Origin of the sequence: Streptomyces sp. NPDC058145 (assembly GCF_042884245.1) — a bacterium.
GTDB lineage: Bacteria > Actinomycetota > Actinomycetes > Streptomycetales > Streptomycetaceae > Streptomyces.
In genome coordinates this window covers 227,089-281,666 of record NZ_JBHVUH010000009.1, presented here as the reverse complement: position 1 = coordinate 281,666, position 54,578 = coordinate 227,089, and the positions used below count along the sequence as shown (strand labels likewise).

The window sequence follows — 54,578 nt, the reverse complement described above, 5'->3', positions numbered from 1 at the left end:
GTTCTCCAGCAGGTCCGTGCGGCCGTACGAGGTCTCCCGCGGGCCGTGTCCGGACCGCTGGAGCAGCACCCGGTCCTGCTTGTACCAGAAGGTGATCCGGCCCCTGCTGCCGTGGACCAGGACGTACGGCTCCCCCGGCTGCTCGGCGCACAGGGTCGCGGCGACCGTGACCGGGCCGTGCGTGGTGCGCACCCGGACGCAGGAGGTGTCGTCGGACTCGATGTCGTTGGCGCGCAGCAGCTCGGTCTCGATGCCGGTGACGTCCTCGGCCCGGGTGGCGCCGAGCAGGGCGAGGGAGGTGGCGACCGCGTGCGCGAGCGGGTTGGTGAGCACCCCGTCGACCACGTCGGCGCCGTTCAGCCGTCGCCGGCCGGCCCAGGGCGCCCGCCGGTAGTAGGCCTCGTCCCGGGCCCAGGCCCCGGCGCCGCCGACCCCGGTGACCTCTCCGATCGCGCCCTCGGCCAGCAGCCGCCGGATCGCGGGCACGGCGTGCGAGCCGAGGGACTGGAAGCCGATCTGGCAGGCGACGCCGGCCCCGGCGATCCCGTCGGCCATCCGCCGGTACTCGGCGTAGGACGGCGCGGGCGGCTTCTCCAGCAGCAGGTGCACGCCCCGTTCGGCGGCCGTCAGCGCCAGATCGGTGTGGGTGGGGATCGGGGTGCAGACGACGGCGGCCCTGGCTCCGGTGGAGTCGAGGAGCGCCCCGAGGTCGGCGGACTGCTCCGGCGCGCCGAGGCCGTCCGGGATCTCGTCCTCGCCCAGCGGGGTCAGTTCGCAGATCCCCGCCAGCCGGACGGTGCCCTTCGCCTGCAGCCGGCTGATGTTGTCCAGATGCCAGCGGCCGTGACCGCGCGCGCCCGCCAGGACGATGGGGACGGTCATCCCTTCACCGCCCCCGCGCTGAAGCCGGTGATCAGCCACTTCTGGATGAAGGCGAACACGACGACGACCGGTACGGCCGCGACGATGCCGCCGGCGGCCAGCGCGCCCAGGTCGACGCTGTCGGCGCTCATCAGGGTGTTGAGGCCGACCGGGATGGTCTGCTTGCCCTGGTCGGAGAGGAACATCAGGGCGAACAGGAAGTGGTTCCAGGCGTGCACGAAGGCGAACGAGCCGACGGCGATCAGTCCGGGCCGCAGCAGCGGCAGGACGACGATCCGGAAGGCGGTGAGCCGGTTGCAGCCGTCCACCCAGGCGGCCTCCTCCAGGGAGTACGGCACGTTCCGGATGAACCCGCTGATGAGGATCATCGACAGCGGAAGCTGGAAGACCGTCTCGGCGATGACGACGCTGCCGAGTGAGTTGATCATCGACAGCTTGGCGAAGATCTGGAAGAGCGGCACCAGCAGCAGCGCGCCCGGCACGAACTGGGAGCAGAGCAGGGCCAGCATGAAGCCGCGCTTGGCGCGGAAGTCGAAGCGGGCGAGGGCGTAGCCGCCGGCCAGGGCGACCACCGTGGTCAGGACGAGGGTGGCGAGGCCGACGTAGACGCTGTTGGCGAAGTAGGTGCCGAAGCCGCGGTCGGTCCACACCTTGCCGAAGTGCTCGAACGTCACCGGCCAGGGGACCAGGGAGGTGGAGCCGGCCGGGCGGAGGGCGAAGAGCAGGATCCAGTAGAAGGGGACCAGGGTGAACAGCAGGTAGACCGACAGCGGGAGGTAGATCTGCCGGCGGGGCACCTCGTCCCAGGCGCGGTGCCCGCGGCGCGGGCGGGCGGACTCGGACACGGCCCGCTCGGGTGCGGGAGCGATCTCGGTGATCACTTGGTCTCACCTCCGAACTTGCTCAGCCGCAGATAGACCATCGAGCAGAAGAGCAGGATCACGAACGCCACCGTCGTCAGGGCGGAGGCGTAGCCGAAGTTGTGGGCGTCGACGCTGGTGTTGGCGATGTAGAGGGGCAGCGTGGTGGTCTCGCCGGCCGGTCCGCCGCCGGTCAGGGTGTAGAGCAGGTCGACGTTGTTGAACTCCCACACCGCGCGCAGCAGCGTGGACAGGACGATGGCGTCCTTCAGGTGGGGCAGGGTGATGTGCCAGAACTGCTTCAGGCGGCTCGCTCCGTCGACCTCGGCGGCCTCGTACAGGTCCCGGGAGACGGACTGCAGGTCGGCGAGGATGAGGATGGCGAAGAAGGGGACGCCCCGCCAGAGGTCGGCGACCACCGCCGCCGGGAAGACCGTCGAGGTGTCCGAGAGCCAGCTCGTACCGTAGGAGCCCATCCCGACGTCGGCGAGGTAACGGGTGATGCCGGTCTGGGAGTTGTAGAGCAGTACCCAGATCACCGAGGTCAGCACGCCGGAGACGGCCCAGGGGGAGAAGACCAGGGCGCGGCCCAGCGCCCGGCCCACGAAGGTCTGGTTGACGATGAGCGCCAGGGCCAGGCCGAACAGGAGCTGCAGCCCGACCTCGACGACGACCCACTTGGCGCTGAAGGTCAGCGTGTCCCAGAACTGCGGGTCGTGGCTGAAGGCCTGGGTGAAGTTGCCCAGGCCCGCGAAGCCGTTCCGCCAGGGCTTGGTGGGGTTGTAGTTCTGCAGGCTGTAGTAGAAGACGCTGAGCACCGGGTAGGCGATGAAACCCAGCATCAGCAGGGCGGCCGGCGCGATCAGCAGGTACGGCAGCCTGCGCGGCGTCGCGGAGGCACGGCGCCGCCGGGGTGGCGCGGGCGGTTCCGCCACGGCTGCGGCTTGGGCCATGACTGTTCTCCGTTCGCTAGGAGGTGCCGCCCGAAGGGTGTCGATGAGGGGCGGTGGTCGGGTGACGGGCGGACACAGCGGGCACAGGAAGCGCTTGCTGCCCACGCATGGGTGAAGCACTTCCGTCGTGGGGCGGGGTCAGCCGGCGTAGGGGTCCGGCACGGTGCCCTGGCGGGCCAGGAACTCGAAGTCGCAGCCGGTGTCGGCCTGGGTGATCTGCTCGGTGTAGAGGGCGCCGTAGCCGCGCTCGTACCGTGCGGGCGGCGGCGTCCATTCGGCCCGCCTGCGTTGCAGTCGCGCGTCGTCGACGTGGAGCCGGAGGGTGCGCCCCTCGACGTCCAGGGTGATGAGGTCACCGGTGCGCACCAGCGCCAGCGGTCCGCCGATGTACGACTCCGGCGCCACGTGCAGCACGCAGGCGCCGTAACTCGTCCCGCTCATCCGGGCGTCGGAGATCCGCACCATGTCCCGCACGCCCTGCTTCAGCAGGTGGTCCGGGATGGGGAGCATGCCGTACTCGGGCATGCCCGGGCCGCCCTTGGGCCCGGCGTTGCGCAGCACCAGCACGCTGTCCGGGGTGATTCCCAGGGACGGGTCGTTGATGGTGCGCTGCATCGCCTTGTAGTCGTCGAAGACGACCGCGGGGCCGGTGTGCTGGAGCAGGTGGGGCTCGGCGGCGATGTGCTTGATGACGGCGCCGTCCGGGCAGAGGTTGCCGCGCAAGACCGCGACCCCGCCCTCGCTCGCGACCGGGTTGTCCCGGGGCCGGATCACGTCGTCGTCGTGCACCTGGGCTCCGGAGATCTGCTCGCGCAGGGTGTCGTGCGACACCGTCGGCCGGTCCAGGTGGAGCAGGTCGGGGATCCGGGAGAGGAAGCCGGGCAGGCCGCCCGCGAAGTGGAAGTCCTCCATCAGGTACCGCTGTCCGCCGGGGCGGACGTTGGCGAGGACGGGGACCGTGCGCGCGATGCGGTCGAAGTCGTCCAGGGTGAGCCGCACCCCGGCCCGCCCGGCCATGGCGATCAGGTGGATCACGGCGTTGGTGGAGCCGCCGAGGCCGAGGACGGTCGTCACGGCGTCCTCGAAGGCCTCGCGGGTGAGGATCCGGCTCAGCCTGCGGTCCTTGTGGACCAGTTCGACGGCGGTCATGCCCGCCCTGGCCGCCATCCGGTCGTGCCCGGAGTCCACCGCCGGGATGCTCGACGCGCCCGGCACGGTCACGCCGAGCGCCTCGGCGGCGGCGGTCAGCGTGGACGCCGTGCCCATGGTCATGCAGTGGCCCGGCGAGCGGGCCAGGCCGCTTTCCAGCTCGGTCATCTCGCAGTCGCCGATGAGGCCGGCCCGCTTGTCGTCCCAGTACTTCCACATGTCGGTGCCGGAGCCGAGGACCTCGCCGCGCCAGTGGCCGGGGAGCATGGGCCCGGCCGGGACGAAGACGGCCGGCAGGTCCACCGAGGCCGCGCCCATGAGCAGGGCGGGCGTGGACTTGTCGCAGCCGCCCATCAGCACCGCGCCGTCGACGGGGTAGGAGCGCAGCAGCTCCTCCGTCTCCATCGCGAGCATGTTGCGGTAGAGCATCGGGGTCGGCTTCTGGAAGGTCTCGCTGAGGGTGGAGACCGGGAACTCCAGCGGGAAGCCGCCCGCCTGCCACACCCCGCGTTTGACGGCCTGGGCGCGGTCGCGCAGATGGACGTGGCAGGGGTTGATGTCGGACCAGGTGTTGAGGATCGCGACGACCGGCTTGCCGAGGTGCTCCTCGGGGAGGTAGCCGAGCTGACGGGTGCGGGCGCGGTGGCTGAAGGAGCGCAGGCCGTCGGTGCCGTACCACTGGTGGCTCCGGAGGTCCTCGGGGTTCCTGCGGGGCGCGTTCATATCGACCATCCGGCGGCGATGGCGGCCACCTCGGCGCGCTCGTCCGCGGGCAGCGGCCTGCTCGGCGGGCGGACGTCCCGGCGGCACAGGCCGAGCGCGGCGAGCGCCTCCTTGACGACGGTGACGTTGTTGGCGTTGCCGTGGGCGGCGCGCAGTTCCTCGAAGCGGCGGATCTGCTCCCAGACCTTCATGGCGGCCGGGAAGTCGCCGGCCCGGAGCGCCTCGAGCATGTTGCGGGAGACGGCCGGGGCGACGTTCACCAGTCCCGAGGTGAAGCCGGTGGCGCCGGCCGAGAAGTAGCAGGGGGCGTAGGGCTCGGCGAGGCCGGCGACCCACACGAAGCGGTCGAGCCCGGCGTCCCGGGCGAAGCCGGCGAAGCCCGCGGCGTCCGGGACGGCGTACTTGACGCCCATGACGTTCGGGCACTGGTCGGCGAGTTCGGCGAGGCGGGCGCCGGCCAGCCGCTCGTTGCGGATGTACGGCACCACGCCCAGCTCGGGCACGGACTCGGCGATCGCGCGGTGGTAGTCGACCCAGCCGGCGGCCGAGACGTACGGGTGCACGGGCTGGTGGACCATCACCATCGCGGCGCCGGTGTCGCGGGCGTGCCGGGCGGAGTCGATGGCGGTGGGCAGGTCGTGGCCGACGCCCACCAGGACCACGGCACGGTCGCCGACCTCGTCCATGGTCAGCTCGGTGACGAGGCGGCGCTCCTCAGGGGTGAGGGCGTAGAACTCGCCGGTGTTCCCGTTGGAGGTGATGGTGGTGATCCCGCCGTCGAGCAGGCGACGCAGCAGGGCCCGGTGGGTGTCCCGCTCGACGGAGCCGTCCTCGGCGAACGGGGTCACCGGGATGGCCACCACGTCGGCCAGGGCCGCCCGCTGGGTCTCGAACGTCACGCTGCTCATTCCTGGCCTTCCTCTGGGTGGGGCTCGGAGATCGCCCGCCGGACGAACGACGCGATGTGCGCGTGCAGGGCGCTCGCCGCGCCGTCCGCGTCGCCCTCGAGCGCGAGCCGCAGGATGTCCCGGTGCTCGGCGGCCTCCCGTTCCCAGGAGGGGTCGGCCGCCCAGGCCACGGCCGCGACGAGGGCGGCCTGGTCGCGGACCTCGTCGAGCATCCGGCCGAGCAGCGGGTTGCCGCACGGCAGGTACAGGGCGCGATGGAACTGGCGGTTGGCCAGGGAGCGTTCGGCGGTGTCGGTGGCGGAGTCGGCACGGGCCAGCGCGTCGCGGGCGGCGTCCAGGGACGCCCCGCGCCGCACGGCCCGGCGCAGGGCCTCGGGTTCCAGCAGCAGCCGGACGTCGTAGACCTCGCGCGCCATGTCCGCGTCCACCATGCGCACCGTGACGCCCTTGTACTGGCTCATCACGACGAGCCCGGTCCCGGCGAGGGTCTTCAGGGCCTCCCGCACCGGGGTCTTGGACACCCCGAACTGCGCGGCCAGTTCCGTCTCGACCAGGGCCTGGCCGGGCGTCAACTGCCCCGTGAGGATGCGGTGTTTGATCGCGTCCAGCACGTACTGCGTGCGGGACGGGATCGGCGTGGGCACAGAGGTCATACGGCCCTCTCGGATCTCGCGTATCGCGTCTCATATATGACGTACGAAGTACGACGCGTTGAAGGTAGGAGCGGGCCCGTGTTTCGTCAAGGCTTCTGACAAAGGAAGTCGAGGTTGCCGGGAGGCGCCTCAGACGGCGTGGGTGGCGCCCTCCACGGCGGCGCGGGTGGGCCGGCCGAAGACCTCGGCGGCGCGGGCGGCGGCCGCCGCCCGGGTGAGGGTGGGTCCGACGTGGGTGACGAGCAGCTCGCGCACCCGCGCCTCCCGGGCGACGCGGCCGGCGTCCTCGGGGGTGAGGTGGACCTGCTGGAAGTGTTCGCCACCGCGATGCTCGTCGATGTCCGCCTCGCACAGGAAGAGGTCGGCGCGGGCCGCGAGCTCGTTGAGCGCGGCGCAGGGGCCGCTGTCCCCCGAGTAGGCGAGGACACTCCCCTGGCATTCGGCGCGCAGCCCGTACGCCTCGGTGTCGTGGGCGACGGCGCGGGCGGTGAGCCGCAGGTTCCAGTGCCGGACGTCGTGGCCGTCGTACAGGGCCCGGAAGTCGAAGACGCCCGTCAGGAACTCGATGTCCTGGCGCCCGAAGAAGCCCGCCAGCCGGCGCGCGCAGTCCTGCGGCGCGTACACCGGCACGGGCGCGGCCGGGGTCATCCCGCCGAACGCGAAGGCGTAGGCGGCGGCGAGCAGATCGGCGCTGTGGTCGGCGTGCAGGTGCGAGATCCAGATCGCGGTGAGCCGGGCGGGATCCGTGTGCCGCTGCAACGCCGCGAACGTCCCTGGCCCCGCGTCCACCCACACCTCGGCGCCCCCGCCGGCCAGCAGATACCCCGAGCACGGCCGGTCGGGACCGGGGTGCGGGGAGGCGGCGCCGAGAACGGTGAGGGTGAGCGGCATGGGAGGAGAGTACGACGCCCGCAGCCCTGTCCCGGCTCACCGGGACGAGTGCGGCCCCGGCTTCCGCCGGCCGGTCAGGGGGCGGGCAGCGTGATCACGAGGCAGCGCCCCGTCCGGGCCGGCAGCAGCGCGAGGACCGCGGTCCGGGCGCGCGTCACCGACCAGCGGCGCTTCCAGGGCAGCAGTCGGGCCGTGAGCAGGGCCGGGACGGAGAGCGGGCCGCCGTGGAAGATCAGGCCGCCGATCCAGGTGGAGACGCGTTCAGCGCCGCCGGGCAGTCGTCGGGGCCGCGGCCGGCCGTAGCCATCACGGACAGCCCGCCGTACCGGACGGCGGATCGTCGGCGCCACCCAGGCGCCGGGATCGCGCTCCTCCCGGCCGGCCGGTCCCGCAGGCGTCGCGATGTGCTGTGTCGTCATACGGGCGGTGAACCGGCGCGCAGGGGACCGGCGCACCGGTCCCCGTACTCGTGCCGTACCTGTCGGCCTACTCGGCCGCCGGCCGCCACCCCGGGTCCCGGCCGCTCAGTCCCACCGCCCGGTCCAGCAGGGACGCGTCCTGCGGTACCGGGACGACCGGGCCGAAGATGCCGTTGCCGCGGTCGGCGTCCTCGGCGGCGGCGAGGAGGAAGCCGTGTGCCGCGTCGAGGGCGTCGGGGTCGGGGGCGTAGGTCTGCCCCGTCGCGCGGGCCAGGTCCCAGCCATGGATCACCAGTTCGTCGACGGCGACGGCGCCCGCGATCTCGCCGGGCAGGTCGATGCCGCCCACCCGGGTGAGGCCGGTCCAGGCGGCCGGGTCGCGCCAGGCGTCGGCCAGGTCGTCCAGCGCCTTGGGCAGCTCCTCGCGCCAGCCGGGGCCGATGTCCGGGACGGCGGCGTCCGGGCTGGTGTCGGTCGTCGCGCCGAGGTCCTTGCGGGCGGCGTCGCGGAAGGCCACCGACAGGTGCAGGAGGTGGCCGAGCAGGTTCCGCACCGCCAGGTCCGGGCAAGGCGTGGCGGCCGTGAGCCGCTCGTCGGTCACGGCCGCGGCGAGTTGTGCCACGATCCGGGTCTGCGGGCCGAGATCCACCATGGTCATGGCTCACTCCTTCAAGGTCGCGATGTGCGTACGAAGGATTGACCGTCCGCGTCCCCCGAACTCATCGGTCTCGCGGATTAGGGCACCTTGCCGATCCCGGGGCCCCGCCTTAGGCCCACGATGAGCGGGCATGACGACTTCCTGGTCCGTGATCCGTGTGCTGCGAAACCGTGATGCGGGGCTGTACCTCGCCGGCGTGGTGGTGTCCGCCTTCGGCACCTCCTCGCTGTGGCTGGCGTCGGGGGTGTGGGTGAAGGACCTCACGGGGTCCGACGGCCTGGCCGCCCTGTGCCTGCTCACCCTGTGGGCGGCCACGCCGGCGGGTCCGGCGCTCGGCGCGCTCGCCGACCGGATGCGGCGCAGGCCCCTGCTGGTCGGTGCGAATCTGGGCCTGGCCGCGCTGCTCCTCACCCTGTTCGCCGTCGACTCCACCGGCCGCCTGTGGCTGCTGTTCGCCGTGCTGTTCCTGTACGGCGCCGTCTGTGTCGTCCACGACGCCGCGGAGTCGGCTCTGGTCGCCGCCGTCGTCGCTCCGGAGCTCCTCGGCGATTTCAACGGGCTGCGGACGGCCGTCACGGAAGGCATGAAACTCGTCGCCCCGTTGACGGGAGCGGGTCTCTACGCGCTCTACGGCGGCCCGGCCGTGGCCTGTCTGGACGCCGTCACCTTCGTCCTCGCCGCCGCGGTGTGCGCCCTGCTGCGGGTGGGCGAGGAGCGTCCCGCCCGGTCCGGCGCCGGCCGGCTCGAACAGTCCGCGCAGGGCGTCCGGCACCTGTGGGAGCACCCCGTGCTGCGCCCGCTGGTCGCGGCGGGCGGTGCGACCATGCTGCTGGCCGCACTCGCCGGCTCCACGGTGTACGCCGTCGTCGACCGCCTCGGCCACTCCCCCGCCTACGCGGGCGTGCTGTACGCCTTCCAGGGCGCTGGTTCGGTGGCGGCCGGGCTGGTCTCGGGATCCGCGCTGCGCCGGCTGGGCGCGCGCCGGTTCGCGGCAGCGGGGATGGCGCTGACCGGGGCCGCCGCGGCCGCGCGGGCCGTGCCGTCGGACCCGGTGGCCCTGGTGAGCTGTGTAACGGGCGGTCTGGGCCTGCCCTGCGTGCTGATCGCCGTGTTCACCGCCGTGCAGCGCGAGACGTCCGGCCCGCTGCTCGGCCGCGCGACGGCCACCGCCAACACACTGGTCTTCACCCCGAACGTGCTCGGGCTGGCCCTCGGGGCCGGCCTGGTCGAACTGGCCCGCCCCGGGCTGCTGCTGCCGCTGTACGGCGTCGTACTCCTGGCCACGGCGGTCGCCCTGGCTCAGCGGACCGGCAGCGCCTCGCGCACCGCGGCCAGGTCGTCGTCCGACGCCAGCCCGACGTGATACAGCCGCAGTTCCGTCGCGCCTTCGGCACGCGCGCGTGCCGCGTCCGCCGCGAGCGTGCCGGGGCTGCCGCCCATCCCGGCGACCACGGTGAGGTTGGCGGCCAGGACCGTCCGTCCGCCCGCCCGCTCGGCGAAGGGCGCCAGCAGGGCCGTCCCGCCCGTGCAGGGCACCACCACACCGTCGGCGACGGACAGGACGTGGGCGGGGTCGACGCCGGTGTTGGCGCCGCAGTGGTACGGCACCGGGTCGGCGTGCAGCAGCACCTGGAAGCCCTCGGGCGCCGCGGCCCGTACGGCGGCGACGGCCTCTTCCTGGAGGGTGCGGGCGACGGTGTCGCGCCACGCGCGCGTGGCGGCCGCCGTGTCCTCCCCGAGGAGCTTCTCGACCCCCGGCCAGCCCCCGTCGTCCGCCGCGCCCCGCCACAGCGGCTCCAGCGCGGCGCGTACGCCGGCCGCCAGCCGGCCGGGGTCCAGCCCCTGCTCGCCGTAACCGGCGCCGCAGGACGGGCAGAAGCACACGGACATCAGGTACTGCCCGGCGTCCCCGAGGCCGACCCCGGAGGTCTTGTCGTGCGCGTGCAGGTGCTGCAGGCCGTACCAGCCGAGGGACTCCAGCTCGGTGCCGTGCGCGCCGGGGCGGACGGCGGCCTCGGCGGCCAGGTCGACCAGGTACGCGCGCGTGGCGGGCTGCGCGATGCACGGCGCCCAGGGGTAGCGGTCGCCGTAGGCGTTGACCACCGAGGTGTCCGGATGTTCGGCGCCCAGGCGGGAGTTGTGCGCGAGGACGACCCAGGTGTGCACCTCGAGCCCGGCCGCCGCGAGCGCCCCGGCGGCCTCGCCGTAGGCGTCGCCGGGGGCCCAGCGTCCGGCGGGGTACGGGCGCAGTGCGCGGCCCGCCCAGCGGTCGCCCGGCGGGTAGAGGACGGCCGCGTGCTCCGCCGTCACGATGCGGTGGCGGGGGTGGCGGGGGGTCAGGGCGCGGGTGGAGTGGTAGGCGGAGGCGAGGGTGACCTGCCCGGCGCCGAGCGAGGCGATCCGCGCGGGGGCCCGCGGGTCCCCGGCCACGTCCCAGGGGTAGACGAACGCCGACGCCTTCACGCCTCCCCCTCCAGCAGCGCGTGTCCGCGCTCGATCAGCCGGGCGAGCTGCTTGACGTGGTCCTCGGTCGGCTCGTGCAGCGGCGGGCGGACCTCGCCCACATCCAGGCCGCGCAGCCGCACACCGGCCTTGACGAGCGAGACGGCGTAGCCGCGGCCCTGGGCGCGCAGCTCCACGAACGGGCGGTAGAAGCCGTCCAGGAGGCGCCGCACGGTGGCCTCGTCGCCCGAGCGCAGCGCGCGGTGGAAGGCGAGGGCGATCTCCGGGGCGAAGCAGAAGACGGCCGAGGAGTACAGGGTGACGCCGAGGGCGCGGTAGGCGAGCTGGGTCTGCTCGGCGGTCGGCAGGCCGTTGAAGTACAGGAAGTCGCCGGGGGCCTCGGTGCGCACGGCGCTGACGATCCGCTGCATCAGGTCCAGGTCGCCGAGCCCGTCCTTGAGGCCGATGACGCCCTCGGTGCGGGCAAGTCCGACGACGGTCGGCGGGGTGAAGACGGCGTTGTCGCGCTGGTAGACGATGACCGGCAGGGCGGTGGCGGAGGCGATCTCCCGGTAGTGCCGCAGCAGGCCCTCCTGGCCGGCGCGGACGAGATACGGCGGCATCGCGAGCAGCCCGTCGGCGCCCGCCTCCTCGGCGGTGCGCGCGTAGCGGACGGCGAGCGCGGTGCCGTAGCCGGCGCCGGCGACGACGGGCACCCGCCCTCCGGCCGCCTCGACGGCCGCCCGGACGCAGGCCTCGAACTCCTCGGGCAGCAGCGCGTGGAACTCCCCGGTGCCGCAGCAGGCGAAGACGGCGGCGGCACCGGCCGCGACGCCCTCGCGCACATGGGCGCGGTAGACGTCGACGGAGCCGTCGGGGCCGTAGGCCGTGACGGGGAAGAACAGCGGTCCGCTCGGGTCGCGGAGCCGGGCGGCGAGAGGGGCTGGCGTCACGAGCGCTCCCTGTCGGTGCATGCTTCTGATCGGCGTCTATATTTCTGAACAACTGCACGCTACGGGCCTCTTTCGGCCCAGGTCAAGCGTGCAAACCCGCGACACGGCACCCGATTTCCCCACTCCACGGCACACTTGACGGGATCCGCCACCGCTTTCTAGCGTGTCCATACATGTGAATGACGTCCATGTGAATGATGTCCACGCACGCGGCCGTTCACCACTCGTCAGAGGCGACCAAGGAGTCCGAGGATGCCCGCTCCCCGCACCGTTCTGCTCACCGGCGCCGCCGGGGGGCTCGGCACCCTGATGCGGTCCCTGCTGCCGGAGCACGGCTACACGCTGCGCCTGTTCGACGTGCGGCCCGTCGAGGACGAGCCGGACGCCGTCACCGCGGACCTAACCGACACGGACGCGCTGCGCGAGGCGGTGCGGGGCGTCGACGCGGTCATCCACCTCGCGGGCATCTCCCTGGAAGCGCCGTTCGAGAAGATCCTGAAGTCGAACATCGAGGGCACCTACAACCTGTACGAGGCCGCCCGCCTCGAAGGCGTGCCCCGGATCGTCTTCGCCTCCTCCAACCACGCCGTCGGCTTCACCCCGGCCCCGCGCCCGGGCGAGCCGCTGATCCCCATCGACACCCCGCGCCGCCCGGACACCTTCTACGGCCTGTCCAAGTCCTTCGGCGAGGATCTCGCCCAGCTCTACTGGGACAAGCACGGCCTGGAGACCGTCTCCGTGCGCATCGGCTCCTGCTTCCCGGAGCCGACCAGCGTGCGCATGCTCTCGGTGTGGATGAGCCCGGACGACGGCGCCCGGCTCTTCCACGCGGCCCTGACCGCCGAGGGGGTCGGCCACACCGTGGTCCACGGCTCCTCGGCCAACACCCGTCTGTGGTGGGACCTCACGAGCGCGCGGGCGCTCGGCTACGACCCCCGGGACGACTCCGAGCCGTACGCGGAGAAGCTCATCGCCGAGCAGGGCGAACTCGACCCAGCGAACCCCGCGCACAGCCACCTCGGCGGCCACTTCGTGAACGACCCGCCGATCTGGCCGTACTGACGCGGCCGGCCCCCGGGGCCGGAAACGGTCGCCCCATCGGCGGGCGGGCACCGAACGGGCCCGCCCGCCGCCGTGTTCGGGCATCCGGGCCGCCCGATCCCACCCCGCCCCGGACGGCCCCGCAGGTCCGCGACGGGCACCGCACGCCCCGAACGGGCACACCCGGGCAGGATCGGGCCCGTAACAGACCTGGTCAGTGCCGCACACCCGCTGTAGAACTTCTCCCATGGGCCCGAACGGGCAGCTCGGCGGGAAGTGGGTGACGACATGAGCACCAGGACGGCGGAGGAACGCCAGCGCGAGATCGTACGGGCCGCGCGCACCACCGGATCGGTCGACGTCACCGCGCTCGCCACCGAACTGGGCGTGGCCAAGGAGACCGTCCGGCGCGATCTGCGCGCCCTGGAGGACCACGGCCTGGTCCGCAGGACGCACGGCGGCGCCTATCCGGTGGAGAGCGCCGGTTTCGAGACGACCCTCGCCTTCCGCGCCACCAGCCACGTCCCCGAGAAGCGCCGGATCGCGGCCGCCGCGGCCGAACTGCTCGGCGACGCGGAGACGGTCTTCGTGGACGAGGGCTTCACCCCGCAGCTCATCGCCGAGTCCCTGCCGGCCGGCCGGCCGCTGACCGTGGTCACCGCGTCCCTGCCGGTCGCGGGCGCCCTGGCCGAGGCCGAGGACGTGTCGGTCCTGCTCCTCGGCGGGCGGGTCCGGACCGGCACGCTGGCGACCGTCGACCACTGGGCCACCCGGATGCTGGCCGGCTTCGTGATCGACCTCGCCTACATCGGGGCCAACGGCATCTCCCGCGACCACGGGCTCACCACCCCCGACCCCGCGGTCAGCGAGGTGAAGACCCAGGCCGTCCGCGCCGCACGGCGCACCGTCTTCGCGGGCGTGCACACCAAGTTCGGAGCGGTCAGCTTCTGCCGGTTCGCCGAGATCGGCGCGCTGGAGGCGATCGTGACGAGCACGCTGCTGCCGGCCACCGAGGCCCACCGCTACTCCCTGCTGGGCCCGCAGGTCATCCGGGTCTGAACGTCCGGATCCGGAACTCCGGGTCCAAGAGTCCCCATCACCTCCCCCACGGGCACCCACGCACCCCCGAACGCCCTTTATCTCCCCATATCTCCAGGAGCGATCCATGCGCATCCCGAGCCGACGGAGGCCGCGAACCACGCTCGCCATGGCCGCCGCGGGGACGCTGCTCGCCCCGCTGCTCTCCGGCTGCTGGGCCGGCGCGGGCGGGACCGGTTCCGGCGGCGACTCCATCAACGTGCTGATGGTCAACAACCCCCAGATGACCGAGCTGCAGAAGCTGACCGCCGCCCACTTCACCAAGGTGACGGGCATCAAGGTCAACTTCACGGTCCTGCCCGAGAACGACGTCCGCGACAAGATCAGCCAGGACTTCGCCAACCAGGCCGGCCAGTACGACGTGGCCACCCTGTCCAACTACGAGATACCGATCTACGCCCGCAACGGCTGGCTGCACGACATGGACGGCTACGTCGCCGAGGACCCCTCCTACGACGAGCGGGACGTGCTGAAGCCGATGCGCCAGTCCCTGACGGCGGACGACGGCAAGCTCTACGGACAGCCCTTCTACGGCGAGTCGTCCTTCCTGATGTACCGCAAGGACGTGTTCGCGGCGAAGGGGCTGACGATGCCCGCCCACCCCACCTGGCGGCAGGTGGCCGCCCTCGCCGCGAAGGCGGACGGCGCCCGGCCCGGCATGAAGGGCATCTGCCTGCGCGGACTGCCCGGCTGGGGCGAGCTGATGGCGCCGCTCACCACCGTGGTGAACACCTTCGGCGGCACCTGGTTCGACAAGGGCTGGAAGGCACGGCTGGACTCCCCGGAGTTCGAGAAGGCGACAAAGTTCTATGTCGATCTGGTGCGGGAGCACGGCGAGTCCGGCGCCGCCCAGTCCGGCTTCGCCGAGTGCCTGAACGGCATGACCCAGGGCAAGGTCGCCATGTGGTACGACGCCACGAGCGCCGCCGGCCTGCTGGAGGCGGCCAAGTCCCCGGTCAGGGGCAAGCTCGGCTACGCCCCCGCCCCCGTCGAGCGGACCGGCTCCTCCGGCTGGCTCTACACCTGGGCCTGGGGCATCCAGAAGGCCTCCCACAACCCCGACAAGGCCTGGAAGTTCGTGTCCTGGGCGTCGGGCAAGGGCTACGAGCGGCTGGTCGGCGAGACCAGCGGCTGGCCGAACGTCCCGGCGGGCAAGCGGGCGTCGACGTACACGAACGCCGACTACCGCAGGTCGGCCGCCGCCTTCCAGGAGATGACCAGGAAGGCCATCGAGGGCGCCCGCCCGAACGCCCCCGGCGTACAGCCGCGGCCCGCCCCCGGCATCCAGTTCGTCGGCATCCCCGAGTTCACCGACCTCGGCACCAAGGTCTCCCAGGAGATCAGCGCGGCCATCGCCGGACGCCAGTCCGTCGACTCGGCCCTGAGGAAGTCACAGGCGCTCGCCGAGAAGATCTCCGAGGAGTACGAGGGACGATGACAGCGACGACCGCGGCACCGATCGCGACCACACCCGCACGGGCGGCGCGCCGCCCCCCGGCCCGGCTGCGCGCCTGGGCCACCCGGGCCCCGCTGCTGCCGGCCCTCGTGTTCATGATCGTCGTGACCCAGCTGCCGTTCGTGGCCACGCTGGTGATCTCCTTCTTCGACTGGAACGCCCTTTACCCCAAGGCCCGCCACTTCACCGGCCTCGACAACTACCGCCAGGTGCTGACCGACGCGGACCTGCGCCACTCGGTGTGGACGACCCTGCTGCTCACGGTGGCGGTGGTGCTGGCCAGCCTGGTCCTCGGCCTGGCCCTGGCCCTGCTGCTGGACCGGAAGTTCCGCGGCCGGGGCGTCGTGCGCACCCTGCTCATCGCGCCCTTCCTGGTGGTGCCCGTGGCGGCGGCCCTGCTCTGGAAGCATGTGCTCTACAACCCTGAATACGGGCTGCTCAACGGGCTGTTGCACTATGTGGGCGGCCCACAGCCGGACTGGATCTCGAACACCCCGCTGCTCGCGGTCGAGGCCTCGCTGGTGTGGCAGTGGACACCGTTCATGATGCTGATCCTGCTGGCCGGACTGCAGAGCCGGGACCAGCAGCAGATCGAGGCCGCGCGGGTCGACGGCGCGAGCGACTGGCAGATCTTCCGCCATCTGACCCTGCCCCACCTGCGCCGCTATCTGGAACTCGGCGCCCTGCTCGGTTCGATCTACATCGTCCAGAACTTCGACGCGGTGTTCACGATCACCTCCGGCGGCCTCGGCACCGCCAACCTGCCCTACACCGTCTACCAGAGCTTCTACCAGGCCCACGAGAACGGCCTCGCCTCGGCCGCCGGCGTCCTGGTGGTCATCGGCTCCATCGTCATCGCGACCTTCGCCCTGCGCGTGGTGTCGTCCCTGTTCCGCGAGGAGGTGTCCCGCGCATGAGCGCCACCGTCGTCAAGCGCAGGGTGCGCACGGGAACCGGCCTGGGTCTGGTGGCCTGGCTGGCCGGCATCGTGTTCTTCCTGCCCATCGCCTGGATGGCCCTGACGTCCTTCCACTCCGAGGCGGACGCGGCGACCAACCCGCCCTCCTTCGCCGCCTCCCTCACCCTGGACGGCTACCGCGAGTTCTTCGGCACCGGCGGCGGGGCGAGCCCCTGGCCGGCGCTGATCAACTCCACGGTGGCCTCGGTGGTCTCGACCGTCTGCGTGCTGCTGCTCGCCCTGCCGGCGGCGTACGCGCTGTCGATCCGGCCGGTGCGCAAGTGGACGGACGTCCTGTTCTTCTTCCTGTCCACGAAGATGCTGCCGGCCGTGGCGGGCCTCCTTCCCGTCTACCTGTTCGCGAAGAACGCCGGGATGCTCGACAACATCTGGCTGCTGGTCGTCCTCTACACCTCCATGAACCTGCCGATCGCGGTGTGGATGATGCAGTCCTTCCTCGCCGAGGTACCGGTGGCGGTGATCGAGGCGGCCCGCGTGGACGGAGCCCGGCTGCCGACCGTCCTCGCGCGCGTGGTGGCCCCGATCGCGCTGCCCGGCATCGCGGCGACCGCCCTGATCTGCTTCATCTTCAGCTGGAACGAACTGCTTTTCGCCCGGGTCCTGACGGGCGTGGCCGCCGAGACCGCCCCCGTCTTCCTGACCGGCTTCATCACCAGCCAGGGCCTGTTCCTGGCCAAGGTGTGCGCCGCGTCGCTCGTCATCTCCCTGCCGGTGCTCGCCGCGGGGTTCGCCGCCCAGGACAAGCTGGTCCAGGGCCTGTCGTTGGGAGCCGTGAAATGAAGGCCGCCGTCATCGAGTCCGTGGGCCGCGCCGTCGTCACCGAGGTACCCGACCCCACGCCGGGGCCCCGCGAGGTCGTCGTGGAGGTGGCCGCGTGCGGCCTGTGCGGCACGGATCTGCACATCCTGCGGGGCGAGTTCGCGCCCAAGCTGCCGATCGTGCCCGGGCACGAGTTCGCGGGCGAGGTGGTCGGCGTCGGCACCCAGGTCACGGAGGTCGCGGTCGGCGACCGGGTGGCCGTGGACCCGTCCCTGTACTGCTACGAGTGCCGCCACTGCCGCACCGGCCACAACAACCTGTGCGAGCGGTGGGCCGCGATCGGCGTGACCACGGCCGGCGGCGCCGCGCAGTACGCGGTGGCCCCGGTGGCGAACTGCGTGCGGCTGCCCGAGCACGTGCGCACCGAGGACGCGGCCCTGGTGGAGCCGCTGTCCTGCGCGGTGCGCGGCTACGACGTGCTCAACTCGCGCCTCGGCGCCCATGTGCTGATCTACGGCTCCGGGACGATGGGCCTGATGATGCTGGAGCTGGCCAAGCGCACCGGCGCGGCGAGCGTGGACGTCGTCGACGTGAACCCGGCCCGGCTGGAGACGGCGCGGCGCCTCGGCGTCTCGGCGTCGGCCGCGAACGCGGACGAGCTGGACCGGCCGCGGGGCTGGGACGTGGTGGTCGACGCGACCGGCAACGCGGCGGCCATCCAGGACGGTCTGGACCGGGTGGCGAAGGCCGGCACGTTCCTGCAGTTCGGGGTGGCCGACTACGCGACCCGGGTGACCATCGACCCGTACCGGATCTACAACCAGGAGATCACCATCACCGGTTCCATGGCGGTGCTGCACAGCTTCGAGCGGGCGGCGGAGCTGTTCGCGAACGGCGTGCTGGACCCGGAGGTGTTCATCAGCGACCGGATCCCGCTGGAGCGCTACCCCGAGGCACTGGAGCAGTTCGCGGCGGGCGTGGGCCGGAAGATCGTCGTGGTGCCCTGAGCCGAACGGGGGTCGGGCCGTCGGTAAGGGAACGGTAAAGCGGTGCCGTTCGTTCACCCGGCATGACAGCTATGACCCCCGGCTCGAACATCCCTCTGTCCGCCACCCGCGTGACGGTGGACGTCGCCGCCCCGGTGCGGCTCGACGTATCGGGCCTGCTGCTCACCGCCGACGGCAAGGTGCGCTCCGACGACGACTTCATCTTCTACAACCAGCCCGGCGGCCCCGGTGTGACGTACCGGTCGGGTGGCGGTGCCGCGCCCGACGCGATCGAGGTCGACACCGCCGCCGTGCCGCCGGAGATCGAGAAGATCGTGGTCACCGCGAGCCCCGACGCCGCGGGCCGGACCTTCCAGGGCGTCGAGCCGACGGCCACCGTCCGGGACGCCGCCGGCGGCTCGGTCCTGGCCACCTTCACGCCCCCGCAGCTCGGCTCCGAGACGGCGCTGGTGGTCATGGAGATCTACCGCCGCAACGGCCAGTGGAAGGCCCGCGCCGTCGGCCAGGGGTACGCCAACGGGCTGGCGGGCATCGCCACGGACTTCGGCGTGACCGTCGAGGAGCCCGCCGCCGCGCCCGCCGCACCGCCGGTCGCGGCACCCGTGGCCCCGCCGCAGCCGCCGGCCGCCCCGCCGGCCCCCGCCGCGCAGGCCCCCTCCGCCCCGCAGCCGGCGCCCGCCGCCCCAGCGGCTCCGGCGCCCGGCACCGGGAAGGTCAACCTGGACAAGGGCCGGGTCAGCCTCCAGAAGAACCAGACCGTGTCCCTGGTCAAGGGCGGCCGCCCGCTGCTCTCCCTGGTCCAGATGGGCCTGGGCTGGGAGCCCGCGTACCGCGGCAAGGACATCGACCTGGACGCCTCGGTCATCGCCTACGGCCCGCAGCGCAACCCGGTCGACAGCTGCTACTTCGGCAAGCTGTCGATCCTGAACGGCGCGATCAAGCACTCGGGTGACAACCTCACCGGCGAGGGCGGCGGCGACGACGAGGTGATCACGGTCGACCTCGGCAGAATCCCCCAGGAGGTCACCGGTCTGGTCTTCACGGTCAACTCGTTCTCCGGCCAGAAGTTCACCGAGGTCGCCAAGGCCTACTGCCGTCTGCTGGACGCGGCCACGGGAGAGGAACTGGTCCGCTTCGACCTGACCAACGCCGAGCCGCAGACCGGCGTGATGATGGCCAAGCTCATCCGGCAGTACTCCGGCGAGTGGGACATGACGGCGATGGGCGACTTCGTGAAGGCGCGCACGGTGCGGAACATGGTCGACCCGGGAGCCCGGGCGCTGTAGGCGCCGCCCGTACGACGGTCAGGGGCGCCCCCGTGCGGGGCGCCCACCGGCCGGCCGGTCCCGCTGCCCGTGCATGCCTTCCATCAGCAGGGACAGATACCGGCGGATCTGCCCGCCCTGCCCGTCCGCGAACTCCGAGGCCGTCGCCACGCCGTGCGCCAGCCGCAGCAGTTCGACCGGCTCGACGTCGGCCCGCAGGGTGCCCTCGGCCCGGGCCGCCGCCACCAGCCGGGCCGCCGCGTCCCGGACCGGGGCGCCGCAGACCGGGACCGGCGCCGCCCCGCCGTCCATGACGGCCGAACCCAGCAGCGCCTTCAGCCCGCGCACCCGGATCGTCCCGGCGCACAGCTCGTTCAGCCACTCCACCAGCGCCGCACCCGGCGGCAGGCCCCGCGCCAGTTCGTCGGCCCGCGCGGCGAGCGCCGCCATCCGGTCGGTGTAGGCGGCCTCCAGCAGCGCCCGGCGGTTGGGGAAGTGCCGGTACAGCGTGCCGGACCCGACTCCGGCACGCTTGGCGATGTCGTCGAGCGAGGCGTTCTCCCCGTGCTCGGCGAAGACCTCCGCCGCCACCCGCAGCAGCCGCTCGTAGTTGCGCCGGGCGTCCGCGCGCATGGGTCTGGCCTGCGTCATCCAGGAACTCCTCGCGAACCGTGGGCCGATCCCGAACAGTACCGGCAGCGTTTCCCGCCGGGCGGTCAGCGACGGTCCGGTGGCTCGTACCCGGCGCCCGCCGGGTCCGGTCCGGGCCGGCGGCGGATCGCTCCGGTGCCCAGGGCGATCGTGGCGCGTGTGCGCATGGGACCGTCACCGCGGCGGGACAGCACACAGACCCAGGCCACGCGTGCGTGCAGCACGCCGAGCCGGGCGGCGCACTCGACCGCCAGCTCACGCGGGGCACGGGTGCGGCCGAGCGAGAGGTGCGGGGTGAAGCGCGGAAAGCGGTCCACGCAGTACGGAAAGGGCTCCGCCAGCGCGTCCCGCAGCCGCGTCCAGGGGGCGAGGCCGGCCGCCGCCGGATCGAGCCACACGGTGGCGATGGCGCGATGGCGGAAGAAGCGGACCCCGTCGAGCCTGATGTCGAAGGGCTCGCGGTCCGCGGCCGCGGCGGCCAGCAGCGGGAGCGCCGCCGGGAAGTCCTCCTCCGGTACAAAGCCGAAGAGCAGGTTCACATGGGGCGGCCACCGGCGGATCTGCGGGTCGTGCTCGGCCCGGATCCGCTGGACGGCCGGCCACAGTGAGCCCGGGGGCAGCCAGGCGACGGCGGTCCGGGGCGTGGGCGCCGAGGGAAGCCGCCCGGGGACGGCGGCCGGGCCGGGCCGCCCGGCAGGACCGGGCGTCGGAGGGCGGGGCACGCCTCCATCATCGCCCCGCCCGCCGTCGGCCGCCGCCCCTCAGGACACCGCTCGGCCGGAGGAGGCTGGGCGGTTCAGCGCTGCTGCCGCTGCCACGGGCCCGTGACGGCGAGCATGATGCCGGGCGTCTGGATGTTGGCGTACAGGGTCCTGCCGTCGGGCGAGAAGGTGACGCCGGTGAACTCGCTGTACTCGGGCTCCTCGGCGGTGCCGAGGTTCAGCTCGTTGCGGGCGATGGGGTAGGTGCGGCCGCTCTCCGTCGCGCCGAACAGGTGCTGCACGCCCTCGCCGTCCTCGGCGATGACCAGGCCGCCGTAGGGGGAGACGGTGATGTTGTCCGGGCCGTCGAAGTTCCCGTCGGCGGACGGGTCCGGGTTGACGCCGATGAGGACCTTCAGCGTCAGCGTGCGGCGCTTGGGGTCGTAGAACCAGACCTGGCCGTCGTGCTGGACGGGGCTCTCCGCACGGGCGTAGGAGGAGACGATGTAGGCGCCGCCGTCGCCCCACCACATGCCCTCGAGCTTGCGGGCGCGGGTGATCTCGCCGTCGGTGAACTGCTTGCGGGTGGAGACCTGCTTGGCGTCGCGGTCCGGGACGGTGACCCAGTCGACGCCGTACACCGTGCCGGTCCTCGTGGCGCGGGAGAGGTCGTCGACGAACTTGCCGCCGGAGTCGAAGCACTTGAAGGCCTGCAGGACGCCGGCGTCGTCGGCGAGGGTGCGCAGCCTGCCGCGGCCGTGGCGGAAGCCCTCCGGCGGGGTCCAGCGGTAGAGCAGGCCGTTGGGGCCGGAGGCGTCCTCGGTGAGGTAGAGGTGACCGCGCTTGGGGTCGACGACGACGGCCTCGTGGGCGTACCGGCCGAGGGCCTTGACCGGCTTGGGGTCGCGGTTGGCCCGGCGGTCCTCGGGGTCGACCTCGAAGACGTAGCCGTGGTCCTTGGTGAACCCGTTCCTGCCGGCCTTGTCCTCGGTCTCCTCGCAGGTGAGCCAGGTGCCCCACGGGGTGCTGCCGCCCGCGCAGTTGGTGGCGGTGCCGGCGATGCCCACCCATTCGGCGACCTCGCCGCCGCGCCGGACCTCGACGACGGTGCAGCCTCCGGCCGCGGCCGGGTCGTAGACGAGGCCCTCGGTGAGCGGCACCGGGTGCGGCCACCGGGCGCGGGCCCCGGCGAGTTCGTGGTTGTTGACGAGGAGTGTGGTGCCGCGCGGGCCGTCGAAGGTGGCGGTGCCGTCGTGGTTGGACGGGGTGAACTCGCCCGACTCCAGCTTGGTCTTCCCGCTGTAGGTGATGACCCGGTACTTGAAGCCGGCGGGCAGCGCGAGGATGCCGTCGGGGTCGGGAAGCAGGGGGCCGTAGCCGACGCCGTGGTGCCCGTGCCCCTGCGCCGACTCGCCGTCCGCGCTGCCGGTGTCCGTGGCGGCGAGGGCGCCCGGGGCGGTGGCGAGGGCGCCGACGCTGCCCGCGAGCGCGACTCCGGCACCGGTGATCGCGGATTTCCTGGCGAAGTCCCTGCGGCTGAGCGACATGGTGTCTCCTGTGACGGTGGGCGTGCCGTGGAGGGTGGCGTCCTGAGGTCGGCGCTCACGCTCCCGTCCGGTGCTGAACTGGAGTTGAACGCCGGGCTGCTTCAGGGGTGCCTGTTCCATGAATCCGTACGCACTGCCCCATGGCCGGTAAAGACACCGGCCGCGGCCGCCGCTCTCAGCCGCCGTGCTGAGAGCGGGCCTTGAAGGCGGCCTTGCGCGCCTCCTTGGCCACCTTCTTGTCCGGATGCAGCCGCCCCATCGCCTCCAGCACGTCGACGGTCGCGGGGTGGTCCACCCGCCACGCCGCCGCGAAGAACCCGCTGTGCTGGTCGGCCAGTCCCTCCACCAGGGCCTGCAGTTCCTCGGAGTTCCCCTCGGCCTGGAGCTGCGCGGCCAGGGTGTCGACGGTCAGCCAGAACACCAGCTCCTGGGAGGGCGCGGGCACGCACGAGGCGCCGTGTTCGCTGAGCCAGACCCGGGCGAGCCCGCCCAGCTCGGGGTCGTCGAGCACGTCCCGCAGCGCCGGCTCGGCCTCCGCGCCGACCAGGGACAGCGCCTGCTGGCAGCGCAGCCGGCGCAGCGGTGCCCCGGTGTCGGCGCCGCGCGCCGCCGCCAGCAACTCCCGTGCCGAGGTGAGCGGTTCGCGCCGGGCCAGCCACTGCTCGGTCTCGGCGCGGGCGGCGGACTGACCGAAGCGGGAGGTGCCGTCGAGCAGCGCGTCCGCGCCCTTGTCGGCGAGTTCACCGACCGCGGGCGCCTCGAAGCCGGCCTCCAGCAGCCGGGCCCGGAGCCCGTACGCGCCGAGCGGGGTCAGCCGGACCATGCCGTAGCGGGAGACGTCGGTGTCGTCCACCGGCGCGGACGGTTCCTCGTCGGCGTCGGCCATCAGCGCCTCGTCCACCGGCTGGTACTCGACGAGTCCGACCGGCTCCAGCATCCGGAACTGGTCGTCGAGCCGCATCATCGCGTCGGAGACCTGCTCCAGGACGTCGTTGGTGGGCTCGCCCATGTCGCCGGGGACGATCACCGAGGCGGCGAGGGCGGGCAGCGGTACCGGGGCGTCACCTGCGCCACCCTCACTGACGGTCAGCGCGTAGAGGGTGCCGAGGACGCCGTCGAGGAACTCCGCCTCGGCCTCCGGGTCCCAGTCAAGTGACGCGAAATCGACCTCGCCGCCCTCGTCGACGGCGTCGAGCAGGCCGTCCAGGTCGGGCACGCTCGCGTCCGCGACGACCGCCTCCAGGGCGCTGAGCCACACGGTGAGCACGTCGTGCGGGGAACCGGCGGTGAGCAGCGCCAGTTCCTCACCGGCCGTCACGGTCCCGGCCTCCTCGTCGGTGACCGTGACCAGACCCGCGTCCACGGCCACCCGCCAGGCCTCGCTCGCGTGGGCGGCGGCGTCGTCCCCGCTCAGCCCGAGCAGTTCGGCGGCGGCCGACAGCTGTTCCTCGGCCAGTCCGCCGCCGGCGTCGACCCGGGTGTCGGGCCCGGCCCAGCGGGCGAGGCGGGCGGCGCGGGAGAGCAACGGTGTGGACAGCGCGGCGCGTGCCAGCTCCGCTTCGGGACGCAGCCGCACGGGCGGCAGGGGGGAGCTGTCTGACATCGGCTGAATCTCCTAGGACCGTGAAAGGGCTCAGCCGCTCAGCCTAGACGGATTTCCACCCATGCCACCCGGTTCATCTCCCCGCCGGGCACCGTACATGGCCGAAACCTTGACAACTCCCCTCCCCAGGCAGGAGATTGACGCGCGTAGAAGTTGGGGGGACAACTGTTCACTCGGCTCTACGCGTGTCACAGAGGGCCACGAGTCCCACACGCTGCCGTTCCACCCTCGTCCCGGCGCCCCGTCACGTCCCCCGGAGGGATCCCTTGCCGAGCAGGTCTTCCACGCGCCTCGCCGCGCTCACCGTCGCCGCCGTCTGCGGCGCGGCGTCCGCCGTCGTCCTCACCTCGCCCGCGCACGCCGACTCGGTGCGCGTCCACGACATCCAGGGCACCACCCGGATATCCCCGTTCGCGGGGCAGAAGGTCACGGACGTCCCCGGCATCGTCACGGCCACCCGCGCCTACGGCTCCTCCAAGGGCTTCTGGCTGCAGGACGCGACGCCGGACGACAACCCGGCCACCAGCGAGGGCGTGTTCGTCTTCACCAGCTCCACGCCGAAGGTCGCGGTCGGCGACTCGGTCACGGTGACCGGCACGGTCTCCGAGTACGTCCCGGGCGGTGCCTCCTCCGGCAACCAGTCGCTGACGGAGATCACCAAGCCCACGGTCACCACGGCCTCCACCGGCAACACCGTCCCGGCCCCGGTCGTCGTCGACGAGGACGCGGTGCCCGACGCCTACTCCCCGGCCGGCGACACCGCCGCGGCCGGCTCGGTCAACGGCCTCACCCTGGACCCCTCGGCGTACGCCCTGGACTACTACGAGTCCCTCGAGGGCATGAACGTCCAGGTCGCCGACGCGCGGGTGGTCACCGCGACCGACCCGTACAGCGAGCTGTGGGTCACGGTGAAGCCGCACGAGCACGCCGGCCGCCGCGGCGGCACGGTCTACGGCTCCTACGACTCCCAGAACACCGGCCGGCTGCAGATCCAGACGCTGGGCTCGACCGCCGGCTTCCCGAAGGCGAACGTCGGCGACACCCTGGAGGGCAGCACCACCGGGCCGCTGGACTTCAACCAGTACGGCGGCTACACCCTGGTCGCGAGCGAGCTGGGCACGCTGAAGAGCGGCGGCCTGCAGCGCGAGACCACGCAGAAGCAGTCGGGCCGCGAGCTCGCGGTGGCGACGTACAACGTCGAGAACCTCGACCCGTCGGACGCCACCTTCGACCAGCACGCCGCCGCGATCGTGCACAACCTGCAGTCGCCGGACATCGTGTCCCTGGAGGAGATCCAGGACAACAACGGCGCCAAGGACGACGGCACGGTCGACGCGAGCGCGACCGTGAACAAGCTGATCGACGCGATCGTCGCGGCCGGCGGCCCGAAGTACGACTGGCGTTCCATCGACCCGGTCAACGACCAGGACGGCGGCGAGCCCGGCGGCAACATCCGCCAGGCCTTCCTGTTCAACCCGGAGCGGGTGTCCTTCGTGGACCGCGCCGGCGGCGACTCCACCACCGCGGTCGGCGTCACCAAGGCGCAGGGCAAGGCGCGGCTGACGGCCTCTCCGGGCCGCATCGACCCGGCGAACGCGGCCTGGGCGAACAGCCGCAAGCCGCTGGCCGGCGAGTTCGTCTTCCACGGCAAGACGGTGTTCGTGATCGCCAACCACCTGAACTCCAAGGGCGGCGACCAGGGCCTGACGTCCCAGTACCAGCCGCCGGTGCGCAGCTCGGAGATCCAGCGTCACGCGCAGGCGACCGTGGTGAACGGCTTCGTCAAGGACATCCTGTCGGTACAGAAGAACGCCAACGTCATCGCGCTCGGCGACATGAACGACTTCGAGTTCTCCGGCACCGCCCGGATCCTCGAGGGCGACGGCGAGCTGTGGTCGGCGATCAAGTCGCTGCCGAGGAGCGAGCGTTACACCTACGACTACCAGGGCAACCAGCAGGTCCTGGACCAGATCCTGGTGAGTCCGGCGATCCGGCGCGACTGCGGCCTCGAGTACGACAGCGTGCACGTCAACTCGGAGTTCAACGACCAGATCAGCGACCACGACCCGCAGGTGCTGCGGTTCCGTCCGTAGCCGCCGTCCCGGTTCAGGACTGGCCGAACACGCCGTTCAGCCAGTCCTGCCAGGCGGCCTCGTTCGCCCGGCCGTCGGCGTCGGGCGCGAAGTCGTGGACGCTGATGCCGAGCGGGGCGCCCCAGTGGCCGCGTCCGAAGAAGCGGATGAGGGCGCTGTCGGTGCGCAGCCCGATGAAGTACGGGTTCCGGTAGTCGAGTACGGCGTCCAGGGTCCGCCCGCCGGGCCCCCGGGCGCCGACCTTCGTGCCCGCGGCCGTGTCGTCCGCGAGGCCGAGGGCGCGGCCGACGGCGGCGAGCGCCCTGGGTGTCGCCGAGGCCGCGGGCCCGTTCAGCTGGGCGAAGACGACGGGGCGGGGCGCGAAGTGCGTGAGGTACTCGCACAGCGTGTGCAGATAGAAGTTGGTGTGCTTGCTCGCGCCGTCGTACTGGTTGTTCCAGTCGTCGGTGAAGATGCCGCTGTGGACGTAGCGCACCCAGGCACGGCGGCCCTCGCCGCGGGGCTCGATGGTGTGGTCGAGCTGGTTCAGCGACTGGGTGGGCATGCCCACGTCCTCGCTGCGGCTGGTGTAGCGGTGGGGCGGGTCCCAGGCGGTGACGGTGGATCCGAAGGGACCCCGGCCGCCCTCCCGGGGCTCGGGCGGGTCCATCGGCCACAGATAGCCGCCGGTCCCGGTGGTGATCGCCTCCCAGACCTTCTCGGGCGGGACGTCGACCTCGAACTCGCGGACGATCTCGAATTCCTCGGGCATGGCGGGGCTCCTGCTCAGCTCTCGGGGGTGGGCCGGTCCTGGACCGTGGGGTGGAGGGCGACGACGATCCGGTGGTCGCGGCCGCCGTCGGCGCCGGGGGCGTCGTACTTGCGGATCAGGGCGCTCACTCCGGCCGTGAGCTCCTGCGCGAAGGCGGCGCGGTCGGCCGCGGAGGCGAAGCGGACCTCGCCGTCCAGGGCGTAGGTCGCCAGCCGCTGGCGTGCCTTCGCCGCGCCGGTGATCAGCTCGCCGACGTCCCGCACCAGGCGGGCGCCGAGCGCGAGCAGCCACCGTGCGGAGAGCTGGTCGCGGAAGCGGTCCGGGTCGGGCTGCACGGCGGCGAGGGCGGCCGGCGAGATGACGTAGGACGCGGCGGTCGCTTGCATCAACCGCTCGGTGACATTGCCCTTGCGGCGCTCCCCGGCCAGCTCGACCAGGCCGTGCCGCTCCAGCGTCTTGAGGTGGTAGTTCACCTTCTGCCGGGGCAGGCCGACCCGGCCGGCCAGCATGGCGGCCGACGCGGGTCCCGCGGCCAGTTCGGCGAGCAGCCGGGCCCTCACCGGGTCCAGCGACACGGCCGCCGCCTCGGGGTCCTCGATCACGGTCACATCCAGCATGCGACCACCCTCACACCGAAAACTTTTTCTGTCCAGGAGGACGGAGTTTTCGGCGCGCGGGTGGTCAGCGGTGCCTGTCCGCCGGTGGGACGGGCGGGCCGGAGCGGGTCAGGAACAGTGGTCGCTTCGGCGCCAGGCGATGACCGCCGCGATCGCGGCGACGGTGAGCGCACCGACGGCCAGTGCGGGCCCCGGGTGCCGTTTGCCCGCGTCCAGTGCGCGGTGCATGGATTCCGGGAGGCCGCGGCCGGCGTGCCGCGCACGCCGTTCCTGCAGGGCGTGCCCGGCACTGGTGGCCTGCTCCTGCAGGGCGTGCCCGGCGCTCGTGGCCTGCTCCTGCAGGGCGTGTCCGGCGCTCGTGGCCTGCTCCTGCAGGGCGTGTCCGGCGCTCGTGGCGCGTTCCTGCAGGGCGTGCCTGGCCGGGGCCGAGCGGTCCTGCATGGCGTGCCGGGCGTGGCCGGACCGGTCCTGCACCGCGTGCCGGGCGTGGCTCGACCGCTCCTGCATCGCGTGCCCGGTCCTGGCCGCCCGCTCCTGCACGGTGTGCCCGGCCTGGGCGGCGCTGGAGCGGAGCTGCACGGTCATGGCGCCGGCCTTGTCCTTCAGGTCGGCGGCGCGGGCCTTGGCCCGGCCCTTCACATCGACCTTCCCGACGAGCTGCTCGACGGTGTCGCCGAGCTGGCCGCGGGTCTGCTCTATCTGGTGCCGCAGTTCGTCGGGGCCCTTGGCGCCCGAGCCGTGCGGGTTCTTGTGGCTCATCGGTGTGCCCTTTCCCTGATCACGTCCACGTCCGCCTTGACACTGCCGAGCGTCACCTCGGGTTTGGGCGGGGTCGCGCGGCGCAACTGGGCCCGTCCGGCCATGGCCAGCAGACCGGCCACGGCGAAGAACACGACGGCGACGATCAGCGCCGACGCCCACACGGGCAGCGCGAGGGCGATCGCGGCGGTGGCGGCGCCGGCCAGGGTGATCAGGCCGACGTATCCGACGGCGCCCGCGGCACCGAGCAGTCCGCCGCCCCGTCCGGCATGGCGCCCCTTCTCGGCCAGCTCCTCCTTGGCGAGAGCGACCTCCTGCCGCAGGAGCCGGGAAAGCTGTTCGGTGGCCCGGCTGACGAGTTCACCCGTGGAAGGGTGCCCGTCGACAGAGGGCCGTGTCTGCGAGGTCACGGTCACGTGTTCCGCCTCCTCCTCCGTACGGAACCCCCCGAGTACCCAGGCCCGGGTCCGTCACCCTCTCCCCTCTCCCCCCGTCCCGGGTGAGCCGAGCCGGGCGAGTTGCGTCTGGAACCAGTCCAGCCGGGCCTGCAACAGGGCCGCCTCGGCCACGAGTTCGGGTACGCCCATGTCCCCGTCGGCCGTCAACCCGGCGAACGGCGCGGTGGCGGCCGCCGCCACCCGCAGGCCCTCTCCGGCCAGCCGGGCGAATCCGGCGAGCGGGACGGACGTACGGGCCCGTACGCAGCCCGCGCACGCGGGCGCCAGGGCCTGCCAGCCGGGTCTGCCCCAGCCGGCGTCGGCGAGCGCGACCGGGCCGGCCCCGCAGGCGCACGGGCCCACGGTGGCCGTGCGCACCCGTTGCCGGGCGTACCGGAAGCCCCGCTCGAAGCGGATGTAGGCACCGAGCACGGAGACCTCGAGCAGGACCGCGGCCCGGTGCTCGGCCGTGCACCGCAGAGCCTCGGCGGCCGTGCGGTCGTGCACGCAGTGGAAGCCGCAGTCGCACAGGCGCGCGGGCGCGCGATGCCGGCGCCCGTAGGCGCAGGAGGCGTCGTCGAGCACGCCGTACGGCAGCGCGCCGCCCAGGGACACACCGGTGAACCCGGCCCGGGTGCCGTCCTGCGACAGCAGCGGGTGGGCGATCTTGTATCCGGTCGGCGGCTCCGTCGGGCGTTCCACCGGGAGCCGCAGCCTCACCGGGCCGCCGGTACCTCTTCGCGGGCCGGCTCGGCCGGTGCGGTGCGGGTGATCTCCTCGGGGAGCTCCGGCTCCTCCTGGTGGACGGGGGGCCGCTCCTCGGCGACTCCGGTGGCCAGTGCCTTGCCGAGCTTCATGGTGCCTCCCATGACCGACGTCAATGACCGTCCCGACTCATAGTGACCCATGTCGGCCGACTTGGACACAGGACCTTCGGCCACCAGCCCGACCCATCAGCATCACTTACGAATACCTCGTAGAAGAATTAAGTAGAGCTTCATCGTCGGGATGCCGAGACTACCCGTATGACGATCCGACGCAAGCCCTTCGGCCGCACCCTGTGCGCGATGATCACCCCGTTCACCGAGGCGGGCGCGCTCGACCTGGAGGGCGCCCGGCGGCTGGCGGACCGGCTGGTGGCCGAGGGCTGCGACGGGCTGGTGCTGAACGGCACCACGGGCGAGTCGCCGACCACCACGGACGCGGAGAAGGCGGAGCTGATCGCGGCCGTCCGGGAGGCGGTCGGCGACCGGGCCGCGCTGGTGGCGGGCGTGGGCACGGCGGACACCCGGCACACGGCCGAGGGGGCCCGCGCGGCGGAGAAGGCGGGCGCCGACGGCGTGCTGGTGGTGACGCCGTACTACAGCAGGCCGCCCCAGGAGGCGGTGGAGGCGCACTTCCGTCAGGTCGCCGACGCGAGCGGCCTGCCGGTGATGCTCTACGACATCCCGGGCCGTACCGGCACCCGGATCGAGCCGGAGACGATGATCCGGCTCGCCGAACACCCCCGGATCGTCGCGGTCAAGGACTGCTCGTACGACTTCCTCGGCACCCAGAAGGTGCTGGCGCGGACGGAGTTGGCGTACTACGCGGGCTGCGACGAGCATGTGCTCGCGCTGTACGCGGTGGGCGCGGCGGGCTGTGTGAGCACGGTCGCGAACGCGGTGCCGGGGCGGGTCGCCGCCATCCTGGACGCCTTCGACGCGGGCGACACGATCCGCGCGACCGAACTCCAGCTGAACGCGATGCCGTTGATCGAGGCGATGACGGCCGCGGGCCTGCCCGGCACGGTCACCGCCAAGGCCCTGCTCGGCCGACTCGGCCTGCCCGCGGGCCCGGTACGCCCACCCCTGCTGCCCGCGACCCACGACACGACCGACGGGCTGCGGGCACTGTACGAACAACTCCTCGCGGCCTGACCGGCTCCCGGCGAAGTCGAGCGCCAGGGCTGCGCGACCGGGAGCCCGGTCAGCCGATCCGGGACCGTCGCCCGGCCATGAACTGCCGGAAAAGCACCGCGCCTCACCCAGACCCCGCGCGTACGGTGACGGCGTGACCCGCCCGTATCTCTTCCTGGATGTCGACTTTACCGACCGCGGGTAGTGCTGCCCGTGATGTCTGTCTGGGCTTGTGACTTGGACGTCATGGGCTCGTTTACCGACCGGGACCGGGACGTCTGTCATGTTCCGGAGTCGGTACGGAGGACAAGTGGTACGGCACGTCGTGGTCGGGGACTTGAGGGTCCAGCGGATCGAGAGGAAGGACGGGCGGAGGTCATGGACGATCGTCTGGCCCGAGGGCACGCTGCACATGGAGGCGGACCGGTTCCTGCGTGAGCACGAGGGTTCGGGCACGCAGAAGACCTACGCGTACTACCTGGTGGATCACCTGCGGTGGCTGGAGCGTGAGTGCCTGGCCCTCGATACGGTCCAACTGCGCGATCTGGAGCGGTACATGGGGATCGTCGGTGCCGAGGTCCGTATGCCGCTCGGGGAACCGTGGCGGGTCGGCAAGCGCCCCTACGGCCGTTCCGCGCTGTCGACCGCGGCGGCCTGCTTGAAGGGCTTCTACCTTCATCAGGCTTCCCTCGGCATCAACGGCGAACTCGGCAAGAAGCTCGATCGGTCCCGGCTGCCGTCGCGGGTGGACCGCCGCCGCTCGTTCCTCGGTCACGTGAAGTCGCCGCTGCCCACGAATCCGCTGGCGCCGAAGGGGCCGCAGCGCCGGCACCCGAAGATGCTGCCGGACGGGGCGAGGGAGAGGCTGCTGGAGTCGGTGGACGCCGCCCGGGACCGGCTGGTCGTCGACTGGCTCGCCGACGGGGGCCTGCGGATCGGCGAGCTGTGCGGGCTGCACCTGGTCGACCTGCACCTGCGGGAGAACGCTGCCTGCGGCGAGTGCCGCACCCCGCATCTGCACGTCTGCCACCGGCCCGGCAACCCGAACGGGGCCGAGGCCAAGACCAAGCATCCGTGGCAGATCGTGCGCGGGACGGTCACCGGCGGGCTGATCAAGCGGGTCAGCCCGGCGATGGTGCACTCCTACTTCGAGTACCTCACCACCGAGTACCCGCGCGGCGCTCGGCACGGCATGCTCCTCGTCCAACTGCACGGTGCCGATGCGGGCCTGCCGTGGGCACCGGTCGGCGCCCGGCGGATGCTCGGCCGGGCCGGGGAACGCGCCGGGTTGGGGCTGGTGAAACCCCATGCCTTCCGGCACACCTTCGCCTCGGCGGTTCTCGACGCCGCGGGCGGCAACACCCTGATCGCCCGGGACGCGGGCGGCTGGGCCTCGGCCGCGATGGTCGACGAGGTCTACGGGCACGTCGACATCCACGATCCGGTCTTCGACGCCGCTCTGCGCACCGTCTGGGGTGAGGGCCGGTGAAGCGCCGGGACGCGTTTCTGCTGCCCTTGCTGGCCACGCACCAGAACCAGACGCGAATCGGCAGGGATCGCCTGGAGATCCTCACCGCGCTGACGAGCGCGCCCTCCTTCGATCCTCTTTTCCGCGACGAGATCGTCCGGATCCCGCCAGGGCACCAGACCTACCGGTGGTTCTGCCGGGTCGCCGACTGCCAGCGCGCCGTCGGCCTCGGTGACTTCTGCCACGCCCATCGCCAGGAGTGGCTCACGGCCGCGAAAGAAGGTGTCAGCAGGTCAGCCTTTCTCAGCGCTGCTGAGCCATTGAGCCAGACAACCGAGCATGACGGGAATCTGGCCTGTCTGATCTGCCCCGGGCGACCCGCGCGGGCGGGCCAGTACCGTCTCTGCAAATATCACCTCCAGAAATGGAGCCGGACGCGAACGGGCCAGGAATCCACACCCGACTTCGACGGGTGGGCCGCCGGACAAAGCCCCACTTCGGGGTTCGGGACCTGCACGGTGCTGGTCTGTCCTCTGCTGGCGGAGTCGCCGCTGGGACTGTGCCAGCGACACGCTCACGCCTACCGGAGGGCGGGTTCTCCCGGCGGCGCGTCCATTCCGGGCGGATCGTGGAAGGACGGCCGAGCCGCTGTCAGCTACATCGACCGCATGCAGTTCCGGGCATGGTGCGACAAGGAGATCGCCGTCTCCGTGCCCGCTCAGCTGAACTTGCGCGGCCTGAGGCCCCTGCCGCGAGCAGAGATCCAGTGGGGGCTGTTCACGCACACGCAGCGGTCGCGTCCGGCCCGCTGGGATGTCACCGCGCTCCGCATGGTGGTGAACGCCTGCCGAGAGCAGGACGCGACCTCGATCGTCGATCTGGACCTTGCCTGCTTGACCAAGACCGCCAGCGGGATCGCGAAAGAGATCCTCCACGAGTTGCGCCTGGTCTATTTCACACCTGAGGAGGCCAAAGAGGCCGGATTCCTCGAAACGAGGCACTTCGGCATCAGCTACGAGCACCGGCTCGGGCACATCAGCCTCACCGCGATCTCTCAACGGTGGCTGCGGGACATCACGTGGGACTACTTCGCCGAACTCCTGCGCTCGCCGCGCTGCCCCAACAGCGCCCACACGCTTGACCAGATTCGTCGAGCGATGATCGAGCTGAGCGCTTTCATCGAGGCCGACGCCCCCGGCGGGGGCGTCGACCCCGCAGTCCTGGCCAAGGAACACGCGGACCGCTTCGTCGCGGATCAGCGACATCGTGAGCGCCATGCACTCCCGTCTCTGGCCATGGTCCGGATCGACGGGAAGCCGAGCACCGTCACGACCGGCACGCGATCGGTGGTCTTCAACCACACCCGAAAGATCCTCCGCTGGGCGATGGACGATGGAGTGACCGACGCTATCGGCCTGGCCAGGGAGTTCGTCATCGCGTTGCCGAACGCCGGCGGCACCGCTTATCAGAAGCGACGACGCCCCTTCGCCGACGAGGTGGCCCGCGCACCGGCCGACGAACACAATCTCGCCGAGTTCACACGCATCCACGATCCGGATGACGAGGGCGCCCGGGACATCTGGGAGATCGTCGTGGTCACCGGACGACGGCTGGGAGAAGTCACCGAGCTCCGCTGGAACTGCATCGGCCGACTCAGCGGGCTCGCGATGCTCTGGCACGACCAGACCAAGGTCGGCAACTACGACGCGGCCATCCGTATCCCCGAGTCGCTCTTCGAGCTCATCGCCGACCGGCAGCGCAAGACACTCACCCGGTTCGCCGACAATCACGGCTACACCCCCACGGGCAAAGAACGTGACGGGCTCGCGCTGTTCCCCACCGACTACCGCAGCACCGACGGAACGATCGCCCTGAGCAGACCGTGGTTCTACAGCCGCTTCCGGCCCTGGGTCGACGCCATGGACATCGGCCACTGCGTCCCCCACCAGGCCCGCCACACCCTCGCCACCAGCCTCCTGCGCCAAGGCGCGACCCTCACCCACATCCGCCGCTACCTCGGACACGTCTCGGACCGGATGGCGGAGCACTACGTCCACCTCTCCCACACCGACCTGGAGAACGTGCTCCAGCATGTCTGGGTCGCCGGCCCCGGAACCGCCACCCCCGGAGAACTCCTCGCGGGGGACTCGGCCGAGGCCCTCACCAAAGAGCACGCCCTGGCCATCGCCGTCGACCTCGCCCGCCGCAGCACCCCCGCCGAGGGCGGCTTCTGCACCTTCCAGCCTGTCGTCGACGGCGGCGCCTGCCCCTGGAACCTCGACTGCCACAACTGCGACAAGTTCGTCCTCTCCGGCGCGGACCTCCTCTACTGGCGACGCAAGCGCGAGCAGTGGCGGCTACTGGCCGAAGGCGCCCCGGACGACGCCACCGCCGACTACCTCCACCGCTACTTCGAGCCCACCGCCCGCGCCATCGACGGCCTGGAGAAGGCCCTGGCCGGCCTCGGCCTCCTCGACGACGCCCTCGCCCTGGACCTGCGCAAACCCCAGGACTACTTCCACCGCGTCTGGTCCACCGCCTTCCGCGCCGCCGACCTCGCCGACGCAGGCAGCGACCAGGAGAGCGAGTACACCGATACGTGCACAACCGATGGCGACGACCCCGAACAGGACATCGCATGAAGGCCGCTCCCGTTCCAGAACCCCGCACGGCCGCTGCCCTGGCCGCCCGCCGCCACAAGACCGAGACCGCCCTGAAGCAGGTCCGCGAAGCCATCACCCGACTCCAGCGCGAGAAAGCCCAGGTCAGCGTCGCCGCCGTCGCCCGTCGCGCAGACGTCTCGCGCACCTTCCTCTACGACAACGCCGAGGCCCGAGCCGCGGTCGCCAACGCGATGGCCGAGGCCGGAGACCGCCGGACCCAGTTGCTCGCCGACCAGGACGACGAACGCGAGGCGACCTGGCGCGAACGCGCCCTGAACGCCGAGGAAGGTCTCAAGGCCGCCCAGGCCGAGATCTTCACCCAGCGCACCCGCATCGGCGAACTCCTGGGCCAGATCCGGGACTTGGAAGCCGAGTGGACCGAGGAAGCCATCCAGCGGATCACCACCGAGAACACCACTCTCAAACAGCGGGTCCGCCAACTCACCACCGACAACCGCACCCTCGATGAGCGGCTCAAGGCCGCCCGATCCAACCTCCGCTTCCAGGACCGGCGCGTCGCCGACCTCGAAGCCCGCATCGCCGACCCGGCGCCAGGAACCTGAGCCTGTCCACGACCACTCACCGCACCCCCGACAGAAGATCTTCTGTCGGGGGTGCCTCACAATGTCGACGTGGATTCAGCCTGGGGAACAGCCCTCATCGCCTTCGCCGCAGCAATCCTGTCCGCCGCCATTTCTCTGCTCGGCACCTGGCGCCTACAGAAGAGGGGCGAGCAGGTCACGGAAGCGAACCGCCGGACTGCCCTGCGGGAGGCCAGCCTTGAACGTATCGCAGAAGAGCTCTTCGCCATCATCCGGCACGAGGAGTCGATCCCGCATCAACACACCCCAGTCCACGAACACTTGGCCTGGGAAAAGACACTGCAGGAGCACCTAACCCGGATCCAGAAGGCCACTCTGCGTTTGGACGACCTGGAGCTGCTAGCCGTGATCCACGACATGTGCTCGCTGCTCAGGGACTGGGACAGACTGAAGCCGGCTGCCTGGCCGCGTGAAGTCGCGACAGCCGCACCCCGGCATGCGATCGACAGCATCAGAGCGCACCTGACAGGAAAGCCCCTGCCCCGACCTGGTCGAGACATCCAGAAACTCCGGGCAGCACGAGAAGCCGCAGACGAGTACGAGCGTGTGGCCGCCGAAGAAACACGCCTGGCCACGGAAGAAATGCGCCGGAACTCTTCAACCTGATCCAGCCCGCACCAGGCCGTCCCATGAGACCACCCGGACGAGCGACAGCAACGGCCCCAACTCGGCGTCACGGACATGTAGTCTATGAATCGTCGCAGTTCAGAGCAGGTTCACGAACTCCTGCGGTCGGTAAAGTCGACGGACCGCTCAACCCGTACGCGGCCAAGCCGGAACGCCGCCCCGAGGGCTATGTGACGATCAGGGCTTCCGTCCGCCCCGGGCCCCCGCTGCGCGTATGGCTGAACCCGGCCCACGGCCGCGCGCTGCTGACGCTCGGGTACGAGCTGTGCTGGGCGACGACCTGGATGGCGGAGGCCAACCGCTGGATCGCGCCGGTCGTCGGGCTGCCCGAACTGCCGTACGTCGACTTCGGGCACTGCCTGTTCGCCGAGCGTCCGGACGGGGTCCACTGGAAGACGGAGGCGATCGTGGCCCACGCGGCGGGCCGCCCCTTCGCCTGGGTGGACGACGAGCAGGGGCCCGCGGACACCGCCCATGTGGCGGCCCACCACCCCGCGCCCGCGCTGCTGCATCACGTCGACCCACGGGTCGGCCTGCGGGCGGAGAACTTCACCGTGCTCACGAACGCGCTCGGCGGGCTCGCGACGGGGCTGTGAGGGCCGGTGTCCGACCTCGCCGGCACGGTCGGACCGGACCGGCCATCTCCCCCGGGCGTGACGGGCCCGGCCGAGGCACGCCGGTTGCCGGTGGCCCAGTTTGGATCGGCGGTCCACGTCCACGGTCCCGGGTGCCGTGTCACGGGCCGGTGGCGCCATGCGCTCTCGCGCCCGCCGTGGGGATGTCATCCGCCCGCGGCGTCCTCGGTCTCCCAGCGCAGCAGGTCGCCCGGCTGGCACCTGAGTACCTCGCAGAGCGCGGCGAGCGTCGCGAAGCGCACCGCCTTGGCGCGGCCGTTCTTGAGTACCGCGAGGTTGGCGGGCGTGATCCCCACGCGGTCCGCGAGCTCGCCCACGGACATTTTCCGCCTGGCCAGCATCACGTCGATGTCGACGACGATCGGCATCAGATCACCTCGTCCAACTCGGCCTGCATCTGCGCCGCTTCGACGTCGCGCGCGACGGCCTGGGCGAGCAGCATCCGCAGCACGAGCACGATGAGCGCGACCCCCAGGATGGCCAGGCCAACCCCGCCCATGATGACGGTGACACCCGGGTCGGCCCGCTGGCCCGGCGCATTGAGGGCCGTGACCGCGAACCACAGGAGGGCGACCGCCACGATGGCGCCGATCACGCCGTCCACGTACCGGAAGGCGGCGTGGGAGAACACGGTTCCGCGTCGCACCATCGTCACCAGCCGCCATACGCAGACCAGGGCGACCTGGGCCGACACCATGCCCAGAATCGTGATCACACGCAGCGGGGTCAGCGGGAGCGACCCGTCCTCGGGATCGCTCCCGCTGACCAACACCCACACCATCCCTGCCTGTACGAACACGGTGCCGGCGAGCACCACCACGAGCACGGCGCGCAGCGCACGCACTGTCAGCTTTCCCACGGCCCGTCCTTCCATCGAGATGCGATGGGAATCTATCGAATCTCGATAGATTGAACAAGGGCTCACGCACGAGCGCCCTCCCGGGCCGTCCTCGGGCCGTGGAAGGGCGCTCAATGGTGACCGACGCCGACAGGCGCCGACAGCTCAGCGGCAGCTCAGAGCGGTGGTCGATCGGACGGCCGCGGGTGGGCGGCCGCCGGTGGCTCAGTTGTGGCTGTGCAGGATGTCGTTCAGGCCGCCCCAGACCGCGTTGTTCGGGCGGGCCTCGACCGCGCCGGTGACCGAGTTGCGGCGGAAGAGGATGTTGGAGGCGCCGTTGAGTTCGCGGGCCTTGACGATCTGGCCGTCGGGCATGGTGACGCGGGTGCCCGCGGTGACGTACAGGCCGGCCTCCACCACGCACTCGTCGCCGAGCGCGATGCCGACGCCCGCCTCGGCGCCGACCAGGCAGCGCTCGCCGATGGAGATGATCACGTTGCCGCCGCCGGACAGTGTGCCCATGGTGGACGCGCCGCCGCCGATGTCGGAGCCGTCGCCGACCACGACGCCCGCGGAGACGCGGCCCTCGACCATGGAGGTGCCGAGCGTGCCGGCGTTGAAGTTGACGAAGCCCTCGTGCATCACCGTGGTGCCCTCGGAGAGGTGGGCGCCGAGGCGGACCCGGTCGGCGTCGGCGATGCGCACGCCCTTCGGGGCGACGTAGTCCGTCATGCGCGGGAACTTGTCGATCGAGGTGACCTGGAGGTGCAGGCCCTCGGCGCGGGCGTTCAGCCGCACCTTCTCGATGTCGTCCACGGCGACCGGTCCGAGCGAGGTCCAGGCGACGTTGGCGAGGTGACCGAAGATGCCGTCCAGGTTCTGGCCGTGCGGCTTGACCAGGCGGTGCGAGAGCAGGTGCAGGCGCAGGTAGACGTCATGCGCGTCGATCGGCTTCTCGTCCAGCGAGGCGATGACCGTACGGACCGCGACCACCTCGACGCCCCGACGGGCGTCCGGGCCGGTCGCCGCGGTCGCACCGCCGCCGAGCAGCTCCGCGGCCCGCTCGGCGGACAGCCGCTCGGTGCCGGCCGGGCCGGGGTCCGCGACCAGCTCGGGGGCCGGGAACCAGGTGTCGAGAACGGTGCCGTCGGAAGCGATGGTGGCGAGGCCGGCGGCCACGGCACCGGTCGTGCGGGAAGCAGTCGTGTCGGTCATGTGGGAAAACCTAACGTGGGCGGGGGCACCGGAGCGAACCGTGTCTCACGTGCCGGGCGCCGCCTCAGCGGATCAGCCGGGCCAGCGCGGTGCGCGCGTACCCCTCGTCGTAGGAACCGCCGGTGAGCAGGACCTGGAGGCAGATGCCGTCCATCAGCGCCAGCAGCGCCCGGGCCGTCTCCGGATCGGTGCGCCCGGCCAGCCGCGCGGCCGTCCGGCGCGTCCAGCGTGCGGCGACCGGACGCAGGGCCGGGCGCCTCAGCGCGGCGAGATACAGCTCGTACTCGAGCTCCGCCCCCGGCCGGTCGTCGCCCAGCCACTCGCCGAGGACGCGGGCGAGGCCCGCCGCGAGGTCGGCGCCCGGGTCCGCGAGGATGCCGTCGGCGTCGAGCACGTCGCCGAACCCCTCGCTGGCCTGCTCCAGGGCGGCCACCAGCAGGTCGTCCAGGGTGGCGAAGTGGTACGTCGTGGAGCCGAGTGGGACGTCCGCCTCGGCGGCCACCGTGCGATGACTGAGCCCGGCGATGCCCTTCTCCCCCACGACCCGGAGCGCCGCGTCGATGATCCGCTGCCGCCGGCCGGGGTCGTAACGGCGGGGCATCAGTGCGCACCGCCCAGGTTCAGGACCACCACGCCCCCGATGATCAGGAGTATCCCGGCCACCTTGGCGGCGCTCAGCCCCTCCCCGAACAGCGTCAGGCCGATGACGGCGATCGTCGCCGTCCCGGCGCCCGACCAGATCGCGTAGGCCGTGCCGATGGACACGGTCCGCAGGGTCCGGGCGAGCAGCGTGAAGGCGACGACGTAGCCCAGAGCCGTCACGAGGGAGGGCACGAGCCTGCTGAAGCCCTCGCTGTACTTCATCGCCGTCGTCGCGACGACCTCGGCGGCGATGGCGCCGGCGAGCCACAGGTATCCCATGTGTACGAGCGTACACATGGACGCGCTTCCGGGCCGTGCGCATACGAAAGGGGCCGCGGCACACGGCCGCGGCCCCCTTCGCGAGGCGCTGTGTCGAACAGACGCTGTGTCAGACGTTGAACCCGAGCGCCCGAAGCTGCTCGCGGCCGTCGTCGGTGATCTTGTCGGGGCCCCACGGCGGCATCCAGACCCAGTTGATGCGCAACTCGTTGACCAGGCCGTCCGTCGCGGACTTGGCCTGATCCTCGATGACGTCCGTCAGCGGGCAGGCCGCGGACGTCAGGGTCATGTCGATGGTCGCGATGTTCGCGTCGTCGACGTGGATGCCGTAGATCAGGCCCAGGTTGACGACGTCGATGCCCAGTTCGGGGTCGACCACGTCCATCAGGGCCTCGCGAAGCTCCTCCTCCGAGGCGGGCTTCATCTCCACGGTGTCGCTCATGCAGTCTTCCTTTCGGCGTCCGCGCCGTCCAGCGCCTGGGCCGTCGCGTCCTTCCACGCCATCCAGCTCAGGAGGGCGCACTTGACCCGGGCGGGGTACTTGGAGACGCCGGCGAACGCGACCGCGTCCTCCAGCACCTCCTCCATGGCGTCGTCCGGCTCGAGCCTGCCCTTGGACTGCATCAGCTCCAGGAAGGTCTCCTGGATCTTCTGCGCGTCGGCCAGGTCCTTGCCGACCAGCAGCTCGTTCAGCACGGAGGCGGAGGCCTGGCTGATGGAACAGCCCTGGCCCTCGTAACTGACGTCCTCGATCGTCGTGCCGTCGTACTTCACTCGGAGGGTGATCTCGTCGCCGCACGTCGGGTTCACGTGGTGCACCTCGGCGTCGCCGTCCCGCAAGCCCCGCCCGTGCGGGTTCTTGTAGTGGTCCAGGATGACTTCCTGGTACATCGAGTCCAGCTTCACGCGTCAGCCCCTCATCCGAAGAAGTTCCGTACGTGCTCCAGGCCGTCGACCAGGGCGTCGATCTCCGTCGGCGTGGAGTACAGATAGAACGACGCTCGCGTGGTCGCGGGAATTCCGTAGCGCAGGCAGACGGGTCGCGCGCAGTGGTGACCCACGCGGACCGCGATGCCCTGCTCGTCGAGGACCTGGCCCACGTCGTGCGGGTGGATGTCGCCCAGCGTGAACGAGATCGCGGCCCCCCGGTCCTCGGCCGTGGTCGGGCCGATGATCCGCAGGTCCGGCACCTCGGCGAGCCTCTTCACCGCGTACTCGGTGAGCGCGTGCTCGTGCGCGAGGATCTTGTCCATGCCGATGGAGCTCAGGTAGTCGATCGCCGCGCCGAGACCGACCGCCTGGGCGATCGGCGGCGTGCCCGCCTCGAACTTGTGCGGCGCCGGGGCGTAGGTCGAGGAGTGCATCGACACCGTCTCGATCATCTCGCCGCCGCCGAGGAACGGGGGCAGGTCCTCCAGCAGCTCCTGGCGGCCCCACAGCACACCGATGCCGGTCGGGGCGCACATCTTGTGGCCGGTGAAGGCCACGAAGTCGGCCTGGAGGGCCTGGACGTCCAGCGGCATGTGCGGCGCCGCCTGCGAGGCGTCGATGCACACCAGCGCGCCGACCTCCTGGGCGCGGCGGACTATCGCCTCGACCGGGTTGACCGTGCCCAGGATGTTGGACACCAGCACGAAGGAGACGATCTTCGTCTTCTCGGTGATGACCTCATTGATGTTGGACAGGTCGAGCCGGCCGTCGTCGGTCAGGCCGAACCACTTCAGCTTCGCGCCCGTGCGCTGCGCCAGCAGCTGCCACGGCACGATGTTGGAGTGGTGCTCCATCTCCGTGATGACGATCTCGGTCTCGTGGTCCACGCGGTAGGGCTCGTCGGCCCAGCCCAGCATGTTGGCCACGAGGTTCAGCGACTCGGAGGCGTTCTTGGTGAAGATTACCTCATCGCGGCTGGGCGCGTTGACGAACTCGGCGACCTTGTCGCGCGCGCCCTCGTACAGCGCCGTGGCCTCCTCGGCGAGCACATGCACACCGCGGTGGACGTTGGCGTTGTAGCGCTCGTAGTACTCGCTCAGGGCGTCCAGCACCTGGCGCGGCTTCTGCGAGGTCGCCGCGTTGTCCAGGTACACGAGCTTCCGGCCGTCGTGGACCGCTCGGTCCAGGATGGGGAAGTCCTTGCGGATCGCCTCTGTGTCGAGGAGGCCCGGCAGTTGCGTCACGCGGATGCGCCACCCTTCGTGTAAGCCTCGTAGCCCTCTTCCTCCAGCTTGTCGGCGAGCTCGGCGCCGCCGGACTCCACGATCCGGCCGGCGGAGAAGACGTGGACGAAGTCGGGCTTGATGTAGCGCAGGATGCGCGTGTAGTGCGTGATCAGCAGGGTGCCGACCTCGCCGGTCTCACGGACTCGGTTGACGCCCTCGGAGACGATGCGAAGGGCGTCGACGTCCAGACCGGAGTCCGTCTCGTCGAGGATCGCGACCTTCGGCCTGAGCAGCTCGAGCTGGAGGATCTCGTGCCGCTTCTTCTCACCGCCGGAGAAGCCCTCGTTGACGTTGCGCTCGGCGAAGGACGTGTCCATGTTGAGGCGCTCCATGGCCTCCTTGACCTCCTTCACCCAGGTGCGCAGCTTCGGGGCCTCGCCGCGGACGGCGGTGGCGGAGGTCCGCAGGAAGTTGGAGACCGAGACGCCGGGGACCTCGACCGGGTACTGCATCGCCAGGAACAGGCCCGCGCGGGCGCGCTCGTCGACGGACATCTCCAGGACGTCCTCGCCGTCGAGCAGCACGGTGCCGCTGGTGATCGTGTACTTCGGGTGACCCGCGAGCGAGTAGGCGAGGGTCGACTTGCCCGAGCCGTTGGGGCCCATGATGGCGTGCGTCTCGCCCTGCTTCACGGTCAGGTCGACACCCTTGAGGATCTCCTTCGTGGCGTTGTCGGCCTCGACGGTGACGTGCAGGTCTCGGATTTCAAGCGTTGCCATGGGTGCCTCAGGACTCCTGGGTGAGGGAGACGAGAACGTCGTCCCCTTCGATCTTTACGGGGTATACGGGGACGGGGCGCGTCGCGGGGAGGCCGGACGGCTTGCCGGTGCGCAGGTCGAAGGCGGAGCCATGCAGCCAGCACTCGATCTGGCAGTCCTCCACCTCGCCCTCGGAGAGGGAGACGTTCGCGTGCGAGCAGACGTCGTGGATCGCGAACACCTCGCCCTCGGTCTTCACGACCGAGACCGGCGTGCCGTCGAGTTCCACCCGCTTCGGGGTGCCCTCCTCCAGCTCGCTCAGCCCACAGGCGCGTACGAAGGACGTCATGCGACCGAGGCCTCCAGCTCCTCCTCGATCTTGGCGAGCAGGCGCTCCTCGATGTCGGCGACACCGATCTGCTGGACCAGTCCGGCGAAGAAGCCGCGGACCACCAGGCGGCGGGCGTCCTGCTCGGCGATGCCGCGGGCCATCAGATAGAAGAGCTGCTCGTCGTCGAAGCGGCCGGTGGCGGAGGCGTGGCCGGCGCCGACGATCTCGCCGGTCTCGATCTCCAGGTTCGGCACCGAGTCGACGCGCGCACCGTCCGTGAGGACGAGGTTGCGGTTCATCTCGTAGGTGTCCGTGCCCTCGGCGGCGGCCTCGATGAGCACGTCGCCGATCCAGACCGCGTGCGCGTCGTCGCCCTGGAGCGCGCCCTTGTAGACGACGTTCGACTTGCAGTGCGGGGTGTTGTGGGTGACCAGCAGGCGGTGCTCCTGGTGCTGCCCGGAGTCGGTGAAGTACAGGCCGAACAGCTCGGCCTCGCCGCCGGGACCGGCGTACTCCACGCGCGGGTGCAGCCGGACCACGTCGCCGCCGAAGGTGACGACCACGGACTTGAAGGAGGCGTCCCGGCCGATCAGCGCGTTGTGCTGGGCCACGTGGACGGACTTCTCGTCCCAGTCCTGGACGGAGACGACGGTCAGCTTGGCGCCGTCGCCCAGGAGGTAGTCGACGTTCGCGGCGAGGACCGCGTCACCGGTGTGGTCGATGACCACGACGGCCTCGGCGAAGGCGCCCAGCTCGATGACCTGGTGGCCGAAGGCGACCCCGCCCTCGCCGTGCACGGCGATGCGGATCGGCTCGGTGAGCACCGTCTCCTTGGGGACGGTGACCACGCCGGCCTGCTCGAACGCCGAGTACGCCTGGGCGGCGACGCGGTCCACCGGGGTGCCGGCCCGGCCGATCCGCGCGTCGTCGCGGCCGACGGTCTCGACGGTCACGCCCTCGGGAGCCTCGACGGCGACCTTCACGCCCGCGCCGGTGGCGACGGCGCTGCCGTCGTGCAGGCCGCGCAGGCGCTCCAGCGGCGTGAACCGCCATTCCTCCTCGCGGCCGTGCGGGACCGGGAAGTCCGCCACGTCGAAGGACGGGGGCACGCTCATGCGCGTGGCGACGGTCGACTCGGCGGCCACCGCGATCTGGCCCGCGGTGGTGGAGCCCACGGGTGGGGGTCCCCCCGCCCGAGCGGAGTCGAGGGTGGGGGAGTTCTGAGCCTCAGCCATGGCTGTCGGTCTGCTCGCTTTCTTACGTGAGTGGCTTGACGGGAGCGGCGGTGGCGTCAGCCGACCGCGCCCTCCATCTGGAGCTCGATCAGCCGGTTGAGCTCGAGGGCGTACTCCATGGGGAGCTCCTTGGCGATCGGCTCGACGAAGCCGCGCACGATCATCGCCATCGCCTCGAACTCCGAGAGACCGCGGCTCATCAGGTAGAAGAGCTGGTCCTCGGAGACCTTGGAGACGGTCGCCTCGTGGCCCATGGAGACGTCGTCCTCGCGGACGTCCACGTAGGGGTACGTGTCGGAGCGGGAGATGGTGTCGACGAGCAGCGCGTCGCACAGCACGTTCGACTTGGAGCCGTGGGCGCCCTCGCCGATCTCGACGAGACCGCGGTAGGAGGTGCGGCCGCCACCGCGCGCCACCGACTTGGAGACGATGTTCGACGAGGTGTTCGGCGCCATGTGGACCATCTTGGAGCCGGCGTCCTGGTGCTGCCCCTCGCCCGCGAAGGCGATGGACAGGGTCTCGCCCTTGGCGTGCTCGCCCATCAGGTAGACGGCCGGGTACTTCATCGTCACCTTGGAGCCGATGTTGCCGTCGATCCACTCCATGGTCGCGCCCTCGTACGCCACGGCGCGCTTGGTGACCAGGTTGTAGACGTTGTTCGACCAGTTCTGGATGGTCGTGTAACGGCAGCGGGCGTTCTTCTTGACGATGATCTCGACCACGGCGCTGTGCAGCGAGTCCGACTTGTAGATCGGGGCCGTACAACCCTCGACGTAGTGCACGTAGGCGCCCTCGTCGACGATGATCAGGGTCCGCTCGAACTGGCCCATGTTCTCCGTGTTGATGCGGAAGTAGGCCTGCAGCGGGATCTCGACGTGCACTCCCTTCGGCACGTAGATGAAGGAGCCGCCCGACCACACCGCGGTGTTCAGCGACGCGAACTTGTTGTCGCCGACCGGGATGACCGTGCCGAAGTACTCCTTGAAGAGCTCCGGGTGCTCCTTCAGGGCGGTGTCGGTGTCGAGGAAGATGACGCCCTGCTCCTCCAGGTCCTCACGGATCTGGTGGTAGACGACCTCCGACTCGTACTGGGCGGCGACACCGGCGACGAGGCGCTGCTTCTCGGCCTCCGGGATGCCCAGCTTGTCGTAGGTGTTCTTGATGTCCTCGGGCAGGTCCTCCCAGGACTCCGCCTGCTTCTCCGTGGAGCGCACGAAGTACTTGATGTTGTCGAAGTCGATGCCCGACAGGTCCGAGCCCCAGTTCGGCATGGGCTTCTTCTCGAAGAGCTTCAGACCCTTGAGGCGCAGCTTCGTCATCCACTCCGGCTCGGACTTCTTGCCCGAGATGTCGCGGACGACGTCATCGTTGAGACCGCGCCTGGCAGAGGCACCGGCGACGTCGGAGTCGGCCCAGCCGTATTCGTAGTTGCCCAGGCCCTCGAGTTCGGGGTGGGCGGTCTCCGTGGGGAGAGTCATGCGGGGTTCCTCCCGGCCGTGCTTGCAGATGCTTGGGGGCTCTGGTGATCGGACTTCGAAATCTTGGGGATGAACGTCGTGCAGACGCCGTCGCCGTGCGCGATGGTCGCCAGTCGCTGCACATGGGTACCCAGCAGCTCGGCGAAGATCTCCGTCTCCGCCTCGCACAGCTGCGGGAACTGCTCCGCCACGTGGGCGACCGGGCAGTGGTGCTGGCAGAGCTGCTCACCCTGCTGCGGGAGGGGCGCGCTGCGCGCCGCTGCAGCGTACCCGTCCGCGCTCAGGGCCTTGGCCAGCGCCTCGGCGCGCAGATCGGGGCCGACGCCCTCGATCGCCTCGCGGTAGGCCCTCGCCTGCGCGGCGAACCGGGCCCGGGCGAAGGCGGCGACCGCCTCCGGACCGCCCTCCCGCTCGGCGATCCAGCGGAGCGCCTCCGCGGCGAGCTTGTCGTACGACTGGTCGAAGGCGTCCCGGCCGCAGTCGGTGAGCGCGAACACCTTGGCGGGCCGGCCGCGCGTCCGGGCGCCGTACACCCGCTGCTCACGGGCCTCCACGACGTCGTCGGCGACGAGCGCGTCCAGGTGGCGCCGTACGGCGGCCTGGGTCAGGCCCAGCCGTCCGGCCAGCTCGGCGACGGTCGACGGGCCGTGGTCCAGGATGGACCGCGCGACCCGGTTGCGCGTCGAGCGCTCCCCGGTCGCGAGCTCCTCCTGGGGGGTCCCCACCGGGGTCTCCCGAGCCTCGTCGACGTTTTTCACAACGCCATTGTTGCGTAATTCCTCGGAGACTGACAAGCGCCGTCCGGATCACCCCCGGTGCCCTACGTCACTTAGGCATGCCTAATCCGACCTGCGGAAACGATCTTCTGATCGATCATCCCGGCCGCCCCTGCCAGGCAATTCGCTGGCGCCGCACGCCCTGGTGGGGGAGACTCCGGGACCATGCCGACACCCCCTCCGACCGGCCCTCTTCTCACCCGGGACAGCATGGCCGAGGAGCTGCGCCGACTGGGTGTCGAGAGCGGCGAGACCCTGCTGGCGCACTCCTCGCTGAGTTCCCTCGGCTGGGTGAACGGAGGCGCCGTCGCCGTCGTCCAGGCGCTCCTCGACGCGCTCGGCCCGTCCGGCACGCTCGTCGTCCCCACCCAGTCCGGTGACCAGTCCGACCCGGCGGTGTGGGGGAACCCTCCGGTGCCCCAGGAGTGGTGGGACCGCATCCGCGCCACCATGCCCCCGTACGACCCCGCGACCACCCCCTCGCGCGGGGTCGGCGTGATACCCGAGACCGTGCGGACCTGGCCGGGCGCTCGGCGCAGCGCGCATCCGCAGACCTCCTTCGCGGCCCTCGGCCCCCGCGCGGCCGGCATCGTCGACGGCCACGCCCGCGACTGCCGGCTCGGCGAGCACAGCCCGCTGGCCCGGCTGGAGCGGCTCGGCGCCCGGGTGCTGCTGCTCGGCGCGGGCTACGACGCCTGCACCGGCTTCCACCTGGCCGAGTACCGCATACCGTCGCCGCTGGTGAGCGTCGGCCGGCCGGCGCCGGGCGGCGGCTGGGAGACGGTGACCGAGGTGTCGATCACCTCGGACCGCTTCGACGAACTGGGCCACGACTTCGAACGGGACCGGCCCGTCGTCCGCGGGAAGGTGGGCGCGGCCGACGCACGCCTGTTCCCGGTGGCGGACGCGGTGGCCTACGCGCAGCGGTGGCTCCCCGTGCACCGGCCCCGTGAGGAGGAGTTCCAGCACCCCCGCGTCTGAACGCCCGGCGGCGTCCCTAGACTCTGGGTTCATGCGAAGTGAGCCCGTGGTCCAGGTCCAGGCCTTGGTGAAGCGGTACGGCACGAAGACCGCGGTGAGCGGGCTGGACCTGGCGGCCCGGGCGGGAGTGACCGCCGTACTCGGCCCCAACGGGGCGGGGAAGACGACCACGGTCGAGACCTGCGAGGGGTACCGGAAGCCGGATTCCGGCACGGTGCGCGTCCTGGGCCTCGACCCGGTACGGCAGTCCGCCGAGCTGCGTCCCCGGATCGGCGTGATGCTCCAGTCCGGCGGCGTGTACTCCGGTGCCCGGGCCGACGAGATGCTGCGGCACGTCGCCAAGCTGCACGCGCACCCGCTGGACGTGGACGCGCTGATCGAGCGCCTCGGGCTCGGCTCCTGCGGCCGGACCTCCTACCGGCGGCTGTCCGGCGGCCAGCAGCAGCGGCTCGCGCTCGCCATGGCCGTGGTCGGGCGCCCGGAGCTGGTGTTCCTGGACGAGCCGACCGCGGGCCTCGACCCGCAGGCCCGCCGGGCCACCTGGGACCTGGTGCGGGACCTGCGCGCCGACGGCGTCTCGGTGATCCTCACCACCCACTACATGGAAGAGGCCGAGCAACTCGCCGACGACGTGGCGATCATCGACGGCGGCCGGGTCATCGCCCAGGGCTCCCCGGAGGAGCTGTGCAAGGGCGGCGCCGAGAACACCCTGCGCTTCACCGGCCGCCCCGGCCTCGACGTGGCCTCGCTGCTGAAGGCGCTGCCCGCCGACTGCACGGCCGCCGAGCTGACCCCGGGCGCCTACCGGGTCGCTGGCAAGGTGAACCCGCAACTGCTGGCCACGGTGACCTCGTGGTGCGCCCAGCACGGGGTGATGCCGGACCGGATCTCGGTGGAGCAGCACACCCTCGAGGACGTCTTTTTGGAGATCACGGGCAAGGAGCTGCGTTCATGACCACCGCGTCGGGTACCTACACCCCCAAGCCGGGCGCGGCGCCCCTCCCCCGCATGATCGCGGCGCAGGCGGCGCTGGAGACGCGGATGCTGCTGCGCAACGGCGAGCAACTGCTGCTGACGGTCGTGATCCCGACCCTGCTGCTGGTGCTCTTCAGCTCCGTGGACATCGTGGACACCGGCAAGGGCGAGGCCGTGGACTTCCTCACGCCCGGCGTCCTCGCCCTCGCCGTGATGTCCACGGCGTTCACCGGGCAGGCCATCGCGACCGGCTTCGAGCGCCGCTACGGGGTGCTCAAGCGGCTGGCCTCCTCCCCGCTGCCCCGCTGGGGCCTGATGGCCGCGAAGACGGCGTCGGTGCTGGTCACGGAGATCCTCCAGGTGATCCTGCTGACCGTGATCGCGTTCGCCCTCGGCTGGTCCCCGCACGGCAACCCCTTCGCCGTGCTGCTCCTGCTGGTCCTCGGCACGGCCGCCTTCTCCGGGCTCGGCCTGCTGATGGCGGGCACGCTGAAGGCCGAGGCCACGCTGGCCGCCGCCAACCTGGTCTTCCTGCTGCTGCTCGTCGGCGGCGGGGTCGTCGTCCCGCTGGAGAAGTTCGGCCCGGCCGGTCAGCACGTGCTCGGACTGCTGCCGATCTCGGCGCTCTCCGACGGCCTGCGGGACGTGCTCCGGCACGGGGCCGGGGTGCCCTGGGGCGACCTGGGGATCCTCGCGGTGTGGGCGGTCCTGGGACTGGCCGCGGCGGGGAAGTTCTTCCGCTGGGAGTGAGGCCGCGACCGACCCTCGTGAAAGTGTGCACAAGCGGCGGCCTACCATGGTGCACGTGCCAAAGCTGACCCGTGCCGACGCCACCGCTGCGCTGCGCAACCCGCTCGCCTTCATCGCCGACCGCTGGACCCCGGATCCCCGGACCGTCCGGCGGGCGGCGCTCGCCGCGCTCGTCATGTCGGTGATCATCGTGGTCACCGGCGGCGCGGTCCGCCTCACCGGCTCGGGCCTCGGCTGCCCGACCTGGCCGACCTGCACCGACGACTCGCTGACCACCACCCGGGCCATGGGCTTCCACGGGGTCATCGAGTTCGGCAACCGCATGCTGACGTACGTACTGTGCGCGGCCGTGGGCTGGGCGATCATCGCCGCGCGTGCCGAGAAGCCGCGGCGGCGGAGCCTGACCCGGCTGGGCTGGGCGCAGTTCTGGGTGGTCATGGGCAACGCGGTGCTCGGCGGCATCGTCGTCCTGGTCGGCCTGAACCCGTACACGGTCGCCGCGCACTTCCTGCTCTCCTCGGCGCTGATCGCCATCGCCACGGTGATGTGGCAGCGCACCCGCGAGGGCGACGGGGCGCCGCGTCCGCTGGTCGGCAAGGCGGTGCAGCAGTTGGTGTGGTTCCTGGTGGTCGCGTCCGTGCTGCTCATCGCGGTCGGCACGGTGGTGACCGGGGCCGGTCCGCACGCGGGTGACTCCTCGAAGGTCGAGCGGATCCCGATCGACTGGGAGACGGTCTCCAAGCTGCACGCGGTGCTCGCGTGGATCGTGGTGACGCTGACGTTCGCGCTGTGGTTCGTGCTGAAGGCGGTGGACGCGCCCGGCGGCCCCCTGGCCCGTACCCGGGAGCTGTTCCTGATCCTGCTCGGACAGGGTGTCATCGGCTACGTGCAGTACTTCACGCACCTGCCCGAGGTTCTCGTCGGCCTGCACATGCTCGGCTCGTGTCTGGTGTGGATCGGGGTGCTGCGGGTGCTGCTGTCGCTCAGGGAGCGCCCCGGGGCCGCCCTCGACCTGCCCGGCCCCTCGGCCGAGGTGGCGGTGGGCACGCGCGCGTGAGTCACCCGTACGCGGTGACCAGCGCGTCGATCGCCGGCCCCAGGTAGGCCCGGGTCAGCTCGGCACGGTGGGCGAGCCAGGCCTCGTCCCGCGGGGCGGGAGCGCCGTAGCGCCGGCGGGTGATGTCCTCGACGACCTCGGCGGGCGCGCCCAGGGCCGTCAGTTCGGCCAGTGCCTCCCGCTTCGGGATCAGCCGTCCGTCGCGCAGGGTGACGGTGGCGCGGGCGAAGGTGAGCAGGCCGAGGTCCACCCAGACGTCCTGCCGCCACAGCCGGGCACGGTCCACCGCGGGCCGCCAGTAATCTCGCTGGTCCCGTACGACGAACTCCTTCAGCTGCCTGTCCGGCATCGGCGGCAGCAGTCCGGCCGGCGGCTCGCCGTGCAGTACCCGGCCGAAGTCGTGCAGTTCGCGCCGGGTCACGGGGGTGACCGGCCGGCGCATCACATGGCCGTGCGCCCAGGTCAGGTGGGACCGGCCGGGGTCCGCCGAGGCGGCCGGGGTGAGGTAGGTGCAGTGCAGCCCGGCCGCGAGCGGTTCGGTGCGCAGCCGGCGATGCGTCCGGATCACCCCGCCTACGGTGGCCAGGGTGATCGGGCCCGGGAGCACCGCGATCAGGTCGAGGTCGCTGCGGCCCTCCTGGTAGTCGCCGCCGGCCAGGGAGCCGTGCGCCCAGAGGGCCAGCGGCCGCAGCGGTGCGAGGTCGTGCAGGAGGCGGGCGAGGAGCGCTTCGGTCGGCATGGCAGCAGTCTGTACGGGGCCCGCGCCGCCGCACACCCCTCAGTCCAGCGCGTAGACCCGCCGCGCGTTGTCCGCCGCGACCATCCGGGCCACCCGCTGGGCGTCGTCCAGGGACCACGCGTCCTCGGCGACCCAGGTGCCCAGCACCCGGTCCAGGGCCTCACGGAACAGCAGGGCGCCGACGACATGCAGCTCGGGCAGGCCGTGGGCGCCGCTGGAGAAGAGGATCTTGCCGAAGGGTGCCAGCTCGAGGATCTCCGCGAGGACCGTGACCGCACGGGCGCCGGTGCGCACGAGGGCCGCGCCCGAGTCGGCGTACACGTGCGGGAAGACCCCGGCGAGGTGGGCGGCGTGGCGATGGTACGGGTAGCCGTGCAGCAGGATCAGGTCGGTGCCGAGCCCGGCCGTGGCGCGCACGAAGTCGGTGAGCAGCACCGGGTCGGTGCGGTCGATGCGCGAGCCGGGCTCGCCGAGCCCGGCGTGGAGCTGGAGGGGCCGGCCCGAGGCGACCGCGATCCACAGCAGGTGCCGCAGCAGCACCGGGTCGGTCAGCGGCCCGCCCACCCGTCGTCCGGCCAGCCAGCGGCCCGCCGCGCCCCGCACCTCGCCCGGGCCGGGCGGCTCGGGGGCGAGGGCCAGGCCGTGTCTGAGACCGGCGACGGAGGTGAAGGCGACCGCCTGGGCGGCGGCCCCGTGCACCGACTCGGCGAGGTTGGCGAGGAAGCACTCGACGGTGCCCGAGGTGTCCGCGACCTGTTCGGCGAGGAGTTCCAGACGGACGATCTCGTGAGCCTCGGCGTCGCCCGCGGACGCCAGCTCCGCCGGGCCCGTGAGGTCGCCGGGCAGGCCCGTGTCGACCAGGTAGGTGGTGATCCCGCTGCCCCGCAGCAGCCGGCGGCCCGCCTCCAGCACGCCCAGTTCCCGGCGCCGGGCCAGATACCGGGCGGGCGGGCAGTGCGGCTCCAGGCCGAGCAGGGGCGGGCACCAGCGGCGTACGGCGAAGCCGGTCTGGGTGTCGAAGAGGGTGGTGCCCGGCGCGGGCGGTCCCTCGGTCCGCGCGAGCCGGGCCTCGAAGGTGCCGAGGCCCAGCTCGGTGCGCAGCACGCCGTGACAGTACTGGTCCACGAGGGACGGCGTTTCGATCATGCGGGCTCCCCGAGGCGCTGCGCTTCTTGCAGGGCCTAACGGGTGAACCCGGGATCCGGTGTTGCCTCAGTGTCCTTCGAACTGGAGGCCCCAGGCGTCAGCCGTTGCTCGGGCCGCCCACCTGGATGCCGGCCATCCGGCTCCACTCGTAGCGACCGGTGGTCACCTTCGCCGCGAACTCGCCGTCGAAGGACTCGTGGACGGTGATGCCGGCCTTCTCGACGGCCTGCTCGGCGATGGCGGTGCTGGGCGCCACCAGGTCGCCCCAGCCGCCGTCCTCGCCGACGAGCACGATGCGGGCGCCGCGCTCGCCGATGTGGGCCACCTGGCCCTCGGCGCCGCCGTGGGCCTTGGAGAAGGCGCCGATCCGCCGGGCCAGCTTCGCCGCCCTGCGCTCGTCCTTGGGGTCAACCTGCTGCGTGTCTGCCATGAACAGGATGCTACTCACGGGTAGATCGACTGGCGAGAGCAGGGCCCTGTGACGTACGCCCGGCGCGGGTCAGCGCAGGAACGGGTCGACGGCGACCGCGACGAAGAGGATGGAGACATACGTGATGGACCAGTGGAACAGCCGCATCTCCTTGAGCTTCACGCCCGTGGCCTCGGCCTTCGCCCGGTTCTGCAGCCCGTGCGCCTCCCACAGCCAGAAGCCGCCGGCCGCCAGGGCGACCGCCGTGTAGAACCAGCCGGTGTAGCCGAGGGGGGTGAGCAGCAGGGAGACGACGACCATCACCCAGCTGTAGATGACGATCTGCCGGGCGACCACCTTGTTGGAGGCGATGACCGGGAGCATCGGCACGCCCACGCGCGCGTAGTCCTCCTTGACCTTCATCGACAGCGGCCAGTAGTGCGGCGGCGTCCAGAAGAACATGACGAGGAAGAGGACGACCGGCGCCCAGGACATCGAGTTCGTCACCGAGGACCAGCCGATCAGCACCGGCAGACAGCCGGCGATGCCGCCCCAGACGATGTTCTGCGAGGTGCGCCGCTTCAGGATCATCGTGTAGACGACGACGTAGAAGAGGAGCGCTCCGAGTGACAGCCAGGCGGACAGCCAGTTGACGGTGAGCCCGAACAGCAGCGTCGAGACGACGGCCAGGGTGATGCCGAAGACCAGGCACTCGAGCGGGCTGACCATGCCGGTCACCAGCGGCCGCTGCGAGGTGCGGTCCATCAGGGCGTCGATGTCCCGGTCGATGTACATGTTGAGCGCGTTGGCGCCGCCCGCGGAGAGGTAGCCGCCGACGCAGGTGAGCAGGACCAGCTTCAGGTCGGGCACGCCCTGCTGGGCCAGGAACATCACCGGAACGGTGGTGATGAGCAGCAGCTCGATGATCCGCGGCTTGGTCAGCGCCACGAACGCCTTGACACGGGCCCCGAACGGCCGGTGAACCGGGCTTTGGCTCGCATCACGAACCACACCCTCCCCCAGCGCCGGAAGGGCCTGGGAGGTGCCCCCAGGACGGGATTCGACGGCCGTCACGCACACCCCTGACAGAGAACATCCCAGCGAGCCCTTCTCGTGAAGGCCGGGTAGAGGCTCGCGCGTACCACGCCACTTTAGACGTTGCCCATACCCCGGCCTTCGCGGGGGTGGGGTCGTGTTGGCGGGCCGCGCGTCCGAGGTGTGGTGGGGCTCGATTGAGCAGTCGGATGAGCGGCTCCGTATTCATCTGCCAAATGCGCTGTCGGCCGGTCGGGAGGCGGATGTCCAAGAGTCCCGGCAGTCTGTAATGACTCGAAAAAACGCACGTCCTTACGGGGGTAGGCTCGTGGCGGCCGGTGGGCAGGCAGTGCACACCGGCGGCCGGGAGGGGGCATGCCCCCAGGGCCGGCGACCGACATGTGGAGAGGAGCCCTGACCCAGGGTGAGCACCAAGCCGACCACCACAGACCTTGAGTGGACCGAGCTGGACCAGCGGGCCGTGGACACCGCCCGAGTCCTGGCCGCCGACGCCGTACAGAAGGTCGGCAACGGCCATCCCGGTACGGCGATGAGCCTGGCCCCGGCCGCATACACCCTCTTCCAGAAGGTGATGCGGCACGACCCGGCCGACCCGGAGTGGGTCGGCCGCGACCGCTTCGTGCTGTCCGCCGGCCACTCGTCCCTGACCCTCTACACGCAGCTCTACCTGGCCGGCTTCGGCCTGGAGCTCGATGACCTGGAGTCCTTCCGTACCTGGGGTTCGAAGACCCCGGGCCACCCGGAGTACGGACACACCAAGGGCGTGGAGACCACGACCGGCCCGCTGGGCCAGGGTGTGGCCAACGCGGTGGGCATGGCGATGGCCGCCCGCTACGAGCGCGGTCTCTTCGACCCGGAGGCCGCGCAGGGCGAGTCGCCCTTCGACCACTTCGTCTACTGCATCGCCGGTGACGGCTGCCTCCAGGAGGGCATCTCCGCCGAGGCGTCCTCGCTGGCCGGTCACCAGAAGCTCGGCAACCTGATCCTGCTGTGGGACGACAACCACATCTCGATCGAGGGCGACACCGAGACCGCCGTCTCCGAGGACACCGCCAAGCGGTACGAGGCCTACGGCTGGCACGTGCAGCGGGTCGCCCCGAAGCCGGACGGCGACCTCGACCCGCACGCGATCTACGATGCCATCGAGGCCGCGAAGCAGGTCACGGACCGGCCGTCCTTCATCGCGATGCGCTCGATCATCGCCTGGCCGGCCCCGAACGCGCAGAACACCGAGGCCGCCCACGGTTCGGCGCTCGGCGACGACGAGGTCGCGGCGACGAAGCGCGTCCTCGGCTTCGACCCGGAGCGGAGCTTCGAGGTCGCGGACGAGGTCCTCGCGCACACCCGCAGGGCGCTGGAGCGAGGCGCGCAGGCGAAGGCCGAGTGGGAGAAGTCGCTGCAGCTCTGGCGTGACGGCAACACCGAGCGCGCCGCCGACTTCGACCGCATCAGCAAGGGCGAGCTGCCGGCCGGCTGGGAGGAGAAGCTCCCGGTGTTCGAGCCGGGCAAGGGCGTCGCGACGCGTGCCGCGTCCGGCAAGGTGCTGCAGGCCCTCGGTGCGGTGATCCCGGAGCTGTGGGGCGGTTCCGCCGACCTCGCCGGGTCGAAC

At 71.6% G+C, this 54,578-nt stretch carries 58 protein-coding genes (2 of these 58 only partly in view); 20 read left to right on the top strand and 38 right to left on the bottom strand.

The genetic code is table 11. From position 1 onward, the window contains the following. The 9 genes from ACFVVO_RS22250 to ACFVVO_RS22210 all read right to left on the bottom strand — a co-directional run. On the bottom strand, positions 1–882 hold the 5' portion of the coding sequence (locus ACFVVO_RS22250; RefSeq protein ID WP_390057303.1) for a Gfo/Idh/MocA family protein. Its footprint begins 258 nt before the window's first position; 882 of the gene's 1,140 nt are visible here — the first part of the coding sequence; the start codon lies at positions 880–882; its stop codon lies beyond the left edge, outside the window. After that, positions 879–1,751 (bottom strand): carbohydrate ABC transporter permease, encoded by an 873-nt coding sequence (locus ACFVVO_RS22245; RefSeq protein WP_390057408.1) that lies wholly within the window; start codon positions 1,749–1,751, stop codon positions 879–881. The genes ACFVVO_RS22250 and ACFVVO_RS22245 overlap by 4 nt, the downstream gene beginning before the upstream one ends. Before the next feature lie 8 nt (positions 1,752–1,759). Beyond that, the gene (locus ACFVVO_RS22240) at positions 1,760–2,695 is read right to left on the bottom strand and encodes a carbohydrate ABC transporter permease (RefSeq protein WP_390057302.1); all 936 of its coding nucleotides are present in this window, start codon (positions 2,693–2,695) and stop codon (positions 1,760–1,762) included. Between the two features lie 138 nt (positions 2,696–2,833). Then, the gene (araD, locus tag ACFVVO_RS22235) at positions 2,834–4,576 is read right to left on the bottom strand and encodes an L-arabinonate dehydratase (protein ID WP_390057301.1); all 1,743 of its coding nucleotides are present in this window, start codon (positions 4,574–4,576) and stop codon (positions 2,834–2,836) included. Continuing rightward, on the bottom strand, positions 4,564–5,475 hold the full coding sequence (locus ACFVVO_RS22230) for a dihydrodipicolinate synthase family protein (protein WP_390057300.1): 912 nt from the start codon (positions 5,473–5,475) through the stop codon (positions 4,564–4,566). The genes araD and ACFVVO_RS22230 overlap by 13 nt, the downstream gene beginning before the upstream one ends. After that, complete coding sequence (locus tag ACFVVO_RS22225) at positions 5,472–6,128, bottom strand: GntR family transcriptional regulator (protein WP_390057299.1); 657 nt, start codon at positions 6,126–6,128, stop codon at positions 5,472–5,474. Before ACFVVO_RS22225 ends, ACFVVO_RS22230 begins: the two co-directional genes overlap by 4 nt. 129 nt (positions 6,129–6,257) lie before the next feature. Continuing rightward, positions 6,258–7,019: an MBL fold metallo-hydrolase gene (locus tag ACFVVO_RS22220; RefSeq protein ID WP_390057298.1), complete on the bottom strand. Its 762-nt coding sequence runs from the start codon at positions 7,017–7,019 to the stop codon at positions 6,258–6,260. A 74-nt stretch (positions 7,020–7,093) separates the two neighbouring features. Continuing rightward, entirely contained in the window at positions 7,094–7,438 is a 345-nt protein-coding gene (locus ACFVVO_RS22215) for a hypothetical protein (RefSeq protein WP_390057297.1), read from the bottom strand. Between the two features lie 67 nt (positions 7,439–7,505). Continuing rightward, positions 7,506–8,096 carry a TIGR03086 family metal-binding protein gene (locus tag ACFVVO_RS22210; protein ID WP_390057296.1) on the bottom strand — a complete coding sequence of 197 codons (591 nt, stop codon included), beginning with the start codon at positions 8,094–8,096 and terminating at the stop codon, positions 7,506–7,508. A 130-nt stretch (positions 8,097–8,226) separates the two neighbouring features. Here ACFVVO_RS22210 and ACFVVO_RS22205 point away from each other — a divergent pair, with 130 nt between their 5' ends. Then, entirely contained in the window at positions 8,227–9,459 is a 1,233-nt protein-coding gene (locus ACFVVO_RS22205; protein WP_390057295.1) for an MFS transporter, read from the top strand. On the opposite strand, the gene ACFVVO_RS22200 is transcribed toward ACFVVO_RS22205, so the two are convergent. Beyond that, a complete protein-coding gene (locus ACFVVO_RS22200) occupies positions 9,396–10,559 on the bottom strand; it encodes a hypothetical protein (protein WP_390057294.1) in 1,164 nt (387 codons plus the stop codon). The two genes, ACFVVO_RS22205 and ACFVVO_RS22200, sit on opposite strands and share 64 nt — an antisense overlap. Next, positions 10,556–11,491 carry a 5-dehydro-4-deoxyglucarate dehydratase gene (locus tag ACFVVO_RS22195; protein ID WP_390057293.1) on the bottom strand — a complete coding sequence of 312 codons (936 nt, stop codon included), beginning with the start codon at positions 11,489–11,491 and terminating at the stop codon, positions 10,556–10,558. The genes ACFVVO_RS22200 and ACFVVO_RS22195 overlap by 4 nt, the downstream gene beginning before the upstream one ends. A gap of 252 nt (positions 11,492–11,743) precedes the next feature. Between ACFVVO_RS22195 and ACFVVO_RS22190 the strand changes: the two genes are divergently transcribed. The 7 genes from ACFVVO_RS22190 (at position 11,744) to ACFVVO_RS22160 (ending at position 19,117) form a co-directional block, all read left to right on the top strand. Further along, positions 11,744–12,553 carry an NAD-dependent epimerase/dehydratase family protein gene (locus tag ACFVVO_RS22190; protein WP_390057292.1) on the top strand — a complete coding sequence of 270 codons (810 nt, stop codon included), beginning with the start codon at positions 11,744–11,746 and terminating at the stop codon, positions 12,551–12,553. 267 nt (positions 12,554–12,820) lie between these two features. Continuing rightward, the gene (locus ACFVVO_RS22185; RefSeq protein ID WP_390057291.1) at positions 12,821–13,591 is read left to right on the top strand and encodes a DeoR/GlpR family DNA-binding transcription regulator; all 771 of its coding nucleotides are present in this window, start codon (positions 12,821–12,823) and stop codon (positions 13,589–13,591) included. 106 nt (positions 13,592–13,697) lie between these two features. Continuing rightward, entirely contained in the window at positions 13,698–15,068 is a 1,371-nt protein-coding gene (locus ACFVVO_RS22180) for an ABC transporter substrate-binding protein (protein ID WP_390057290.1), read from the top strand. After that, positions 15,065–16,003, top strand: coding sequence for a carbohydrate ABC transporter permease (locus ACFVVO_RS22175; protein WP_390057289.1), 939 nt, complete (start codon positions 15,065–15,067; stop codon positions 16,001–16,003). The genes ACFVVO_RS22180 and ACFVVO_RS22175 overlap by 4 nt, the downstream gene beginning before the upstream one ends. Continuing rightward, positions 16,000–16,845, top strand: coding sequence for a carbohydrate ABC transporter permease (locus ACFVVO_RS22170; RefSeq protein WP_390057288.1), 846 nt, complete (start codon positions 16,000–16,002; stop codon positions 16,843–16,845). Before ACFVVO_RS22175 ends, ACFVVO_RS22170 begins: the two co-directional genes overlap by 4 nt. After that, positions 16,842–17,831: a zinc-dependent alcohol dehydrogenase family protein gene (locus ACFVVO_RS22165; RefSeq protein WP_390057287.1), complete on the top strand. Its 990-nt coding sequence runs from the start codon at positions 16,842–16,844 to the stop codon at positions 17,829–17,831. The genes ACFVVO_RS22170 and ACFVVO_RS22165 overlap by 4 nt, the downstream gene beginning before the upstream one ends. Positions 17,832–17,902: 71 nt before the next feature. Next, positions 17,903–19,117 (top strand): TerD family protein, encoded by a 1,215-nt coding sequence (locus ACFVVO_RS22160; protein ID WP_390057407.1) that lies wholly within the window; start codon positions 17,903–17,905, stop codon positions 19,115–19,117. Between the two features lie 18 nt (positions 19,118–19,135). On the opposite strand, the gene ACFVVO_RS22155 is transcribed toward ACFVVO_RS22160, so the two are convergent. The 4 genes from ACFVVO_RS22155 to ACFVVO_RS22140 form a co-directional block, all read right to left on the bottom strand. Beyond that, on the bottom strand, positions 19,136–19,747 hold the full coding sequence (locus ACFVVO_RS22155; RefSeq protein ID WP_390057286.1) for a TetR/AcrR family transcriptional regulator: 612 nt from the start codon (positions 19,745–19,747) through the stop codon (positions 19,136–19,138). A gap of 65 nt (positions 19,748–19,812) precedes the next feature. After that, positions 19,813–20,469 (bottom strand): 2'-5' RNA ligase family protein, encoded by a 657-nt coding sequence (locus ACFVVO_RS22150; RefSeq protein WP_390057285.1) that lies wholly within the window; start codon positions 20,467–20,469, stop codon positions 19,813–19,815. Between the two features lie 74 nt (positions 20,470–20,543). Next, the gene (locus ACFVVO_RS22145) at positions 20,544–21,995 is read right to left on the bottom strand and encodes an alkaline phosphatase PhoX (protein ID WP_390057406.1); all 1,452 of its coding nucleotides are present in this window, start codon (positions 21,993–21,995) and stop codon (positions 20,544–20,546) included. Between the two features lie 175 nt (positions 21,996–22,170). Then, positions 22,171–23,598: a hypothetical protein gene (locus ACFVVO_RS22140; RefSeq protein ID WP_390057284.1), complete on the bottom strand. Its 1,428-nt coding sequence runs from the start codon at positions 23,596–23,598 to the stop codon at positions 22,171–22,173. A gap of 266 nt (positions 23,599–23,864) precedes the next feature. Here ACFVVO_RS22140 and ACFVVO_RS22135 point away from each other — a divergent pair, with 266 nt between their 5' ends. Beyond that, the gene (locus ACFVVO_RS22135) at positions 23,865–25,691 is read left to right on the top strand and encodes an endonuclease/exonuclease/phosphatase family protein (RefSeq protein WP_390057283.1); all 1,827 of its coding nucleotides are present in this window, start codon (positions 23,865–23,867) and stop codon (positions 25,689–25,691) included. Between the two features lie 13 nt (positions 25,692–25,704). On the opposite strand, the gene ACFVVO_RS22130 is transcribed toward ACFVVO_RS22135, so the two are convergent. The 6 genes from ACFVVO_RS22130 to ACFVVO_RS22105 all read right to left on the bottom strand — a co-directional run bounded on the left by ACFVVO_RS22130 (position 25,705) and on the right by ACFVVO_RS22105 (position 29,112). Next, positions 25,705–26,442 carry an SRPBCC domain-containing protein gene (locus ACFVVO_RS22130; RefSeq protein WP_390057282.1) on the bottom strand — a complete coding sequence of 246 codons (738 nt, stop codon included), beginning with the start codon at positions 26,440–26,442 and terminating at the stop codon, positions 25,705–25,707. A gap of 14 nt (positions 26,443–26,456) precedes the next feature. Then, entirely contained in the window at positions 26,457–27,059 is a 603-nt protein-coding gene (locus tag ACFVVO_RS22125; RefSeq protein WP_390057281.1) for an ArsR/SmtB family transcription factor, read from the bottom strand. Positions 27,060–27,167: 108 nt separating this feature from the next. After that, positions 27,168–27,818 (bottom strand): DUF3618 domain-containing protein, encoded by a 651-nt coding sequence (locus ACFVVO_RS22120; protein WP_390057280.1) that lies wholly within the window; start codon positions 27,816–27,818, stop codon positions 27,168–27,170. Continuing rightward, the gene (locus ACFVVO_RS22115; protein WP_390057279.1) at positions 27,815–28,234 is read right to left on the bottom strand and encodes a phage holin family protein; all 420 of its coding nucleotides are present in this window, start codon (positions 28,232–28,234) and stop codon (positions 27,815–27,817) included. The genes ACFVVO_RS22120 and ACFVVO_RS22115 overlap by 4 nt, the downstream gene beginning before the upstream one ends. Before the next feature lie 54 nt (positions 28,235–28,288). Continuing rightward, on the bottom strand, positions 28,289–28,975 hold the full coding sequence (locus tag ACFVVO_RS22110; protein WP_390057277.1) for a hypothetical protein: 687 nt from the start codon (positions 28,973–28,975) through the stop codon (positions 28,289–28,291). Next, positions 28,972–29,112, bottom strand: coding sequence for a hypothetical protein (locus ACFVVO_RS22105; RefSeq protein ID WP_390057275.1), 141 nt, complete (start codon positions 29,110–29,112; stop codon positions 28,972–28,974). Before ACFVVO_RS22105 ends, ACFVVO_RS22110 begins: the two co-directional genes overlap by 4 nt. Before the next feature lie 168 nt (positions 29,113–29,280). Between ACFVVO_RS22105 and dapA the strand changes: the two genes are divergently transcribed. The 6 genes from dapA to ACFVVO_RS22075 all read left to right on the top strand — a co-directional run bounded on the left by dapA (position 29,281) and on the right by ACFVVO_RS22075 (position 36,109). Next, positions 29,281–30,174 carry a 4-hydroxy-tetrahydrodipicolinate synthase gene (gene dapA, locus ACFVVO_RS22100; protein WP_390057273.1) on the top strand — a complete coding sequence of 298 codons (894 nt, stop codon included), beginning with the start codon at positions 29,281–29,283 and terminating at the stop codon, positions 30,172–30,174. Positions 30,175–30,463: 289 nt separating this feature from the next. Then, the gene (locus ACFVVO_RS22095) at positions 30,464–31,642 is read left to right on the top strand and encodes a tyrosine-type recombinase/integrase (RefSeq protein ID WP_390057271.1); all 1,179 of its coding nucleotides are present in this window, start codon (positions 30,464–30,466) and stop codon (positions 31,640–31,642) included. Positions 31,643–32,289: 647 nt separating this feature from the next. Beyond that, a complete protein-coding gene (locus tag ACFVVO_RS22090) occupies positions 32,290–34,263 on the top strand; it encodes a tyrosine-type recombinase/integrase (protein WP_390057269.1) in 1,974 nt (657 codons plus the stop codon). Beyond that, the gene (locus tag ACFVVO_RS22085) at positions 34,260–34,847 is read left to right on the top strand and encodes a DUF6262 family protein (RefSeq protein WP_390057267.1); all 588 of its coding nucleotides are present in this window, start codon (positions 34,260–34,262) and stop codon (positions 34,845–34,847) included. Before ACFVVO_RS22090 ends, ACFVVO_RS22085 begins: the two co-directional genes overlap by 4 nt. 69 nt (positions 34,848–34,916) lie before the next feature. Beyond that, entirely contained in the window at positions 34,917–35,492 is a 576-nt protein-coding gene (locus ACFVVO_RS22080; protein ID WP_390057265.1) for a hypothetical protein, read from the top strand. Between the two features lie 23 nt (positions 35,493–35,515). Then, the gene (locus ACFVVO_RS22075; RefSeq protein ID WP_390057263.1) at positions 35,516–36,109 is read left to right on the top strand and encodes a hypothetical protein; all 594 of its coding nucleotides are present in this window, start codon (positions 35,516–35,518) and stop codon (positions 36,107–36,109) included. 185 nt (positions 36,110–36,294) lie between these two features. On the opposite strand, the gene ACFVVO_RS22070 is transcribed toward ACFVVO_RS22075, so the two are convergent. The 13 genes from ACFVVO_RS22070 to ACFVVO_RS22010 all read right to left on the bottom strand — a co-directional run bounded on the left by ACFVVO_RS22070 (position 36,295) and on the right by ACFVVO_RS22010 (position 45,838). Next, positions 36,295–36,516 (bottom strand): helix-turn-helix domain-containing protein, encoded by a 222-nt coding sequence (locus ACFVVO_RS22070; RefSeq protein ID WP_390057261.1) that lies wholly within the window; start codon positions 36,514–36,516, stop codon positions 36,295–36,297. Further along, positions 36,516–37,007 carry a DUF2975 domain-containing protein gene (locus ACFVVO_RS22065; RefSeq protein WP_390057259.1) on the bottom strand — a complete coding sequence of 164 codons (492 nt, stop codon included), beginning with the start codon at positions 37,005–37,007 and terminating at the stop codon, positions 36,516–36,518. The genes ACFVVO_RS22070 and ACFVVO_RS22065 overlap by 1 nt, the downstream gene beginning before the upstream one ends. Before the next feature lie 204 nt (positions 37,008–37,211). After that, positions 37,212–38,201: a 2,3,4,5-tetrahydropyridine-2,6-dicarboxylate N-succinyltransferase gene (gene dapD, locus ACFVVO_RS22060; protein ID WP_390057257.1), complete on the bottom strand. Its 990-nt coding sequence runs from the start codon at positions 38,199–38,201 to the stop codon at positions 37,212–37,214. Positions 38,202–38,265: 64 nt separating this feature from the next. After that, positions 38,266–38,802, bottom strand: coding sequence for a TetR/AcrR family transcriptional regulator (locus tag ACFVVO_RS22055; RefSeq protein WP_390057255.1), 537 nt, complete (start codon positions 38,800–38,802; stop codon positions 38,266–38,268). Beyond that, a complete protein-coding gene (locus ACFVVO_RS22050; protein ID WP_390057253.1) occupies positions 38,802–39,122 on the bottom strand; it encodes a DMT family transporter in 321 nt (106 codons plus the stop codon). Before ACFVVO_RS22050 ends, ACFVVO_RS22055 begins: the two co-directional genes overlap by 1 nt. A 109-nt stretch (positions 39,123–39,231) precedes the next feature. Next, a complete protein-coding gene (locus ACFVVO_RS22045; RefSeq protein ID WP_373910923.1) occupies positions 39,232–39,564 on the bottom strand; it encodes a metal-sulfur cluster assembly factor in 333 nt (110 codons plus the stop codon). Continuing rightward, positions 39,561–40,028, bottom strand: coding sequence for a Fe-S cluster assembly sulfur transfer protein SufU (gene sufU / locus ACFVVO_RS22040; protein WP_390057251.1), 468 nt, complete (start codon positions 40,026–40,028; stop codon positions 39,561–39,563). The genes ACFVVO_RS22045 and sufU overlap by 4 nt, the downstream gene beginning before the upstream one ends. A gap of 11 nt (positions 40,029–40,039) precedes the next feature. Continuing rightward, on the bottom strand, positions 40,040–41,296 hold the full coding sequence (locus tag ACFVVO_RS22035) for a cysteine desulfurase (RefSeq protein WP_390057249.1): 1,257 nt from the start codon (positions 41,294–41,296) through the stop codon (positions 40,040–40,042). Continuing rightward, a complete protein-coding gene (gene sufC, locus ACFVVO_RS22030; RefSeq protein WP_390057247.1) occupies positions 41,293–42,057 on the bottom strand; it encodes a Fe-S cluster assembly ATPase SufC in 765 nt (254 codons plus the stop codon). The genes ACFVVO_RS22035 and sufC overlap by 4 nt, the downstream gene beginning before the upstream one ends. A gap of 7 nt (positions 42,058–42,064) precedes the next feature. Then, positions 42,065–42,385, bottom strand: a complete 321-nt coding sequence (locus tag ACFVVO_RS22025) for a bifunctional 3-phenylpropionate/cinnamic acid dioxygenase ferredoxin subunit (protein ID WP_390057245.1) — start codon at positions 42,383–42,385, stop codon at positions 42,065–42,067. Next, positions 42,382–43,602 (bottom strand): Fe-S cluster assembly protein SufD, encoded by a 1,221-nt coding sequence (sufD, locus tag ACFVVO_RS22020; RefSeq protein WP_390057243.1) that lies wholly within the window; start codon positions 43,600–43,602, stop codon positions 42,382–42,384. The genes ACFVVO_RS22025 and sufD overlap by 4 nt, the downstream gene beginning before the upstream one ends. Before the next feature lie 56 nt (positions 43,603–43,658). Next, positions 43,659–45,080 (bottom strand): Fe-S cluster assembly protein SufB, encoded by a 1,422-nt coding sequence (gene sufB, locus ACFVVO_RS22015; RefSeq protein ID WP_390057241.1) that lies wholly within the window; start codon positions 45,078–45,080, stop codon positions 43,659–43,661. Then, on the bottom strand, positions 45,077–45,838 hold the full coding sequence (locus ACFVVO_RS22010; RefSeq protein ID WP_390057239.1) for a helix-turn-helix transcriptional regulator: 762 nt from the start codon (positions 45,836–45,838) through the stop codon (positions 45,077–45,079). Before ACFVVO_RS22010 ends, sufB begins: the two co-directional genes overlap by 4 nt. A gap of 183 nt (positions 45,839–46,021) precedes the next feature. Between ACFVVO_RS22010 and ACFVVO_RS22005 the strand changes: the two genes are divergently transcribed. From ACFVVO_RS22005 to ACFVVO_RS21990, 4 genes are read left to right on the top strand one after another with little or no spacing between them, the layout of a single operon-like run. Continuing rightward, positions 46,022–46,837 carry an aminoglycoside N(3)-acetyltransferase gene (locus ACFVVO_RS22005; protein ID WP_390057237.1) on the top strand — a complete coding sequence of 272 codons (816 nt, stop codon included), beginning with the start codon at positions 46,022–46,024 and terminating at the stop codon, positions 46,835–46,837. Positions 46,838–46,868: 31 nt separating this feature from the next. After that, a complete protein-coding gene (locus ACFVVO_RS22000; RefSeq protein ID WP_390057235.1) occupies positions 46,869–47,792 on the top strand; it encodes an ABC transporter ATP-binding protein in 924 nt (307 codons plus the stop codon). Beyond that, a complete protein-coding gene (locus ACFVVO_RS21995; RefSeq protein ID WP_390057234.1) occupies positions 47,789–48,562 on the top strand; it encodes an ABC transporter permease in 774 nt (257 codons plus the stop codon). Before ACFVVO_RS22000 ends, ACFVVO_RS21995 begins: the two co-directional genes overlap by 4 nt. Before the next feature lie 46 nt (positions 48,563–48,608). Next, complete coding sequence (locus ACFVVO_RS21990; protein ID WP_390057232.1) at positions 48,609–49,619, top strand: heme A synthase; 1,011 nt, start codon at positions 48,609–48,611, stop codon at positions 49,617–49,619. A 1-nt stretch (position 49,620) separates the two neighbouring features. Here ACFVVO_RS21990 and ACFVVO_RS21985 read toward each other — a convergent pair whose 3' ends face one another. The 4 genes from ACFVVO_RS21985 to ACFVVO_RS21970 form a co-directional block, all read right to left on the bottom strand. After that, positions 49,621–50,358, bottom strand: a complete 738-nt coding sequence (locus tag ACFVVO_RS21985; protein ID WP_390057230.1) for a nucleotidyltransferase — start codon at positions 50,356–50,358, stop codon at positions 49,621–49,623. Positions 50,359–50,397: 39 nt separating this feature from the next. Then, positions 50,398–51,504 carry an amidohydrolase family protein gene (locus ACFVVO_RS21980; protein ID WP_390057228.1) on the bottom strand — a complete coding sequence of 369 codons (1,107 nt, stop codon included), beginning with the start codon at positions 51,502–51,504 and terminating at the stop codon, positions 50,398–50,400. Between the two features lie 97 nt (positions 51,505–51,601). Then, on the bottom strand, positions 51,602–51,934 hold the full coding sequence (locus ACFVVO_RS21975) for a hypothetical protein (protein ID WP_390057227.1): 333 nt from the start codon (positions 51,932–51,934) through the stop codon (positions 51,602–51,604). A gap of 69 nt (positions 51,935–52,003) precedes the next feature. Beyond that, positions 52,004–52,993: a heme o synthase gene (locus tag ACFVVO_RS21970; RefSeq protein ID WP_390057225.1), complete on the bottom strand. Its 990-nt coding sequence runs from the start codon at positions 52,991–52,993 to the stop codon at positions 52,004–52,006. Between the two features lie 379 nt (positions 52,994–53,372). Between ACFVVO_RS21970 and tkt the strand changes: the two genes are divergently transcribed. Further along, positions 53,373–54,578, top strand: partial view of a transketolase gene (gene tkt, locus ACFVVO_RS21965; protein WP_390057223.1) — the 5' portion only. It continues 882 nt past the right edge of the window; 1,206 of the gene's 2,088 nt are visible here — the first part of the coding sequence; the start codon lies at positions 53,373–53,375; its stop codon lies off the right edge, out of view.

Bases quoted from the DNA above. Each gene is read 5' to 3' on its own strand.
- ACFVVO_RS22240 (WP_390057302.1), bottom strand. From the start codon at position 2,695: ATGGCCCAAGCCGCAGCCGTGGCGGAACCGCCCGCGCCACCCCGGCGG.
- ACFVVO_RS22180 (WP_390057290.1), top strand. From the start codon at position 13,698: ATGCGCATCCCGAGCCGACGGAGGCCGCGAACCACGCTCGCCATGGCC.
- ACFVVO_RS21980 (WP_390057228.1), bottom strand. From the start codon at position 51,504: ATGATCGAAACGCCGTCCCTCGTGGACCAGTACTGTCACGGCGTGCTG.
- dapD (WP_390057257.1), bottom strand. From the start codon at position 38,201: ATGACCGACACGACTGCTTCCCGCACGACCGGTGCCGTGGCCGCCGGC.
- ACFVVO_RS21995 (WP_390057234.1), top strand. From the start codon at position 47,789: ATGACCACCGCGTCGGGTACCTACACCCCCAAGCCGGGCGCGGCGCCC.
- ACFVVO_RS22050 (WP_390057253.1), bottom strand. From the start codon at position 39,122: ATGGGATACCTGTGGCTCGCCGGCGCCATCGCCGCCGAGGTCGTCGCG.
- ACFVVO_RS22160 (WP_390057407.1), top strand. From the start codon at position 17,903: ATGACCCCCGGCTCGAACATCCCTCTGTCCGCCACCCGCGTGACGGTG.
- ACFVVO_RS22175 (WP_390057289.1), top strand. From the start codon at position 15,065: ATGACAGCGACGACCGCGGCACCGATCGCGACCACACCCGCACGGGCG.
- ACFVVO_RS22120 (WP_390057280.1), bottom strand. From the start codon at position 27,818: ATGAGCCACAAGAACCCGCACGGCTCGGGCGCCAAGGGCCCCGACGAA.
- ACFVVO_RS22045 (WP_373910923.1), bottom strand. From the start codon at position 39,564: ATGAGCGACACCGTGGAGATGAAGCCCGCCTCGGAGGAGGAGCTTCGC.
- dapA (WP_390057273.1), top strand. From the start codon at position 29,281: ATGACGATCCGACGCAAGCCCTTCGGCCGCACCCTGTGCGCGATGATC.
- ACFVVO_RS21985 (WP_390057230.1), bottom strand. From the start codon at position 50,358: ATGCCGACCGAAGCGCTCCTCGCCCGCCTCCTGCACGACCTCGCACCG.
- ACFVVO_RS22025 (WP_390057245.1), bottom strand. From the start codon at position 42,385: ATGACGTCCTTCGTACGCGCCTGTGGGCTGAGCGAGCTGGAGGAGGGC.
- sufB (WP_390057241.1), bottom strand. From the start codon at position 45,080: ATGACTCTCCCCACGGAGACCGCCCACCCCGAACTCGAGGGCCTGGGC.
- sufD (WP_390057243.1), bottom strand. From the start codon at position 43,602: ATGGCTGAGGCTCAGAACTCCCCCACCCTCGACTCCGCTCGGGCGGGG.
- ACFVVO_RS22155 (WP_390057286.1), bottom strand. From the start codon at position 19,747: ATGACGCAGGCCAGACCCATGCGCGCGGACGCCCGGCGCAACTACGAG.
- ACFVVO_RS22130 (WP_390057282.1), bottom strand. From the start codon at position 26,442: ATGCCCGAGGAATTCGAGATCGTCCGCGAGTTCGAGGTCGACGTCCCG.
- ACFVVO_RS22185 (WP_390057291.1), top strand. From the start codon at position 12,821: ATGAGCACCAGGACGGCGGAGGAACGCCAGCGCGAGATCGTACGGGCC.
- ACFVVO_RS22085 (WP_390057267.1), top strand. From the start codon at position 34,260: ATGAAGGCCGCTCCCGTTCCAGAACCCCGCACGGCCGCTGCCCTGGCC.
- ACFVVO_RS22005 (WP_390057237.1), top strand. From the start codon at position 46,022: ATGCCGACACCCCCTCCGACCGGCCCTCTTCTCACCCGGGACAGCATG.
- ACFVVO_RS22055 (WP_390057255.1), bottom strand. From the start codon at position 38,802: ATGCCCCGCCGTTACGACCCCGGCCGGCGGCAGCGGATCATCGACGCG.
- ACFVVO_RS22090 (WP_390057269.1), top strand. From the start codon at position 32,290: ATGCAGTTCCGGGCATGGTGCGACAAGGAGATCGCCGTCTCCGTGCCC.
- ACFVVO_RS22125 (WP_390057281.1), bottom strand. From the start codon at position 27,059: ATGCTGGATGTGACCGTGATCGAGGACCCCGAGGCGGCGGCCGTGTCG.
- ACFVVO_RS22220 (WP_390057298.1), bottom strand. From the start codon at position 7,019: ATGCCGCTCACCCTCACCGTTCTCGGCGCCGCCTCCCCGCACCCCGGT.
- ACFVVO_RS22165 (WP_390057287.1), top strand. From the start codon at position 16,842: ATGAAGGCCGCCGTCATCGAGTCCGTGGGCCGCGCCGTCGTCACCGAG.
- ACFVVO_RS22230 (WP_390057300.1), bottom strand. From the start codon at position 5,475: ATGAGCAGCGTGACGTTCGAGACCCAGCGGGCGGCCCTGGCCGACGTG.
- ACFVVO_RS22210 (WP_390057296.1), bottom strand. From the start codon at position 8,096: ATGACCATGGTGGATCTCGGCCCGCAGACCCGGATCGTGGCACAACTC.
- ACFVVO_RS22190 (WP_390057292.1), top strand. From the start codon at position 11,744: ATGCCCGCTCCCCGCACCGTTCTGCTCACCGGCGCCGCCGGGGGGCTC.
- ACFVVO_RS22070 (WP_390057261.1), bottom strand. From the start codon at position 36,516: ATGCCGATCGTCGTCGACATCGACGTGATGCTGGCCAGGCGGAAAATG.
- ACFVVO_RS22225 (WP_390057299.1), bottom strand. From the start codon at position 6,128: ATGACCTCTGTGCCCACGCCGATCCCGTCCCGCACGCAGTACGTGCTG.
- ACFVVO_RS22140 (WP_390057284.1), bottom strand. From the start codon at position 23,598: ATGTCAGACAGCTCCCCCCTGCCGCCCGTGCGGCTGCGTCCCGAAGCG.
- sufC (WP_390057247.1), bottom strand. From the start codon at position 42,057: ATGGCAACGCTTGAAATCCGAGACCTGCACGTCACCGTCGAGGCCGAC.
- ACFVVO_RS22205 (WP_390057295.1), top strand. From the start codon at position 8,227: ATGACGACTTCCTGGTCCGTGATCCGTGTGCTGCGAAACCGTGATGCG.
- ACFVVO_RS22105 (WP_390057275.1), bottom strand. From the start codon at position 29,112: ATGAAGCTCGGCAAGGCACTGGCCACCGGAGTCGCCGAGGAGCGGCCC.
- ACFVVO_RS22170 (WP_390057288.1), top strand. From the start codon at position 16,000: ATGAGCGCCACCGTCGTCAAGCGCAGGGTGCGCACGGGAACCGGCCTG.
- araD (WP_390057301.1), bottom strand. From the start codon at position 4,576: ATGGTCGATATGAACGCGCCCCGCAGGAACCCCGAGGACCTCCGGAGC.
- ACFVVO_RS22075 (WP_390057263.1), top strand. From the start codon at position 35,516: ATGAGACCACCCGGACGAGCGACAGCAACGGCCCCAACTCGGCGTCAC.
- ACFVVO_RS21975 (WP_390057227.1), bottom strand. From the start codon at position 51,934: ATGGCAGACACGCAGCAGGTTGACCCCAAGGACGAGCGCAGGGCGGCG.
- ACFVVO_RS22145 (WP_390057406.1), bottom strand. From the start codon at position 21,995: ATGTCGCTCAGCCGCAGGGACTTCGCCAGGAAATCCGCGATCACCGGT.
- ACFVVO_RS22215 (WP_390057297.1), bottom strand. From the start codon at position 7,438: ATGACGACACAGCACATCGCGACGCCTGCGGGACCGGCCGGCCGGGAG.
- ACFVVO_RS22000 (WP_390057235.1), top strand. From the start codon at position 46,869: ATGCGAAGTGAGCCCGTGGTCCAGGTCCAGGCCTTGGTGAAGCGGTAC.
- ACFVVO_RS21990 (WP_390057232.1), top strand. From the start codon at position 48,609: ATGGTGCACGTGCCAAAGCTGACCCGTGCCGACGCCACCGCTGCGCTG.